Source organism: Pseudoalteromonas shioyasakiensis, from assembly GCF_022398475.1.
Classification (GTDB): Bacteria; Pseudomonadota; Gammaproteobacteria; order Enterobacterales; family Alteromonadaceae; genus Pseudoalteromonas.
On the sequence record NZ_JAKEVM010000008.1, the window covers coordinates 1 to 56,754 of the forward strand.

Consider the following 56,754-nt stretch of genomic DNA (forward strand, 5'->3'; position numbering starts at 1 on the left):
CACCTAATAGAAGATAATAACACCTTAAAAAATAATATCTTAGCAAAAAACTAAACCCTACTCTCAGTAATTTTAATTAAAAATCAAATTACTAATCGCAAGCTGTATCACGATTTAAACTTCAAGTTTCAACTTGAGGTAAATTCATGGAATTTCATAGTTAAACTACAAAAAACCACATGACAACGCTGTCAATTATTTATCAAAAGGCGTATTGTAAAAAAGCAGTTAAAATAACTGCAGGTTTTAGACGTCTAGACGTTGAAAAAATAAATTCTAAGGCGTAGTATGTTCGTAATCTGAGTTAGACTCACATTTTCCATGAGATTTTTTAAAGATGATTGATATAAAGCACCTAAAAACCATAGCGACCCTTAAAGAAACAGGCTCTTTGGTCAATACCGCCCGTGAGTTGTTTTTAACTCAATCGGCTTTATCGCATCAAATTAAAGATCTCGAGAATAAGTTAGATTGCCAGCTGTTCGAACGTAAAACACAGCCTGTGCGTTTTACTCCGCAAGGTATGCTACTTCTGGAGCTTGCTAATGAAGTATTACCTCGTGTTGAGGCAACAAAATGTCGGTTAAAAGAAAGCCTTAACCAGCCAATCTCAAATTTACGTTTAAGCGTTGAGTGTCATGCCTGCTTTCATTGGTTGCTCCCAACCATCAAAGAATTTAATAATTTTTGGCCTGATATTAAAATTGATTACGAGCGCGGCTTTAGTTACGACGCCATTCCAGATTTAATTAATGATGAATTAGATCTAGTGCTGACTTCTGATATTCGTGAACCCGATCAACTTGAGTATGCTCACCTGTTTGATTTTAAATTGAAACTAATCGTTGCACCGGATCATGAGTTGGCTAAAAAAGCCTATGTCACCGCCCTTGATTTAAAGAACGAAACAATTATTTCGTACCCTATTCCCCGTGAGCGCCAAGACATCTTTAAACATTTTATTCAAAATGCACGCTTTGATGGCACGCTTAAAACGGTTGACCAAGGCTTATTGATATTTCAATTAGTGAGTGCAGGTATGGGGGTTGCAGCATTACCAGACTGGCTAGTCACCCCCTATGAAAGCCAAGGGCTCATTAAGTCTATTCCGTTAGGTGCACTAGGCCTTACTCGCCCTATGTATTTAGCGATGAAAAAGAATATGAAAGATAACCCAGTTTATCGCCACTTTTTAAATACATGTAAGCAAAATAACGGTCGCTAAAGCTAGGCAAAATAACTAACATAGCTGCATCTGTTACAAACAATAGTGTTGATACATGTTTGAAATTAAAAAGATCATTGGCTCATTATTAATGCCCCTGCCTTTGCTCGGGCTTCTTACTTTAGTGATGGTATTTTTAGCCATTGCACATAAACGCAAAGCACTCTATTTTGGCTTTGTTAGTATTTTAACTTTAATGCTGATAAGCACGCCATTTATTGGTCAATCACTGATAGCTGCAAGCAATAACCCAGCTTGGCAATTTAACCAAGCGAAACACCCTAAACTCGATAACATTGTGGTACTTGGCTGCTCAATAATGCCCAACTCGCGCCTTCAAGCAAACCACCAGTTAGGCGATTGCGCGCTTGCTCGATTACTTGAAGGTGTTAAGCTTGCCCATCACTATCCAAATGCCACCCTTTATGTATCAGGAGGCGGCTTTGCTAATACCACCAATAGCCAGCTCATGTTTGAGACAGCAAAAGCGTTAGGTATTTCTGCAACGAGAATTAAACAAAACCCTCTCGCCATGGACACCGCAGAAGAGGCGAAACGACTTGCCATTTATTTAGTCGATAAAAAAACTGCCCTCGTCACCTCAGCGAGCCACATGCCGCGAGCTAAAGACTTATTTAATGCACAAGGCATTGATGTGATCCCAGCGGCAACCGACTTTCAAGATTTTAGTCAGTATCCAACGTACAAACAGTTTATACCTAACATTGCAGTACTTGTTGCAGTGACCAGAGTAGCGCATGAGAAAATTGGCAGTGCATGGGTGAGTGTGCGCCGCTGGGTTGATCCAGAGGCGCTGTAGAACATCAGACTGGATTGTCGATATCGATAAACGTTACATCAAAACCATGCTGCTGAGCTAAAAGCTCGCCTAAGGCTTTGATGCCATAACGCTCAGTCGCATGGTGCCCTGCTGCAAAAAAGTCGATACTTTGCTCGCGTGAACTATGAATCGTTTGCTCAGAGGCTTCACCTGTAAGATAAGCATCAATACCTTGAGCTGCCGCTAAATCAATATACCCTTGTCCGCCACCTGTGCACCAAGCGATGGTTTCGATTTTCTCTTTTCTTACCAAACTAGTTAATGGTGCACGGTCAAGTACTTGGGTTATTTTGGCGGTAAATTCTTCACCACTTAAAGGTGTTTTTAAACGGCCTTTTACCGGCACACTATTTGGGCCAGATTCAAGCCCACCTGTGAACTCAATATCGAGTAACTTAGCCAGTTGCGCGTTATTACCAATTTCAGGGTGTATATCTAGCGGTAAATGATAGCCATATAAGTTAATATCATTATTTAAAAGCGCTGCAATACGGCGCTTTTTCATGCCCGTGATTGGCTGCGATTCCCCTTTCCAGAAATAACCATGGTGTACCAAAATAGTATCTGCATTTTCTGCAATAGCGGCATCAATCAATGCTTGGCTAGCGGTGACACCCGTCACTATCTTTTTTACTTCGCTCGCACCTTCAACTTGTAAGCCATTTGGGCAAAAGTCAGCGATAGAATCAGGTTTAAGAATGTCGTTTAATAATTGAGTAAATTGTTTGCGTTGCATATAAAAATCGTCCTTCAACCCTCTATTTTGTGCAAATTTTGGCGTTTATGAGTGAAAAATGGAAGGAAAATCGCAAAAAATTGAAAAGTAAGCTGAAAATAGGTATAAATATATATTCTTAATCTGTGTTTACAACGTATAGGGTCTCTGATGAGCAAACTAGACAAAACAGAAGTGTTAAATGCCTTCGAAGCAGCATACGAAGCAGCGAATGGTAAGAAACCTGAAATCACAACAAAACCTGGTTGGTATAGCATCGACGGTGGCAAAAATATGCGCCTTGCTGATGTTGCAGCGCTGACTGAAGAGCTCACTTCTGGTAAAACAGCTGAGCCTAAAGCAGAAGAAGCACCTAAAGCACCAGCGAAAAAAACCAAAACTAAAACCGCTGCACCGGCTAAAACAGCTAAGAAAGCATCGTTCACTGTTGTTACAGCAAACGATGACGGTTACAAAGCTGAAGAGCTTTGGATTGTTAACCTAGCTGAAAAAGACCACGATTGTCGTTTACCGCGTGGTGTTGTGTAATCAAATTACACTTAGCAATTTTAAAAACCGCTACTCGTTAGCGGTTTTTTTATGGCTGTTCATTTGGCTAGTTATAACCCATTGGCTAACATGGCCAAACAACACTATAAATACGGTTCCAATCAATACAGGCATCACTAAAAAGTCCCAGCTTTGCATAGATTGCATTATCAAAATTGGGTTTGCGCCTGCTGCGGGATGTACGGTATCTGTCAACATCATTAGGCTAATTGCCAACCCTGTAGCTATAGCAATTTCAACAGGCCCTACTCCGACATAATTTACAAAAACAACGCCGATTAGTGCAGTTAAAAAGTGCCCACCAATAACATTCTTCGCTTTAGCTAAAGGGCTGTGTGGCACACCAAATACCAGCACCGCAGTTGCCCCTAATGGGGCCATCAACCACACCCCATAACTTCCTAATTGCTGTAAATAGGCCAATACAAAAATTGCCATACAAGCAAATATACCCGCAATGGCCGCCTTGCTTACTTTATTCTCCATAAAACCTCCAATAGGTAGACCGATTTGTCTACCAGCAAATGGTAGACAAGTTGGTCTACTTCTGTCAAGCTATCATTAGTCACCTAATGAGACCTTGTTATGGATAAACGAACACATATTATTTTGACCGCCCTGTCACTTTTTTATCAAAAAGGCATTCATAGTGTGGGAATAAACGAAATTATTAGTGTGGCGGGTGTCGCCAAAAAAACCATGTACCATCATTTCGCAAGTAAAGATGAGTTATTATTAGCGTGCCTTAGTGAGCGACATAACAGGTTTTTAAATTGGTTAACGCATGCCACCAGCAAGCTAACTACTGTTGAAGAATTTAAAGTCGCTTTGATCAGCTGCCATGAAGCTTGGTTTAATTCTGAAGTGACTGAGTTAGGTGATTTTAATGGCTGTTTATTTATTAACACTGCCGCTGAGTTTGCTGATCCTACAAGCCCGATAAATCAAGCCTGCAAAGAGCATAAAATGGCAGTACAGCAGTTAATTAAACAGCGTTTATCAGCGTGTAATAACATGGAAAGTTCGCAGCTAGACTCGCACAGCCACTATTTGATGACGCTTGTAGAGGGCATGATCTGCCAAGCAAAACTAGTTGAAATTAAACATTTTCCTCATTTAAAACAATAAATTAACAATAAAAAAGCGGCGCAATGGCCGCTTTCAGTTTAGATTTACGCTATGTTAGATTTTTTCAAAATATAACTTTTCGCGTTTTTTCTCACCCACTTCATTCATGGTGGCAGCATCAAATAGTCGACCATTGATCATGGTGTAATCGATTTTATCTGTATCACGAATGTTAGTTAGCGGGTTCCCGTCAATAACAATTAAATCGGCAAGTTTACCCGGCTCAAGAGAACCGATGTTGTTATCAAGGCCAATGTATTTAGCAGGATCTAAGGTTGCTGCACGAATAGCTTCAAGTGGTGTCATACCACCTTGCGCAAACATCCAAATTTCCCAATGTGCCGCTAAACCTTCACGTTGACCGTGAGCACCAAGGTTTACTAAAACACCTAAGTCTTGCAGCTCTTTAGCAACACGGGCGTTGTTAAAGTGGTTATAGTGATGATCGGGCGCCTTAACACGACGCATTGAGCGAGGTAAAAGCTGATTCTTTGGTACAAACTTACTTAAGCGTGGGTGATTCCACACATCTGTCTTGTCGTACCAATAATTTTCACCCCAAATACCACCGTAAGCTACACCCAGTGTCGGCGTATAACCCACATCGCTTTGAGACCAAAGCTGGCGAATATCATCGTAAATATTGGCAACAGGAATTGAGTGTTCAATACCCGTATGACCATCAACTACCATAGTTAAGTTGTGCTGCAGCAATGAACCGCCTTCTGGCACAACCATCATTTCAAGTTCACGACCTGCTTCAATAACTTGCTGGCGCTGTTCACGACGAGGTTGGTTATATGATTTAACACTAAACGCACCTACTTTCTTTAAACGCTCAAGGTGGAATTTAGCATCTTCTAACGAGTCAATATGCGATGTATAACCTGGCATATTTGCACCATATAAAATGGTACCCGTTGAGAAAATACGAGGGCCGACAATCATGCCTGCTTTTTGCATTTCGCTTGCAGCAAAAATCTCTGTGGTGTCGTTTGATGGATCGTGAATCGTTGTCACGCCTAACGCTAAGCCCGCTAAGTTCTTCCAGTTTTGCTGTGGAATGATCTCATCGCTGCCTTGTGAGCCGTGCGCATGCGCATCAACAATACCCGGCATAATTGTCTTGCCAGTTACATCAATTACTTCTGCGCCTTTAGGAATAGCAACACTGTCTTTACTACCAACCGCTTTAATATGCTTACCATCAGTAACAATAACGCCGTTTTCAATGACCTGCTCACCGTTCATGGTGATAATACGCGCACCAGTTAACGCAAAGATTGATTTAGGCTCCGCCATGGTTTTTGTAAAACCTATGTTATCGCCGCTTTTAACTTTAAAGTCAGTCTCTGCATTTTGGTTAATATCAAATAAACCCGCTAAGCTTGCATGATATAACTCTGGGCCTAAGCTCCAATAAAGTTTATCGCTTGTGCCACTCCAGCTGATGTTTTCACCCGCGCGAACAGAAAGCTGCTCAATTGGGAATTGGCTATCTTTCGGGCCAATATTAATGGTTTTGCCACGCTCAACAAATGGCGTAACAAATACTTTAAAACGCTCTGCAAACGCTAAGTATTGGCCATCTGGTGATACTCTAAACTCTGTAGCATGTTCTGATTCGTAAAGTTTACGAACTTGCTTTGATTCAAGCTCAACAACACTTAATGTTGGTTTCGGCCAAGGGCTCATCACATAAATACGGTCATTCGCTGCACCAAATTGTGGCTGATATCCTGATTTAGTGATTAGCGTCGCTTTACCACCTTTAGCACTTACTGAGTAAATGCCTGGCTCTAATGACCATGTTGGGTTAAGGATACTGCCGCCAGACGCTTTACGGTAAACAACTGTTTTGCCATCAGGGCTGAAAGTTGGCTCTACATATTTACCCGGCTCTTTAGTAATGGTATCGCCACGGCCACTGCGCGCAGATACAACACGTACTGAGCCCTGTTCGTTATCATCCCATGTGGTGTAAACAACCTTCTTACCATCACGAGAGAACTGCGGGAATAATTCAAAGTGGTCGTCTTGCTTAGTCAGGCGCTTTACTTTGCCAGACTCTAAATCACGTTTATAAATATGACCTAGCGCTTCAAAAATAGCCGTTTCACCATCCGGTGAAATTTGTACATTGCGCAGCATTTTCACATCAAAATTATCGCTATCGATGTTTTGTGTAAAACGCACCGCTTTTTGAATTTGCTTATTGGTCTCAACTTTAAATGGAATAGTCGAGACAGACTTATCATCTACATCTAGCTTATGAATGGTACCACCCGCCCAAAAGACCAGCTGTTCGTTATCTGGTGTCCAAGCAATTGTTGGGTATACGCCATGAATTGCCCATGTCTCTTGCATATCACGCTCAAGCTCGCCATACAGCTTGGTATGCTCACCGGTGTGAAGATCATATAAGTACAAGCTTGTTTGGAAATCATCGCGCTTAATATACGCAAGCTTTTTACCATCTGGTGAAGGTGTTGGTCGAATAGCCCCACCCATACCATCTATAATTGTTTCAATCTCACCGGTTTCACGGTCATAGCGTTTAATTTTATAAATACCCGCTACAGAATCTTTAGAGTAATGGAATGTTTTACCCGGCGTTGCATCATGAGAAAAATAAACATAACGACCATCCGGTGAGAACATTGGCTCGCCTAAGTCTTTTTGGTCGTTTTCGCGTGCAGTTAGTTGCACACCTTTACCACCCGCTTTGTGGTAAAGCCATACTTCACCAGCACCTAAAGAGCGGCTTGCAGTAAAGTGCTTACGCGCAACTAAGTAGTCACCATCAGGGCTCCAAGCTGGGCTATTTAACAAACGAAATGTTTCGTTCGTTACAGCTTTTTGGTTTTCACCGTTTAAATCCATAACCCAAATATTGTCGCCACCACCTTGGTCTGAAGTAAACGCAATGTGCTTACCATCAGGGCTAAAGCGTGGTTGCATTTGCCATGCAATATCACTGGTTAATTGCGTTGCAGTGCCACCCGACATTGGCATGGTATAAATATCGCCGAGTAGGTCAAACACCACTGTTTTACCATCAGGGCTAATATCTACGTTCATCCACGTGCCCTGCTCAACACTAATTTTAGCGTCTAGGAATTGGCCTTTTGGTGCGTCCACCTGCCATTTGTCGTCATTTGATTGCTCAGCTGCCGCCACTTGCCCAGTTAGAGCAAGTGAAATAGATACAGCGAGCGCTGTATGAAGCATTTTCTTCATTGAAATCTCACTTTTTATTGTTTTGCTTATATGCACACTTTTAAGATTGCACCAAATAGCATAGCAAGATTCCAGTGATTCGTGTTAAACAGACGTAAATAGTCGACTAATGCCACGCAATCGGATCAAACTGATAAAAGCCAACCAGTAAATGATAAATTTCTGGGTCAAACTGTCTTAGCTCAGCGGGTTTTTCTAAGAAGGTTTCGGTGATAACAGCAAAAAACTCTGCCTCATTGGTCGCGCCATAGCTATGAATAACATGAGGCATGCCATAAGCTAAATGGGTTTTGAGTTGATTAAACGCGCGGCTAAATACTTTTGCCCACTTTTGGTAATCTTCGTTACTCGAAAGCAGTGGTGTACCCGTGGTTTTACCGGTTTCTTGGTCGAGCTGATGGGCAAATTCATGAAATACCAAATTATGACCATCACTTGGTAAGCGGTTCCCCTCAAGGACATCATGCCAACTCAATACCAAGGTTCCACCAGGCCATGATTCACCTTGACGCACGGTATTGTGATAACTGACAAGCCCAGCATTATCACGAGAAGTTTGCGGGGCATAATACGCGCTTGGGTATAAAAGGATCTCTTTTACATTACGATACAATGGCCACGGTTTATTAAGCACTAAAACACAGGCATCTGCCGCTACAATCAGCTTCATTGCATCATTAAGCTTAAGACCATCACAACCAATAAAGCGTTTTTCATTTAAAAACCAAACGATGTGACGCTCCAGCTTTTCACGATCGGCATCCGTCATCTTTCGGTAGATAGGCATATATTTTAACAGCAGATTTTTTTGCTGAACATTGAGGGAGTTATTAAGGTATTTTTTCTGCCAAAAGTGATTACGGATATCGTCCCAGCGCCAGTAACACACAACAAAAATTATTAAAAAAAGTATCAAAACCAGGTTAAGCATTACTATCGCCTAAAAAACAATCTTGATACTTTAATGTGTGCAAACAAAAAAAGATCAATTGTTTACACACATTTTTATTTGAAAAGCTGATTAATCGAGCGTAATACAGCCTTGATTATAAATAAAAATTTGGTTTCGACCGTTATTCTTCGCATTGTATAAAGCGTTATCGGCATGTGATAGCAAGCGGTCATAATCAGCAACTTGCGCGTTATCTGCTACACCAAAACTTACCGTGACAGAAAGACTATCTGCTAATTCTGAGAAATCGTAACCCGCTATCTCTAAACGGATAATTTCACACAATCTTGCGGCTTCTTCAGCATTTTTGTATGGGAACAACAGGGTAAATTCTTCACCCCCCCAACGCGCCGCATAGCCTTCATCAGGGAAATTCATACGCAGCAAACGAGCAATTTCACAAATCACTTTATCACCAATTAAGTGCGAGAAATTGTCATTAATCAGTTTGAAGTGATCAATATCCATAATGGCAATACTGAGCGTTTTATTATCACGTTGGAACTGACTAAAGTTTTCAGACAGCCACATATCGAAAGCACGTCTATTCGGTAATTGCGTTAATTGGTCATGATTCGCTAAATGAGCAAAGGCATCGGCTTGCGTTTGCAAATCATGCATTTGCTGTTCAACTTTTTCCGTTAACTCAATTTCAATGCGCTTGTAATGATATAAGCGGTATTTATAAATGGCATAAGCAGCAAAAAGCACAGCAACTAAGACAAATAACTTAAAGCTGGTTTTTTGCCAAAAATAAGGGGCAATTTTAAAACGCAGAACTTGCTCATTATTTTGCCAGTCACTATTTGGGTAACCTGCACGCACTTTAAAGGTATATTTACCTGGTGGTAAATTGGTGTACTCGGTAATGGCCAAGCGCCCCCTGTCTACCCATTGTTGATTGTAACCACTTAGTTGAGTTTGGTAATTTAACCGCCCAGGCATGATAAAACTTAGCCCAGCGTAGTTAAACGAAACACGAGAAACACCAGCAGGTAAGCTCAAAACCTCATTACCAACAGGTAAAGTCATGGGTTTGCCATCGACTTCAAAGCTTTCAATAACCGTCGATAATCGTCGTTTACTGGCTTCTTTTAAGCGCTCTGGTGTCGCAATAGCGACGCCTTTGGCTGTTGCAACCCATACTTGACCATCTGAATGAAGTACAGCAGCAGGGTTTGAACCGCCATTCGCTTGCGCGCTTAGCATGCCATCGCCTTCATCATAAAGCTGCATCGAAACGCTCATTGGTTGAACTTTTTCAGGGTTATCTAAAAGTGCAACTAGCTGAGCTTTGTTCACTTGAATAACACCGCGGTTACTGGTCAGCCACAATGAATCACCTTGCTCTATGACTTGGAATAGCTTATCGACCGGTAAACCTTGGTCTCGACCAAACAAACTCATTTTATCTGTACTGAGATTGTAACGAACGAGACCTCTATCGGTCGCAAGCCACATTTTATAGCCATCTAAGTAAAAGCCGAATGCATATTCAGTGCTGAACTGCTTTGGAAACTCGAGTGTTTTAAACTGCTTTGTCGCTGGGTCATAAATGGACACACCCACTCCCGTGCCGACCCATAACCTGCCATGGTCATCCTCAACAAGGGCCATAATAAAATCACCAATTAAGCCATCTTCGGTGGTGAATAATTCGGTTTGCCCAGCAGGGTCTATTTTGGTTAAACCACCGGCGGTGCCAATCCATAAGTTATCTGCTTTATCGAACAACACAGCACGAACTTCGTTACTGTTCAGGCCATTATTGCGGTTTTTTACTGGGTAAATTTGCCCATTAACTACTTTCATCAAACCGGCAGTGTAAGTACCTAACCAAACACCACCTTGCTTATCCTCGGTTAAACTTAAAACGGATAGTGGGTCTTTTTCATAGGCTTGAGTAAGGGTTGTAAGCTTGCCATTTTCAATGCGATTTAAGCCATTACTGCTACCCACCCACAAGCTGCCATCAGAATGCGATAACACGGTACGCACATAGTCAGATGCAAGCCCACGGCTTTCACTCCAATTAGTAAATGGTGCTTCACGCAAGCGGAATAACCCGGCATTAGTGCCAACCCAAATACTTTTTTCGCGGTCTTGCAGTAAAGATAAAATACGGTTGTTGGGTAAGCCATCATCTGCCGCTAAGTTTTCAAGGCCTAAACTACTGAGTCTGAACACCCCTTTATTGATGGTACCAAACCACAAATCGCCCTGCGCATCTTCGAGTAAGCTAGCAATTGATTCGTTGTTAAGGACAGGATTAATAGCAACAAACTTATCGTTTTTCTTTTGCCATGCGCCTTTTTCAGTGCCGACAATTAAAGTGCCCGAATGAGTAAGTAATAAGGTAAACACAGAGGCATTAGGGAGCCCAGAGTCTTCACTGACCTTACTAACTTGCTTATTCTTTATTTGATAAAGACCATCACTGGTCGCAGCCCAAATAGTCCCTGTTTTGTCTTGTAAAAGACGGTATGCGCTTAGCTTATCAAGCAGTTTTTGCTCAGTGGCAGTTTCAGAAGCGCGGTAAACAATGCCTTGCCCTTCAAGTGCCAGCCATAGCTCACCTTGTTCAGTAACAAGTGCATGGTTAACCATGGCTGATGAACTTGGTAATGCTCGCCATCCCCCTTGTGAGCGAAGCGCAATACCGCCACGGGCACCCACGATATATAAATCACCATTATCCATCGGGATCAGGCTACGTAAGCCAGAATCAGGTAAGCCAGGAATTTCTGTTCGAGTAAAAAGTTTAAACTCACGACCATTAAAACGGGCAAGCCCTTCCCAGGTCGCTATCCAAATGTAACCATCTTTGGTTTGCGTAACGCCATTAATGCTATTGTGAGGAAGGCCGGCGCGAGTGCTCCAAGTCTCTGTAAAATAATCACTTAAAGAGAGGCGTGCAGAATCAGCAAAAGCGCTGAAACACAAGAAAAGAAAAATACAACTAACTACCCGCACCATAAAACTAAAACCCTGATATTTATTATCGTTCTATTCAGTGATGTAGCTCTGTGAAGCCAAAGTCATCCCTAACTTCAGATAATACTACATTAGTTGCAATTTTTACTCACTTTAATGACATTTAGCAACAATCAATTACAAAAATTCGTAATTTTTTCTTGCAGTATTTTCACAAATCGCGCCACATGCAAGCCATCCATCAAAGCATGATGCACATCGATTGAAAGCGGCATCTTGCCAGTTTGTGAATCATATTGACCAAACACAAACTTAGGAATACCAAGACCATGCCCCTCACTTACAGCATGCGAGAAGCCGCTAAAGTTTAACCATGGAAGTACTGAGATATGAATAAGGTCAGGCTGCCCTTCTGTTGCAGCAAATGCATCAGAGAAAAATGGTTTTGCTTTACTTGTTTTACCCACAGCAATAGCGTGTTTTGAAAAGTCTGCCATCGACGCTTGTTTTTCAAAATAACTAAAGCGAAATGTTTCATCTTCTGCAAGCTCGACCACACTTCCTCTTACCGATGACAGTTGTACCGGCAACGAATCAATAATACGGTGGCGCATTGGTGCATAGTCATGACATGCTTCAAGTGTTAGGTAAATATAGCTGTGAAAGAAGGAATACGGTTCTGCTTTGCACTTGTTGTAAAGAGCCGCCATGTCGAGTGAAACACATACATTAAAATATGGCAGAGAAAATTCTTTGAAAAAAGCGAAATGCTGTTTGCGAGGCCAAGTAGCTAGATCGATAGGTGTAATTTCACAAGATGGAGTTTTCATTAGGTGCCCTCGAGATTTAAAAGCCGAGTTTACCTAGCCTGCGTGACTTCGTCACCTTGATGCGATAAATAACAGAGACAAAAAAGGTGCGACTTGCGCACCTTTTTACCTGTAAATTTATCGATTTACTAAATTATAAGCCGTTTTCGATGATTTCTAATGCGAGTTCATCGGCAATTAAATGCGTCGACTTCTGCTCTTTTTCAGAGCGAGCAAAGATTTCTGTTAGCGTATCAAAAATGCCTTCAACGTGTTTCGTTGATGCTTCTGCACTATAACCTTCTGGTGCCGTTTCGTAATAAACGTTGATGATACCACCTGCGTTAATTACGTAATCTGGTGCATATAAGATACCTTTTTCGCGGATGATCTCACCGTGACGAGACTCTGCTAATTGGTTATTCGCACAACCAGCAATAATTGTTGCTTTTAAACGCGGGATAGTCGTGTCATTTACCGTTGCGCCAAGTGCACATGGTGCATACACATCAACATCTAAGTCGTAGATTTCATCAATACCCACAGCCGTTGCATTGAAGTCATTTACAACACGCTCAACAGCTTGTTCGTTGATATCTGTTACAAATAATGTTGCGCCCGCTTCATGTAGGTGTTTACAAAGGCCATATGCTACTGCACCTAAACCTTGCACGGCTACTTTGATACCAGCAAGATCTTGATGACCTCGTTGATGTTGTAAAGCGGCTTTAATACCTAAGAATGTACCATATGCTGTGAACGGTGAAGGGTTACCACTTTTACCTTCAAGGCCTAATACATAGTTAGTTTCTTTATTCATGATAGCCACATCATCACAAGTGATGTTTACATCTTCAGCTGAATAGTAGCTACCGCTTAAACGCTCTAACTGGCGACCAAATGCACGGAAAAGTTGCTCTGATTTAATTTCTTTAGCATTACCGATGATCACTGACTTACCGCCACCAAATGGTAAACGTGCCACAGCATTTTTGTAGGTCATACCTTTTGATAAACGAAGTGCATCAGTAACAGCATCTTCATCAGTTGTGTAGTTCCACATTCTGCAACCACCAACCGCTGGACCTAACTTGGTATTGTGAACCGCGATAATAGCTTTTAGGCCTGATTCTTTATCTGAACAAAACACCACTTGCTCGTGGTTATCAAAGTCGACTTTATTAAATACAGCCACAGTTAAATACTCCGAAATTTTCTTACCCTAAGGGGTGTGAGCGCTGAAAGTGCCGAGACTTTATCACTTCGTTTGCTCCCTTGCCACTAAATGAGATGATAAAACTAAGCAAAGTTCTCAAGCCGAAATAACAACTCAAAAACTAACACTTTATGGAAAAAATATACCAATCAATGTACGCATTAAGCATTGTTAATTCAAAACAAAATATTAACATTACAAACTTTATTACGTGAACGTAAAGGTAAAGTATAGCGTAAAGAAAAAGTGACAAGAAGAATGTGCCGATAAAGCCAATTAAAATCGGCTTTTAAAGAGATGTTAGAGAAATAGCTGAGACTGGTCAGAGCTGAAAAAAAACGGCGCAGGTGCGCCGTTTTTTCAAGAGAGTTGCAAGATGGTTACTTTAATTTGCCATCAAGTTCTTCGATTTTTGCTTTCCAAATAGCAGGACCTTGCGTATGCGCATTGGCGCCTTCACTATCAACAGCAACCGTTACTGGCATATCTTCTACTTCAAACTCGTAGATTGCTTCCATACCTAAATCTTCGAACGCAACAACACGTGCTTTCTTGATTGCTTTAGATACAAGGTAAGCTGCACCACCTACTGCCATTAAGTAGATAGATTTATTGTTTTTGATTGATTCAACTGTTGCAGGACCACGCTCTGCTTTACCAATCATACCGATGATGCCCGTTTTTTCTAACATCATATCAGTGAATTTATCCATACGAGTCGCAGTTGTAGGGCCAGCAGGACCTACAGCTTCATCACCCACTGCATCTACAGGGCCAACGTAGTAGATAAACTTGTTATCAAAATCAACGCCTTCAGGTAAACCTTCACCTGATTGGATCATATCTTGTAAACGTTTATGCGCGGCATCACGACCCGTTAAGATAGTACCAGACAGAAGAACCGTTTCACCCATCTTCCATTCTTGCGTGTCTTCTTTAGTCAGTGTGTTTAAATCAACACGACGTGTACCTTCACCTACTTCAAATGTAACTTCTGGCCAATCTTCAAGTTTAGGCGCTTTAAGATCAGCTGGGCCTGAACCATCTAATGTGAAGTGAACGTGACGAGTTGCCGCACAGTTCGGGATCATAACCACTGGTTTTGATGCTGCGTGAGTCGGTGCCGTTTTAACTTTCACATCAACTACGGTTGTTAAACCACCTAGGCCTTGTGCACCAATACCTAATTTATTAGCACGTTCGAAGATATCGATACGCATTTTTTCTTCTGTTGTTTCTGCGCCGCGCTCAATAAGCTCGTGAATATCAACCGGATCCATTAATGATTCTTTAGCAAGTACCGCAGCTTTTTCTGCAGTACCACCAATACCTATACCTAGCATGCCAGGTGGACACCAGCCCGCACCCATTGTTGGTAATGTTTTTTCAACCCATGCAGCCACATCATCAGATGGGTTAAGCATAACCATTTTCGTTTTATTTTCTGAGCCGCCGCCCTTCGCTGCCACCATTACTTCTACTTCAGCGCCTGGCACTAAGTCGATATGAACAACTGATGGAGTATTGTCTTTGGTGTTTTTACGCGTGCCAGCAGGGTCTGCAACAATTGATGCACGTAATGGGTTATCTGGGTTTAAGTATGCGCGACGTGTACCTTCATCAACCATTTGCTGAACAGTCATGTCTGTTTTATCCCACTTAACATCCATACCTACTTTTACGAAACAAGTAATGATACCTGTATCTTGGCACAGTGGACGTTTACCTTCAGCAGACATACGAGAGTTAATTAAAATTTGCGCAATGGCATCTTTTGCCGCTTTGCTTTGCTCTTTGTTGTAAGCTTTTTCTAAGGCTTGTACGAAATCGAGAGGGTGATAAAAAGAAATGTATTGCAATGCATCTTCAATGCTATCAATGAAGTCTTGCTGACGAATTGTACTCATTACGGGTTCCTTAAGTTTTTATCGCGTAGCGCTGTACGTGATCCTGAGTAAACCGGTGACGAAGATTTACTCTACGGGTTAGTCATGGCATCACTATAAAGGAAATCATAACGCTGCCAATCAAATTTAACTTATGATACCCTCCTCGCCCGTTTCGGGCTAGTTATTCAGGGCAATGTAGATGATAAACGATGAAAATTTGTGCATTAAATTAAATTTAAGTGGTGATTGCATCGCGCTATTTAGTCATTTTGCTCATTTGCCCCATGCAGTGTTGCTCGATTCAGCCAATAGCGAGCATGTAAATAGCCGCTTCGATATCATTGCTATTGCACCATTAAAGCAATTAGAAGTGCGCGAAAATACATGCTTTGTCGACGGCAAAACACAATCAAGTGATTGTTTTAGCTTGATGAAAGAAGGTCTTCAGGAATTTAATCACACAGCTAACCCTAATAACCTACCCTTTACAGGTGGGTGGCTTGGCTATTTTGGTTATGACCTAGGTCGTGTGATTGAAAGCATGCCAAGTACTGCCGAAAACGACATTAACATGCCACAAATGGCTGTAGGCCTTTATCCAGATGCTCTTATTTATGATAAGCAACAACAAAGCTGGTTTTACGTCTGTCAGCCAAATCATAATCGCTTAGCGCTATACCAGCAGCACCTAAACGAAAAGCCAGCAAGTGCAGAGTTCGCGCTACAAAGCGACTGGCAATCAAACATGAGTCAAGCCAGCTACAGCGAAAAGTTCGAGAAAATTCAAGCTTATTTAAAAAGTGGTGACTGCTACCAGATCAACCTTGCACAGCGTTTTAAAGCTGAATTTTCAGGTTCAACATGGCAAGCATATAAACAACTTCGAGAAGCCAATAAAGCACCATTTTCAAGCTATATAAATCACCCTGATGGCGCTATTTTATCTATTTCACCAGAGCGTTTTATTTCGATTAATCAGGGCCAAATAGAAACCAAGCCAATTAAAGGAACGCTCCCTCGTTTGGCTGACTCTGAACAAGACCAAGCGCAAGCAACTCGTTTACAGCAATCAGAAAAAGACCGCGCAGAAAATGTCATGATTGTTGATCTGCTGCGCAACGATTTAGGCAAAGTGGCTCGCCCAGGTAGTGTCACCGTCCCCTCGTTATTTGCAATTGAAAGCTTTCCGGCTGTGCATCATTTAGTAAGTACAGTGCGCGCAGAGTTAGCAGATGGCAAAGATGCCGTTGACCAAATTCATGCCGCTTTCCCAGGTGGTTCAATTACCGGAGCGCCGAAAATTCGCGCTATGGAAATCATAGAAGAGCTCGAGCCGCATCGCCGTAGTGTGTACTGCGGCTCAATTGGCTATTTAAGTGCCTGTGGCAACATGGATACCAGTATCACAATTCGTACTTTAGTGTGCCACAAAGGTGCAATCTATTGCTGGGCTGGCGGTGGCATTGTGGCTGATTCAAAGGTCGACTTGGAGTACCAAGAAACTTACGATAAAGTAAATAAAATACTGCCTTTATTAAAGTAAAAGTTGAAGTAACTACCTTGAATAGCCAGCAAATAATTGCCCGTTTTAGTTTAAGTCAAACCACAGAGCGCCCAGCAACCATTCGCTTTAATGCCGAAAAGCGTGCCAGTGCCGTAATGTTACCTCTGCTTGATGTTAACGACGAAGCGCATTTGTTGCTGTGCAAGCGACCTAGTTATTTACTTCATCACCCGGGGGAGATTTGCTTACCGGGTGGCAAGTATGAAGAACAAGATGACACGTTAATGCACACCGCTCTTCGAGAGCTTAATGAAGAGCTTAACATTGCGACACACCAAGTGACTGTCCACGGTAAATTACATCAGTACGCGACCCTAACCGGTTTCAATATTGAGCCTTTTGTGTGTGTGCTTTGTGAAGGCACAACGTGGCAAGCTGATCCCAACGAAGTTGCTGCCAGCTTTTTACTGCCCTTATCTTATTTAAGTAATCAACAAAATTGGCAACCCCTTCCCTTTGTGCGAAATGGTAAAACCATTACTTTGCAAGGTTTGATGACCCCCCATGGACTGCTTTGGGGAGCAACAGCGAGCATAATTAATAACTTTATAAAACAGCTCGCCCTACCAGTTTAATTATCCTGCTTTTAGGGTTACACAGGCACTTTTAAACGTTATCATGTGGCACCGTTCAAAGGCAGGTAGTATGCCGTTAATAGAAAAATGAGTAGCAAATTATGATCAGTGCATTCGATATGTTTAGTATTGGTATTGGCCCATCGTCATCTCACACTGTTGGCCCAATGCGCGCTTCGCGTTTATTTGTAAACGAACTAGAAGAAAAAAACTTACTTGCAAACGTCACCGATATTAAAGTTGAGCTATTTGGCTCACTCGGCCAAACAGGTATTGGTCACGGCTCTGGTAAAGCTGTGATCTTAGGCCTTGCCGGTTATGATCCAGAAACCATTGATGCTGATTTAGTCGACGATATCCTCGCAAAAATCGAAAAAGAGCAGGTTATTTATTTAAATCAAAGCCATAAAGCCAATTTCCCTAAACAAGGTGCGATTGTATTTCATCGTCGTAAAACATTACCAAAACATTCAAATGCAATGGAAATCATTGCCAGCCAAAATGGCGAAAAGTTATTCAGTAAAGTGTATTACTCAATCGGTGGCGGCTTTATCGTCAGTGATGAAGAGTTCGAGAACGAAAAACAAAAAGCACTCGAAATCCGCGAAGAAAACCCAGCGCCTTATCCGTTTAACACGGCAAAAGAGCTGTTAGAACTGTGCCGTGAGTCAGGTTTTAGTGTATCAACGCTTATGATGCACAACGAAAAAACCCTGCGCAGCGAAAAAGACATCAAAGATGAGCTGTTTAATATTTGGCAAGTAATGAAAGCCTGTATTGAGCGTGGTATGCGTACAGAAGGTATCTTACCAGGTGGTTTAAAAGTAAAACGTCGTGCCCCTAGTTTACACCTTAAGTTAAATATTGAGGTAAACAACGACCCATTACGTGCTATGGATTGGGTTGATTTATTTGCCCTTGCAGTAAACGAAGAGAACGCTGCCGGCGGCCGTGTTGTTACCGCACCTACCAATGGTGCAGCAGGTATTTTGCCAGCGGTATTAATGTATTATCACACTTTCATTAAAGAAGTAGACCGTGATATCGCAACACGTTACTTATTAACGGCGGCAGCAATTGGTATTTTATATAAAAAGAACGCGTCAATTTCGGGTGCTGAAGTAGGTTGCCAAGGTGAAGTGGGCGTTGCTTGCTCAATGGCAGCAGGTGCACTTACTGAAATCATGGGTGGCAATGTAGTACAGGTTGAAAACGCCGCTGAAATCGGCATGGAGCACAACCTAGGCCTAACCTGTGACCCGGTTGGCGGCCTTGTACAAGTACCGTGTATTGAACGTAATGCGATGGGCTCAATTAAAGCAATTAATGCGTCACGCCTTGCAATGCGTGGTTCTGGCGAGCAAAAAGTGACCCTTGATAAGGTAATTAAAACCATGCTCGACACAGGTAATGATATGAAAACGAAATACAAAGAAACCGCTCGCGGTGGCTTAGCAGTTAATATCATCGAGTGTTAATATACAGCACGCTTTCAGCATAAAAAAGCCGCTTTTAAGCGGCTTTTTTATCTCTATTTTACTGGTAACTCAATGTTTTCGAAGAGCTTATCAACATCTTCTTGGTTACGTAATAAGCTTGCTCGCTCAACCAGTTCTTTCGTTAAGTGCGGTGCAAAACGCTCAATAAAATCATACATGTAACTGCGTAAAAAGCTGCCCTTTCTAAAACCAATTTTAGTGGTGCTCGCTTCAAATAAGTGGCTTGCATCAATACAGACTAAATCAGTATCGGTTATTTGATCAATCGCCATAGATGCTACAACACCTACACCTAGACCTAAACGAACATAAGTTTTGATTACATCAGCATCTGTTGCAGTAAAAACAATATGCGGCTCAAGTCCATGTGCATTGAAGGCCTTATCTAACTCAGAACGACCAGTAAAACCAAACACATAAGTAATAAGTGGGTATTTAGCCACATCGGCAACCGTTAAATTATCAGCCTTTTGCGCAAGCGGGTGTGTTTTTGCCACAACAATACTACGATTCCAGTGATAGCACGGCAACATAACTAAATCAGAATATAAATGCAGCGCCTCAGTCGCAATGGCAAAGTCAGCATCACCGCGTGCTGCCGCATCAGAAATCTGCTGTGGCGTACCCTGATGCATGTGCAAAGACACTGCCGGGTACTTTTTCATAAAGCCTTGAATAACATTCGGTAATGCGTAACGCGCCTGAGTATGAGTGGTGGCAATGTTTAGTTTACCTTGATCAGGCAAGGTATGTTCATTGGCAACCGCTTTAATACCTTCAACTTTCGACAATATTTCTCGTGAAATATTAATAATTTCGTTACCGGCACTGGTTACATGGGTAAGGTGTTTGCCACTACGGCCAAAGATCTGTACACCCAGTTCGTCTTCAAGCATACGAACTTGTTTCGAGATCCCCGGTTGCGAGGTAAATAAACTTTCGGCTGTCGCAGAGACATTCAGTTTATGATTTTGGACTTCGACTATATATCTGAGTTGTTGTAGTTTCATGGCTGCATTGTAAACGTTGTTATTGTTTATTTATAAAGGCTGCAAAGCGCAATGCCAAGCGATATTTCATCGCGCTATACATTTATATCGATTGTTTCTAAGGCTAACACATTAAATTACTGCTCGGTAGCCGTGTTTACTCGCAAAATATTCAATAAAGGTGCTAGTTTAGCGCTATACTCGTTATAAAGTAGTAATCGTAATAAGTTTATTCGAGATAACTACCGCAAAACTGTTCAGATCTAATCTTTTTAAGGTAAGATAAAAAAATTAGATAGTTAAAACTGAGATTTAGTAATGATTGTTTCTATCATCATCATGCTCATTGTTGCATTAATCGTGATCGCTTTATGGGTCAGCGCTGTGCAGCAACATAAAGAAAAACAAGAAGCAGAGCGCCGTAAAGAGCTTACAAAACAAAAAAAAATCATTGAAGAGGCAGAAGATGTACTGCTTAACAGTGCCAATATCCCCATGTCTGAAAATATTCTGCGTATTATTCAACGCCGTATTTATGATGCACTTGTTTCAATGGTCGAGCTTTCTCCAAGCTCAAAAGAATTAAAAAACAGACTAAAAGAATCTAAAGAACGCCTAGCCTCTCCTATCGAAGCAAGTAATAGCGATGCATTAGCACTACCAGATAACGACAAACAATTAATAGCTCTAATTCAAGGTATAAAGAAATTACGAGCAGTACTTCGCTCAGAGCATGGTAAAGGCAAGGTAGATAGCCAAGTATTTGTTGCTGAAGATAAACGCCTTGAAAAATTGCAGTTAAGAATCAATGTAGAAAGCCAAATTAAGCGCGGGATTTCAGCTCGCTCAGCAAATATGGTGGGCTCTGCCAGACAGTATTTTGAAAAAGCACTAGCAACACTGACCTCAGTTAGCTATAGCGATGAATATGTAAACTCGAAAAGACAAGAAGTTGAAGGCTATTTAGAAACGATTAGCTCTGAGTTGAAAGCATCAAATGCAACGTCACTAAAGAAGAAAGCAGAACAAGAGCAGGACGATTTAGACGTATTATTCGCACCAAAGAAAAAGTGGTAAACCACTTTTTCTTTGCTTTGTGCAAGTTAAGATAAAAACGCAAACTTAACAATAAACAGCGCTGTTAATACCCACACACTAATACTGATTTCATCTTTTTTACCACATACCAACTTCACGGCAGTATACGAGATAAAACCAAGGGCGATACCGTGCGCAATCGAGAAAGTTAACGGCGTCATCAATAATACCACACTCACTGGAATGGCATCTGTCATATCATCCCAATTTACCAACTTTAAGTTTTGCATCATTAACACAGCAACATATAAAATTGCACCTGCCGTTGCATAAGCTGGGATCATGCCAGCAAGTGGCGCAAAGAACATCATTAACAAGAAACAAATGCCTACAACCACAGCAGTTAGACCTGTACGGCCGCCCACAGACACACCTGCAACTGATTCAATGTAAGACGTTGTTGTTGACGTACCAAGCATTGAGCCTGCAATAGTAGCTGTACTGTCAGCACTTAAAGCACGACCTAAACGAGGCATTTTACCTTGTTCATCAGCAATACCTGCTTTTTGCGTTACAGCAACTAAAGTGCCTGAAGTATCAAACAAATCAACAAATAAGAACGCAAAAACCACTGTTAGCATTGAGATTTCGAATGCTGCTGCAAAATCCAATTGCATAAAGGTTGGTGCAATTGAAGGCGGCATTGAAATAATTCCTTGATACTCCACAAGGTCTAAACCAAGCGCAATTGCGGTTACTAATAAAATACTGATAAGTACGCCGCTTTTCATATTGCGGTATAACAGTGCTGCAATAACAAAGAAGCTAAAAATCGCAAGTAGTGGGCCTGGGGCTGTGATATCGCCTAACTGCACTAAGGTTGCAGGGCTTGCTACGATAATACCGGCGTTTTTCAGTGCAATAAGGGCTAAGAAAGCACCGATACCTGTGGCAATGGCACGTTTTAACACCAGAGGAATAGCATCAATGATCCACTCTCTCACCTTAAATAGGCTTAAGAATAAAAAGATACAGCCAGACATAAAAACTGCACCTAATGCAGCTTGCCAAGTGTAGCCCATGCCCAAAACAACACCATAAGTGAAGAAGGCGTTTAAGCCCATACCCGGAGCAAGTGCTAATGGGTAGTTTGCCCATAAACCCATAATAAAACAGCCAATTGCAGCAGCAATACAGGTTGCTACGAATGCCGCACCTTGATCCATTCCCGCTTCTGCAAGCATTGCAGGGTTAACAAATACAATGTAAACCATGGTAATGAATGTTGTGATGCCAGCAATAGTCTCGCGGCGCACAGAGGTGTTGTTTTCAGTGATTTTGAAAAGTCTTTCGAACATGTTGAACTTTAAGTTGAGATTAATTGGCTAATTTTATCATATTTTATCTCAATAAGAGGACATTTTACCTTGCAATGTTCTAAACTAATAAGGTCTTTTATTTCAAGAAAATAACTAAACTATGTCTGATAATTCGCCAGTAGGCTTAGATTTAGAGCAACAGCTTGATAATGTACTTGCCTTTATTACCCAACCCGATAAAGGGTCGGCGCCAAATAAAAGTACTCAATCTGTTGAAAACGTACTAAACAAAGCTTTGTATTATTTAAAAAATGAACAGCCTCCCCTTGCTGCAAAATGGATGCGCTTAGCAGCTATGGCAGGTAACCATAGGGCGCAATTTTATATGGGGCTGTTTTTCATCAAAGGGCAAGGTGTACCGCACAGTGTTTTTCATGGCGCGGTGTGGTTAAGTCTGGCAAGTAGCCAAGGTTATGAACCTGCAACGGCTGCACTTGATGATCTTAGAAAACACATCAGTACGCGCAGATTACATGATGCGCAAAGCTATGCAGCTACCCTATATGAACAAATCCACCAGCAGCAATTTGCACATTTAATTCCTCGAGATCCTGACGCAAGCTAACACGCGTCAGGTTCTACAACTCATTAATGCTGTCTTGTCAGTTTACTCTCAAATGTTATGAGACCTGCACCAACTACAAACAATAAGATACCTATAAACTCAAGCCACACATGGCCTTTATGGGGCTTGATAATAGGTGTTTTTGAAGTAAGGCTATATAAACGCCTGCCTTGCTCGCCAGATTCTACAAACGAAATACCTTTATAGTCCGCTGAGATAATAAACTTAAAATCATGCCTGCTGATCATTTCTCGACGTTTTGCATCTATTTTCTCGCTGCTTTGTTCTACGAGTAGCGTACGCCAATCATGAAAAATGCCATCTGGTTCATTATCTTTCACTACACCATATGATTTGTACTCATAGAACTTTGTATTGAATAGCTTTTCTTGATGCCCTAAATAAAACATGGCACAGCCTAGCGCACTTAACAGTATGGCAATATAGACGAGTGAACGCTGTTTAATGAATTGCTTATTACTTTGTTGCTTATACCAAGCTTCAATGTCAGGCACATTAATCAACCGAGCTTTATCTACAGAATGTTTTAATGGCTCCATAAAGTCGCAAATTGTTAGATTGAGCGCCATTAATATTGAACGAAATGTGTCATTCGAAGGCACTGATTTATCGTTCTCAAGTTTTGAAAGGTAACTTTGTTCTATTCCAACTTGCTCTGCAAATTCTGGTTGGCTTAGTTTTAGCTCACTGCGATAGTGTTTTAGTTGTGTTCCGAATGTACTCATAACGCATTTCCTTTTTGTTGTGGAGCCGCCATTCTTTGCTATTCATGCAGATATAAAAAGCTGAATAAATAGGAATAATGAAGAATATTAGCAAGATAGGATGAAAGATACGAGATACGAGATACGAGATACGAGATACGAGATACGAGATACGAGATACGAGATACGAGATACGAGATACGAGATACGAGATACGAGATACGAGATACGAGATACGAGATACGAGATACGAGATACGAGATACGAGATACGAGATACGAGATACGTTGACAGTATAAGAGAAAAGTACGTTTTAATGTAAAGACTTATCTAATCATTTGTTTGAGGAAAACAAATGGCGGAGTGGACGGGACTCGAACCCGCGACCCCCGGCGTGACAGGCCGGTATTCTAACCAACTGAACTACCACTCCGCAGTGGTATGTGCATGGGGTAATGCACTTAATTTGTTTATGATATCAAATGGCGGAGTGGACGGGACTCGAACCCGCGACCCCCGGCGTGACAGGCCGGTATTCTAACCAACTGAACTACCACTCCGCAGAGATATCATTGTTATTACTTAATTTGTTGGCGGAGTGGACGGGACTCGAACCCGCGACCCCCGGCGTGACAGGCCGGTATTCTAACCAACTGAACTACCACTCCGCGATACAAATTTTGTAATAAAATAGCGTTTAAATAGTGGCGGAGTGGACGGGACTCGAACCCGCGACCCCCGGCGTGACAGGCCGGTATTCTAACCAACTGAACTACCACTCCGCAGTATCTAATGCTATTTATTTTTCCTATTGGCGGAGTGGACGGGACTCGAACCCGCGACCCCCGGCGTGACAGGCCGGTATTCTAACCAACTGAACTACCACTCCGCAAAGGAAAATGTTTTACAACCATAAGTTGTGTAAGTAATTGGCGGAGTGGACGGGACTCGAACCCGCGACCCCCGGCGTGACAGGCCGGTATTCTAACCAACTGAACTACCACTCCAGCGCATACTTACAAATTGTCGAAAATTGGCGGAGTGGACGGGACTCGAACCCGCGACCCCCGGCGTGACAGGCCGGTATTCTAACCAACTGAACTACCACTCCACATTTTCGTTGCTGACTGAGTCTCCCCTGACAGCGGCGTGAATAATACGAATCACCCTCTGGTTCGTCAAGGGGTTTTTTGTATTTTTACAGGTTTTTTAGTCATCTGACATCGAAAGGTTTAAAATTTCACCTGATTTGTCATTTTTTGAGCCATTTTTGCCAACTTCATTTTCATTCGCTGCTTGCTCATCATTTTCGGTTTGATTTTTTTTCTTTAAAAACGGTAAAGAAATTTTAAATTTCAGCGGTTTCTTCTGAACAAAAATTCTAATTGCCAGCCAACCTAATAAAAGGACGGTTAAATTTCCAACAACAATTAAGGTCACCATGAGCATGGTGGACGCTTTTTGTTCTTCTTCAAGAATTCGTTGTTGCTCTGCTTGCGCTTCTAAATCGATTTCAGGGCGAACAATTTCTGGTACAACTTCAATTGGTCGCTCAATTTCAAATTTATAAGTAGGTAACGTCGCCATAAATTCACGGTCATTTATGTTGCTACCAAATACAGAGAGCTCAACACTGTATCGTCCCCAATCATAATTTTTAATTGCAAGCTCTCGTGTTTGCGATTTATCAGCATCTAAAGAGAACATTTGCTCTTCATTATTGGGGTAATATATTTTTCCTTGAATAAGTACAGTTTCTGGTTTAACGATTTCAGGATTTAACGAGATCGTTAAAATGTGGTCATCTTCATCTTGCTCAGCAAGTGCTACTTCATAATCAAAAGGCGGCTCATGCACGACTATTGGTTTTTGCACCACGGTACGCTTTAGTATAGGCGTTTCTATATATAGCTCTGGTTGCCACTCTCCTGCCGGAAAGACCAGTTTAAACTCACCGGTAAACACACCATCAAGCGGACGCTCATCAAAGCCACGGCCATCATCTCTAAAATCGGTAACACTTTGCGTGCCCGCACCAAAGTTTGCGTAATCACTATTATTAGTGCTGACAAAATCAACGTGCAAACTTATCACATCGCGAAACTGGCCAACTTCTATTGGTTCACCATCATTTAATACGCGGCCAGTCAGCTTTACTGTTTCACCACGAAACAGCATAGGCGGGAGTGGATCAACATTAAGCTCTATTTCACCTAGCACCATAATACGGCTATCTGGCAAGATACTGCCGACCACTTGCCAAGGGCCAGGCATAGGGTTGCTAATGGTGATCAGGTCGTAGCTCAGTTCATCATGCCAGTCGAGGTCATCATTGTTTACTGAGTCAGTAGCGTAATACTTAGTGCCGTCAGGGCGTACTAAAACAACGGCAGGAGCACCGCGTTTACGAAAGAAGAGTAAGGTTACTTTATCGACTTTATGGTCAATACGAAAACGGTTCTCTAGCAGGGGAATTTCATTTTGCACCCCATCACGTTCTAATGGGGTTATTTTATCTTGCTCGTTGGCAAATCCCGCTAAGGGAATTAAACACACTAATCCTGCTAGTAGTTGTTTTCTCATTTTATTACCTTATTCTGCACGCCATAGGCATTGGCCACCCTTTGCAACCAAGTCTAAACGCTCTTCGTGAGCGGCGTGCTCTTGTTCTGTTGCTCTTAATACCACAAGCGGTGCTCTATCAGCACTTAGTCGGCGAATACCACCAGCTTGTTGAGTTGAGCCTTCATCTTTATTTTGATTAAGATTCAGCTTTACTTGCCCACCCGTCATCGACAGGTAAACATCGGCTAAGATCTCAGAATCCAGTAAAGCGCCGTGTAACGTACGCTTTGAGTTATCAATATCGTAACGACGGCAAAGTGCATCAAGGTTATTCTTTTGACCTGGGTGCAAGTCACGCGCCATTTTTAAAGTATCAAGTACAGTACATACATCGGCAGTATTCGGAAAACCTTGATTTAACAATGCAAACTCATTATCCATGTGGCCGATATCGAACGCTGCGTTATGAATAACAAGCTCAGCCCCACGAATATACTCTAAAAACTCATGGGCAATTTGGTGGTACAGGGGTTTATCACGCAAAAATTCATTGGTGATACCGTGAACGTCTATTGCTTCTTCTTCTATTTCACGTTGTGGATTGATATACACATGAAAGTTGTTGCCAGTAAGACGGCGATTTACAAGTTCAACACAACCGATTTCAATAATGCGGTGGCCTTGCTTTGGGTCAATACCCGTGGTTTCTGTATCTAAAACTATTTGTCTATGTGCCATATCGTCTTAAGCCTGACTCTGGTATCTTTCTATATTCACTTTATTGTACACAATATCAAGGTAAAACAGTGCAGAAAACCGTAGAGATTTACACCGATGGATCATGTTTAGGAAATCCAGGGCCTGGAGGGTATGGCATCGTGATGCGATACAACGGCCACGAAAAGCAGTTAAGTCAAGGCTACACCCTAACAACAAATAATCGGATGGAAATGCTCGCAGCTATCGTTGCACTAGAAACCCTCACCCGCTCTTGTCACGTCATTCTGACGACCGATAGCCAATATGTGAAACAAGGCATTGAGTCATGGGTTGAAAATTGGAAAAAGCGTGGCTGGAAAACCGCTGCTAAAAAACCAGTTAAGAATGTCGATTTATGGAAACGACTCGATGCTGCCTGCCAACAACACGAGGTAGAATGGCGTTGGGTAAAAGGCCATAGCGGTAATAAATACAATGAGATTGTTGACGATCTTGCCCGCGAAGCAGCTGGCAGCGATCAATTACTTGAAGACACAGGTTACGACGGTAATTAAAGCCCCTTGAAATAAACTTGGCGCAGGTCGTTTTATATTTTTGTTATATGTTATAAGATTTAGCTATAACTAAATATAAAGGATTCATTATGGCTCTGCGCATTCACTCTTTTTTTCATCAACAAAGCGCCACTCTCTGTTACCTAGTCAGTTGCGAAAGCACTAAACAGTGCTTGCTAATTGATGCGCCAGCTGATTTTGATATGCCAAGTGGCGAATTAAGTTTTACCACCGCCAATGAGATCATTAACTATATAAAGACTGAGCAGCTGACACTACAATGGCTCCTTGAAACTCATGCCCATGCTGATCATATCACTGCAGCAAGTTACATAAAGCAGCAATTACAAGACACACACCCTTGTAAACTCGGCACGGGTGAAGGGATCACACAAGTGCAACAACACTTTAGCCAACTTTATAATCTTGATATGCCATGTAATGGTGAACCTTTTGATGCTTTATTTGCTGATAAAGCACAATTTCAGTTAGGTGATTACACAGTAGATGTGATTGCCACACCGGGCCATACACCTGACAGCGTGTGTTTTCACATTAATGGCAATGTATTTGTTGGCGACACCTTCTTTATGCCAGACAGTGGCACAGCCCGCTGTGATTTCCCAGGAGGCAGTGCCGGTGAGTTATATGACTCACTACAGCGAATTTTAGCTTTTCCTGACGATACCGTACTTTGGATGTGTCATGACTATCAACCAGATGGCCGCCCTCTTGCGAACAAAACCACAGTGAAAGAGCAGCGTGAGCAAAACATTCATTTAAAAGGCGATAAACAAAGCTTTATTGCGACTCGGGAAGGCCGCGATGCAACCTTGGCTGTACCAAAGCTGTTGCACCCTTCTATTCAATTAAATATTCGTGCAGGCCAGTACCCAAGTAAAACAGACACGCAACAACACTATTTAGCTATCCCGCTCACAGTGCTGCTTTGATGTTTGCCTGAGCCCTGCTCCTTTTACCGGCGAAAATTGCGGCCTTGCATGCCATTTAGGTTTAATTGGTGTCAGCGGGGCCACACGTTTTCGAGCCACCAGCATATAAACACTGCCCATTGGCTTTAAATATTGCTGGCCAAAGCTGCGCCACGCCGCAAAACGTGACAAACGGTTGCCTCTTGCAAGCGATGAATGGATAAATCGCTCGTCCGAAATAATCTCAAAGCCTAATAGATTCAACCAGTCTTTTACTCGTGATGGCGTAAAAAAGCGCCCTGTCCAAGGTAACTTTTGGCGACTAAAAGGTAAAAGCTGCGCCAAGCCACACAAGCTAAACGGGTTAAAGCCCGTGATCACCAGATAGCCACCGGGAATTAAAGTACGATGTGCTTCACGTAAGATGTGGTGTGGATCAGAATGATATTCTAAGCAATGCGATAATATACAAGCATCAACACTGTGCTCATAAAAAGGCAGCTCGTCTACATCAGCAATAACACCTGTAAATAACCCCTGCTCTGCTACACAAACTTGATGCTTAATAGGACTTTCACTGGTTGCCAGCTCGCCACTTAAATTACCAAGTTTGAGCATGTGATAGCCAAACATGCGTGGCAACCATGGCGTTAGCTTACGTTCAATTTCAGCACGTAAATAGTCGCCATGAGGGAACTGCTGCCAAGTGTATGGCTTAGGACCTTCTTGAAAACTAAGGGCTGGTTTCATTTTCTGAGCTCGTTATACTGTGTGTTAACTGTCACTTTATAGAGCAATTAAACATGGTGCAAGTTAAAGCAATTAAAGCCTTTTCTGATAATTACATTTGGTGCATCAGCAATGAAGCTGAGCAAACAGCCTGGGTCGTCGACCCAGGTCAAGCAGAGCCTGTTTTAAACTACCTGAGCGAGCATAACTTAACACTTAGCGGTATTTTGATTACTCACCACCATTATGATCATACCGATGGTGTGGCTGCACTGGTTAAGGAATTTCGTGATATTCCGGTTTATGGGCCAAGACATAGCCCTTTTAAAGGTATTACTCATGGCGTATCAGAAGCGGATAAAGTCACTGTGTATGATTACACCTTTACTGTGCTTGCGACACCTGGTCATACCCTAGACCATGTTTGTTACATTAATGACGAATTAAGTTTTACTGGCGACACCTTATTTAGTGCTGGCTGCGGACGATTATTTGAAGGCAGCGCAGAACAAATGTGGCACTCGTTATGTAAGCTAAGAGCCCTGCCAGATGAGTGTAAAATCTACTGCACCCATGAGTACACGCAAGCCAACTTAGCTTTCGCAAAAGCCGTTGAACCAAATAACGAATACCTTATCAGCTACAGTGAAGAAGTAGATGCGCTGCGTGCCAAAGACGAAATAAGTTTACCAACTCAATTAGGTGTTGAAAAACAAATAAATCCATTTTTACGTAGCAATATAGCAACAATCACTGATGAGCTTCCTGATGAGCTAAAAATTAATTTGGATCTGAATGAACCTTGGCAACGCTTTGCAGGTCTCAGAGCCTGGAAAGATAACTTTTAAAAAAACGTAAACACCGGTAGTTACAATTTTGTATATTTAGATCAGCATCTTGCAATAATAAGCTGACATAAACTGGTCATAAAGTGGCAATATGTTCTCAGAGCAGGTAATATTCGCCGAGTTTTTTTACCTGATGTATGGGTATATATGTATAAGTCTCCTTTAGTTTTATCACTTGCGTTGATTTTAAGTGGCTGTCAATTAACAGCTTCTGATTCAGCAAGTACAGATGTTGCAAGCAATAATGTTGAGCAACAATTAGACGGCGCAAGTCCGAGCGATATCAATGATGCATTGATGATTAACGCTCAATATCAACAATTAACCGATATTGATGAGCCGCCTCCTGTATTTGATGATGTATGGGAACGTATTCGTTATCAGCTTTCGATTGATGTGCCACAAAACCGCCCAGTTGTTGCTGAGCGCAACTATTATGCACGTCATCAGGCCTATTTAGATCGAATCTCTAAGCGAGCTGAGCCTTATTTATACTTTATTGTAGAAGAAGTCGAAAAGCGTCAAATGCCAATCGAAATTGCGCTTTTACCTATTGTAGAAAGTGCGTTTGACCCATTTGGTTATTCACATCGCAGTGCTTCTGGCATTTGGCAATTTATGCCACAAACCGGTGAGCGTTTCGATTTGAAACAAAACTGGTGGTATGACGGTCGCCGTGACATTGTACAATCGACCCGTGCAGCGCTAGATTACTTATCATATTTACACAAAACCTTAGAAGGCGATTGGCTAAATGCCATTGCAGCCTATAACTCAGGTGAAGGTCGTTTACTGCGTGCCATTAAAAAGAACCGTAAAAAGCATTTACCAACGGATTTTTGGTCACTTGATTTACCAAGAGAGACCACTGCCTACGTACCTAAGCTGTTAGCGCTGTCTGATCTAGTAAAACGCAGTGACGAATTTGGTGTTAAATGGCAACCAATTATTAATGCTCAAGTCGTTGAAGCAGTTAATGTCGGGAGCCAAATTGACTTAGCACTTGCCGCTGACATGGCAGGTATTAGCTTAACAGAGCTTTATCGTTTAAACCCTGGCTTCAATCGCTGGGCGACAGATCCAAATGGCCCACACTTTTTATTATTACCGTCTGATAAAGTTGAAGCGTTTACTGACAAGCTTGCAAAAACAGAGCAAAAAGACCGCCTACGCTGGCAGCAATATGTGGTAGCACGCGGTGACAGTTTATCTGTGATTGCGAAGAAGTTTTCGACAAGCACAAACGCTATTAAAACCCTGAATAAGCTTTCATCGAATACAATTCGTGTTGGTCAGCAATTACTTGTGCCACTGAGCGATGGTGAGATTAATAGCCAGCATTTACCAAAATCAGTGCGTATGGCGGCTAATAAAGCAACACGTAAAAAGCTAAGCCATAAAGTGGCCAGTGGCGATACACTGTGGGATATCAGCCGTGAGTACGATGTGACCATAGCTGAACTTGCAACATGGAATAAGCTAAAAAAAGACGCTGTACTGCGTGTTGGTCAAAAGCTAACTGTGTATAAGCAAGAAAAATCACAACTTGCTGCTACACAAATCAAAGAGCGCACCATTACCTATAAAGTTCGTCGTGGTGACTCGTTAGCGCGCATTGCTGCTAAGTTTAATGTGTCTGTAGAAGATATTATTAAATGGAACTCATTAGCTGGGCAAAAATACATTCAACCTGGGCAAAAGCTTAAATTAAAGGTTGATGTTCGAAGCGCTTAATTGCTTCATCCAATATCAAAAAAAAGAGCGCCTAATGGCGCTCTTTGTCTCTCTCATTTAGTATTTATGCTTCAAAGCCCATAAGTGTAATAACTCATTGGCAATGGTCGCTGCGGCAATCGCCGTTAATTCACTTTGGTCATAGGATGGCGACACTTCAACCACATCCATACCGACCATATTAATGCCTTTCAATGCACGAAGTACTTTGAGTACTTTATCGCTGGTTAAGCCACCACATACTGGCGTGCCTGTCCCTGGAGCGAATGCGGGATCAAGGCAGTCAATATCAAAGGTTAAGTAAACAGGTAAGTCACCGATGCGCGCTTTGATTTGCTCTGCGATATCTTGCGCTGGCAAATCATTGGCTGCCATTGCATCAATCACCGCAAACTCATGTTTGCTTTGATCAAAATCAGTACGAATACCAATTTGAATACTGTGATCAACATCAATAAGCCCTTCCATCGGCGCATGGTAAAACATGGTACCGTGATCATAGCGCGAACCATTGCTGTAAGTATCTGTGTGGGCATCAAAATGTACTAATGCCATTTTACCGTGTTGTTTTGCATGAGCACGCAGTAGCGGCAAAGTCACAAAGTGGTCGCCACCTAAACCTAATAATGTTTTACCTTGGCGAAGAATTTGCTCAGCGGCTAATTCTAACTGCGCGGTAAAATATTCTGGGTCGCCTACTGGGTAAGTAAAATCCCCCGCATCAGCTAATTTTAAACGCTCAAACAACGGAAACGTCCACGGGTACTTGGTTTCTTCCCATGCGAGGTGCACTGAGGCACGACGAATTGCGTCAGGCCCTAAACGTGCACCAGGGCGACCTGAGGTCGCCAAATCAAATGGTAAACCTAGCACCACTACATCAGCATCGATTGCAGTGATGTTTTGCACCATCGGCTGACGTAAAAACGTCATGCCGTTTGAGTACAATGAATGATCTGTGTGGTCAAACAATGTCGACATTGCTTATAACTCTTCTAAATAAGTGTAACCGTTTAAGCCAGTTTGCAGCTCATCTAATACGCTTTGCTGCTCAGTTTCTGGCAATTTAGCTGCCACCAGCTGGGCATAAGATTGCTGGAAGCTTTCTACATCTAAATGTACGTAACGCATCATGTCTGCAACGGTATCACCTTCGTTAACTTCAGTGATTTGCGCCTGACCTTGCTCATCCATTTTTATAATTGCACTATGTGTGTCGCCAAATAAGTTGTGCATATCACCTAAAATCTCCTGATAAGCACCCACTAAGAAAAAGCCCATTAAATAAGGTTTTTCTTCGCTAAAAGCTGGCACAGGTAATGTGCTTTCAATACCTTGACCGTCGACATAGTGCTCCATAGCACCGTCTGAATCGCAAGTGATATCAAGTAACACAGCGCGTTTTTGTGGTGCTTCTGTTAAACCACTTAGCGGTAGAACAGGAAACACTTGGTCAATACCCCACGCATCCGGTAATGACTGGAACAATGAAAAGTTCACAAAAAACTTATCTGCTAAACGCGCATTTAATTCATCAATAATCGGGCGATGAAAACGGTTTTTGTTATCCATATGTTTGTTAAGTTCATAACATACACGTAAGTTAACTTGCTCCGCCCATGCTCGCTCTGTTAAATCTAACAAACCAAGTGCAAACTGATTATGTGCTTCGGCTAAATCGCCTTGGCTATCATGATAAATTTCGATTAATGCACGGTCATCATTGTCACCACTTAACTGTTGCCATGATGTCCACATATTCTTTAACAATAGGGGTGCATCTGCTGCTGGCGCTTGAATGTCTTCTGGTACATAGCTTTCGGTACCAATAACATTCGAAATCAACACAGCATGGTGCGCTGTTAACGCACGACCTGATTCAGAAATAATGCGCGGCATTGGCTGCTCATATAACTTACAGGTATCACCAATGGTGTATACGATGTTATTAGCATATTCACTTAGGCTGTAGTTCATTGAGTTATGTGACTGGCTACGAGTACCGTCATAATCTACCGCTAAACCGCCACCCACATCTAAGCAATCAATTTGTGCACCTAACTTGCGTAACTCACAGTAAAAACGCGCAGCTTCACTCACACCTAAACGAACATCGCGGATGTTTGCCATTTGCGAGCCTAAGTGAAAGTGTACAAGTTGGATCAGATCGAGTTGATCAGACGCTTTTAAGCGATTAACCACACTGAGTACTTGCGAGGCCGATAAACCAAATTTTGATTTTTCGCCACCACTTGCTTGCCACTTGCCCTTACCTTGCGACGCTAAACGTACACGAATACCAATGCGTGGCTTTACGTTTAACTCTTTAGCTTGGCTAAGCACCATGTCTAGCTCAGACAGTTTTTCAAGAACGATGTAAACCTTGTGTCCTAGCTTTTCGCCAATCAATGCTAAACGAATGTATTCTTGGTCTTTGTAGCCATTACATACAATTACCGCACTGGTTTTTTCAGCCATCGCTAATACAGTTAATAGCTCAGGCTTACTGCCCGCTTCTAGGCCCAATTGTTTCTTTTCAATATCAGCTTGGCTTGCAACAATTTCTTCAACAACTTCACGCTGTTGGTTTACTTTAATTGGGTAAACAAGCAAATAGTCTTTTGGGTAACCATAGTTTTCAATCGCCGTGTTAAATGCCTGACATAAGCTATGTACACGATGATGTAAAATTTGTGGAAAACGAACCAACGCAGGCAAGCTTAAGCCTTTATCTTGTAACTGCTGTGCGATATCGATTAGTGCAATGGTTTGCTCTGGGGCATGGGCCTTTGGCGCAACATACACATCACCTTGATCATTAATACCAAAGAAACCTTGGCTCCAATGACGAACATTGTAACTCGTGCGAGCTTGTTCTAGTGATGTTGTTTCTTTCATCTATCTTTCTCTTTTATTTTAGTAGTGCCGAAATCGGCAAGGGTTGTTGCCGCGCATTAAAAGAAAAATAGTGATTCAAGTCCAACAAGAATTTTTACTCGTAACGAGTGATTTTTGATGTGAAAAACTAATCGATAAACTCCAATATTATTAGGGTTTAATTTGGTTGTTAGATTTTAAAATTCCTTTAGATGGACAGGCACTCAATATGGCAAATGAGCAATTTTTTAAAGAACAGTCACTGTAAAAATATATGTTCGAAAATATGTGTTAGTGAAATCCATCTTCATTTCAGTGGACAGGCACTACTTTTGTGATTTCATCAGCTTTTGAAGAGTTTGACCCTAGTTGCCTCCACGCTTCATATTGCTCATTGCCATGCCACGTAATACCAATATACTCTTGCCAGTTTTCGAAATCTGTTGTGCGATATTTTTCAACACCACAGCCACCTGCGCCAAAAGCAGTGCGGCAAATTTTTACAGTAAGATGAGTACCGTCAAAATTCAGCTGTGATTGCTTATTATTGCAAACACTTAAAGGACGAGTAGGAAGTGTAAGAATTACTTTTGTTTTTATAGTGTCATTATGATTGAAGACACCAGTGAGGGAATGACATGAGTTTAAGTAAAACTTAGTACTACCAACAGTAAGGTCGGCTTGCTTATTTTTAGTAAAATTAGATAGCTTCGGTTTATCACCGCAAGAAGCTATCAATAAAATCATAGTAAAACATAAGATTTTTAAGGAGTATTTATAAATTAAGGTGACCTCACTAAAACATGGCTTAACACTTAAATTATTGGTTAAGCCCTAACTCCATAAATAAACTTTGTGGATTTTCGCTGTAATTCCCAAACGGACCACAACGATTGAAACCTAAGTTTTCGTATAGGCTAATAGATTCTGTTTGCTTAGGACCTGTTTCTAATCGAATAAGCGGAATGAGTTGCTCACCAGCTTGATGCAATAAAATTTGCATAATTCGACGTGATAAGCCTTTACCACGGTAACTTGGTTTTACATATAGACGGCGGATTTCACCGTATGGAGGGTTGCCTTCTTGCATCACTATTGCGCCACATGCAACGATACCATCTTCATTTTTTAAGCCTATAGCATAAACATTAGGCTCAGCTAACTCTTCAAGACTTAGAGATTGGGCTGTAGCAACAGGGTATAATGAGTTTATGAGTCGGTCTATATCAGAAAACACGTTAACTACTTCAGGATCATGTGGATTTAAATCGACTAACTGCATAAAACTCCCATTTTTATATGTCGTTTTTGTTAATGATGTTAACAATAATATCGGATATTAGTCTGATCCTCTACTCTTGTTTTCAATATTCATTTTTATAGGTACTGTTCAGACCGCCATACTATCGCTTAGTTCAACGGTATGTAACTGAAAAAACGCCCAGTTGATAAAAATTAAAGTCCAACCTACACCACCCTATTTAGGATTAATGCTTTCTGCTGACAAATTTTAACAAGACAGTCACTTAAAAATAAAAGCCTTAGAGTTGAAATGAAATTCATCTTAGTTTCAGTTGAAAATGACTTCGCAGAACCACTTATTTAGAAAGTACTGATTTATTCTTAAATTTTGGGACCTATTTCAATATGTATGAGAACCTCTAGACATACTAAAGCAGTGAACTTAAATCCTTCTTACAAAAATCACATAGAAATTAGCTAGCAAACAATAATCGACTATTAGTACAGTTACTTCGTCGCCTGCGAGCAGTTTTACTACAATAACTTTCAATTGCACCTACTCGACCTACAGCTCCATGAAATAAGTTTTCAAAGTGGGTTGTTAGTGTTAACCATTTTTCCGGTTCGAAATTCAGCCTTTCAAGAATAGGAGGTAAATGATGTTCTATAAATCCGGGCTTATTAGTACAAATACAACGCCCAGTTTGCTCTACCAGTAGCAGGTATGACTTTAACTCAAAAGGTATTCCCTTTGATTTATACTTACTCATAACACCAATAAAACGAGCTAGTACCTTAGGTTGCTTTGACTCCTTCATGCTCTGGCATCGCTTTTTAAAACTGGTATAGTCCGATTGCTCCGGCGTGCTCGCAGCTTTAGCACGAACAGGGTTTAAGTCAACATAGGCCATACATGCTAAAAGCGCTGATTCATCAAGCAATGCTTGGCTCTTAAAGCGTCCTTCCCAAAAGTGACCCGTACACTCGTCTTCTTTATTTGCACGCCTGGCAATATATTCATTTAGCATTCGCATGAACCAACTAATGCTCGAAAGACGCGCTCTGTATTCAGCAACCTCTTTATTTAAGAAGACTTGTTGGCCGTCACTTAAAGGCTGACCATGAAGGAACTTTTGACCTAAAGGCGTCATTTTACTGAGCTTAAACCAGCGTAAAAGAATGGCTTTATCCGATAACCTATTTGCTTTTTTATCATCAACATAAAGCACAATATGAGTATGATTGCTCATCACCGCATAAGCACATACATCAATACAAAATACCTTTGCAAGAGCAAGCAGGCGCTCTTCAACCCACCATCTGCGATGTTCATATGATTTACCTGTGAGTACGTCTTCCCCGCAAAGGTAGGCACGCCTAACACAACGGGATACACAATGATAATATTTGGTGTTCGACAAACAGATTTGCCGCTTCCTTGCTAAAGCCATCGTCCACTCCTTGAACTGATAATTTGAAATGCATTAGCTGTAACTAAAGTGTAGACAAAAATTTTTATGCTGCAAGAGCACTTAAATGTAGTGACTGTCCATTTAAATTTGTTCCTCTAGATTTCAACTAAGTACTGGGCTTAAAATGACTGTCCACGTAAAGAGTTAAACACTTTGTTACGGAAAAAAGCTGTTCAAATATCGTTAAAACCATATACTGCAAACAACAAGAAAAAAGATGAGGTTTTCTCGTGCAGTTCACTCAAGGTATGGAATACTTCTTTTCTGGCTTTAAGTTAATTAGCCAAAAGGGGTTGAAACGTTTTGTACTTATTCCTTTAACAATCAATATCCTGCTTTTTGGTAGTTCGCTGTTTTTTTTATATGGCTGGCTTACCGATGGCTTTGCTTACATGAACTCGTTATTACCCGAATGGCTTAGCTGGCTCGAATGGCTAATGTGGCCGATTGCCGTGCTGGTGATTTTATTTAGTTACAGCATGCTCTTTACGGTAATCACTAATTTTATAGCAGCCCCATTTAACGGCCTACTCAGTGAAAAAGTTGAGCTTTACTTAACAGGGCAAAAAATTAATGACGACAGCCTTTTCGATACAATGAAAGATGTGCCACGTATGCTCGGCCGAGAATGGACAAAACTGTGCTATTACCTACCACGTGCTATTGGCTTTTTTATTTTGTTGTGGATTTTACCTGTGATCGGGCAAGTTTTATGGGTGTTATTCACCTGTTGGATGTATGCGGTGCAATACGAAGACTACGCGTTCGATAACCATAAAATTAGCTTTAACGAAATGAAAAATGACTTAAAGCAAAAGCAAACACTTTCTTATGGTTTTGGATTAGCGGTAATGATTTTAACTGCAATTCCATTCATAAACCTTATTGTCATGCCTGTTGCAGTGTGCGGCGGTACTCGTTTATGGGTCGATAATTATCGTAGTAAATACCGTTAAAATTTAGGTTTTCTGATACCTAATAAAAAGGCCAATAGTGTGAGCTATTGGCCTTTTTAATTTCAAATTAAGGTTAACTATAGAGGCTTTGCGGCACCTTAGTGACATTTAAATGTACGGTGACTTCTTCACGGTCATGATATAAATGCTTGGCTTGTAATTCGTAACTTACACCATACTTTTCAAGCTCTTCTTTAATCATTTTTAAACACTCGTAAACGCTATCAAAACGTTTTTTCATCGGTAGTTTAAGATTAAAAATAAGCTCTTTTGCGTAGGCATTCACCGCCCAATCTATCATTAGATTGGTCACTTTAGCCGGCTTTTCTACCATGTCACACACTAACCATTGAATATTGCGCTTTTCTGGGCGGTATTTAAAACCATCTACTCTAAAGTGCTTAACCTGACCAGTTTCCATCAAGTCATCATTCATAGGGCCATTATCGATTGCGCTTACAAACATTCCACGGCGCACTAGCTGATAAGTCCAACCACCAGGGCAAGCACCTAAATCAACACCTCGCATGCCAGGTTGCATACGCTCTTCAGCTTCATGAGGTGGAATAAATACGTTAAAAGCTTCATCGAGTTTTAACGTTGAGCGGCTTGGCGCATCATTAGGCATACGTAAACGCGGAATGCCCATAAAGAAAGGCGAATTATTAAATGTGTATGAGTAGCCAACATAAGCACTGTCGTTTGCTAAAAATAACACATGCATAACGGGTTTTTTCTCGGCAAGCTCGCGTGTTACCTTCGAGCGCTTTTCAAGCGATTTTTTCAGTGGCGTCGAAATCTTCTTGCAGAACTTACTAAGCTCTTTACCTTCATTGGTGTCTGGCGTTTCTACACGTAGGTCACCACATTCAGGAAACTCAGCGACAGCTTCAACAATAGCACTTACACGGTCTTCAAGTGGCATGTTATCGACTAAGGTGCCAGTAAACCATTGGCGAGCAAATACCATATTCTTGAAATCTACTTTTTTGATGATTTCTTCACCGTGGCTTGCATCAAAACATTCGTAAACAACAATACCTGTATTTGGTTTTGTTTTTACGTAACCTGCAAAGCCTTGTTCAGCAGCCTGAAAAGTAATTTCAGCAGCGGCATCATTTTCAAAACCACTGCGACAATAAATAACTACACTCGACATAGATAACCCTTAAAACTTATATCGTGCTGCTTGAACTAACAAAATAGCCCAACCAATAATAAAACAAACACCGCCAATTGGGGTGATAGGCCCAAGCCACTTCATGCCCGTTAGTGCGAGTAAATACAAACTACCGCTAAATAACACGGTACCTGCGATAAAAAATCCACCAGCCCAGCTTAAGTTCATGCCCCACTTAATTAAGATAGCAATTGCTATCAATGCAAGGCCATGCACCATTTGGTATTCAGCAGCGGTTTTAAAAATTCCAATCGCATACTCAGAAACGCGGCTTTTTAAACCATGAGCAGCAAATGCGCCAAGCATCACCGAAAGCATGCAAAATAAGCTACCAATCATTAAATATAGTTTTATCATTGCGCATCTCCAGCCGCTAAATTCATAATAAACTGCGCTGCATAATCCGCAGCTTGCTGTAAGTTTTCTTGCTCTGTAATGCCACTTTTTTTGCGAGGTTTTAATGAGTGGTCACCATCTTTGAGAAATTTAATCTCTGGCGGATTAACCATTTCAAGCTCAGCGAGTTCTTGCTGATTACCAAATGTATCACGCTCACCTTGCAGGACTAAAAAAGGGCATGGCATATCAACAAAATGCTCTATACGCAGTTTTTCGGGTTTACCCGGTGGGTGAAACGGATAGCCAAAAGCAACCACGCCAGCAATTTGAGCTTGGTCCTGCTCGGTACAAAGCATAGAAGCCATACGCCCACCCATAGATTTCCCCCCAATAAATAGCGGTAAATCTGGCTGGCGCTCGGCTAAAACTTCACTAAAGTAGCCAAGTAACTTAGGAGCACGCTCGGGTGGCCTACGCTTGCCTGTTTCTTTTGCAATTTGCATATACTGAAAATCAAACAAGGCTACATCAATCTCATGCTGACTAATCAAGTTAGCCATTGTTTGCATAAACTCAGAATCACTACCTGCCCCTGCACCATGGGCAAATATAAATTGTGCACGCGCCTTGCCCGTTGCACTTTTAAACCACTGTAACATGTTAATACTCTTGTTCTTGCTCAACTAAACTCAGCATCCAGTCTTTGAAAGAGACTATTTTACCAAGCTCTGTTTGAGATTCGCGGATCACTAAATAGTAGGCATTTTTACTTTCTAATGAGTGACTAAATGGAATGACGAGTCGGCCCGCATCAATATCAGGTTTTGCTAAAACGCTATTACCAATTGCAACCCCCTGCCCATGAACCGCGGCTTGCAATACCATCGATGAGTGACTAAAAATCGGCCCTTGGTTGACTTGTACATTACGTACACCTGCCGTTTTCATCCAGGTTTTCCAATTTTTACGGGTGGTATCATGCAATAAGGTATGATTTGCTAAATCACTGGGTTGATTAAGCGGCTTAGGGCCCGTTAACAACAATGGGCTACATAATGGCACTAAGTATTCAGTGTGCAGCTTATATGTCTGCACCCCGCTCCAGTGACCACGGCCGTAGTAAATAGCAATATCTACATCGTCAGAAAGTGAATTTTCATCCTGATCTTGCGCCTTAATTCGCACGTCGATTTCTGGATGTAACTCATTAAATAAACTAAGTCTGGGTACTAACCATTGAATCGCAAAGCTTGGCGTTAAACTTACCGTGAGTGAACCTTTCGCACCGCGGGCTAGCAGTTTTTCTGTGGCATCGATCAGCTGGGTAAAAATTTCTTTAATATCTAAAAAGTAGCCTTGCCCTTCTTCAGTTAAAAGCAAAGAACGATTTTTACGTAAAAACAGCTTTAAACCTAAATGCTCTTCAAGGGTTTTAATTTGGTGGCTCACCGCGGCCTGCGTTACATATAGCTCTTCTGCTGCTTTGGTAAAGCTCAAATGGCGGGCAGCGGCTTCGAATGCTTTTAGTGCATTTAAAGGAGGTAAACGACGAGACATAAACACCAAACTTAGAATTAGTTTTTCTTATGCATCGATTATAGCGATACAAATAAAAAAAGGCGACCATGGTCGCCTTATTCATACTTATGTACTTAAATTATAAATCGCTTGCGCTGGTATCGAGTGGTGCAAAGCTTTTAACTAAGTCATCAACCGCTTTCATTTGCGATAAATAACCTTCTAGCTTGCTTAGTGCAAGTGCACATGGACCATCACATTTTGCTTCATTCGGATTAGGGTGCGCTTCAATAAATAAACCCGCAATGCCTAATGCCATACCACTGCGAGCAAGTTCTGCAGCTTGAGCACGACGACCATCCGCAGAGTCAGCTCGACCACCTGGGCGTTGTAATGCGTGAGTTGCATCAAAGATTACCGGCGCCATAGGCTTCATATCATCCATACCAAGCATATCAACCACAAGGTTGTTATAACCAAAGCTAGTACCACGCTCACACAGTGCAACATTGTTGTTGCCCGCTTCATTAAACTTCTTAATGATATGACGCATTTCGTGTGGTGCCAAAAACTGCGGCTTTTTCACATTGATAATAGCGCCAGTTTTTGCCATAGCAACAACTAGGTCAGTTTGACGAGCAAGGAATGCCGGTAACTGAATTACATCAACCACTTCAGCTACAGGAGCAGCTTGATGCGGCTCATGTACATCGGTGATCAGTGGCACATTAAAAGTAGATTTAATTTCTTCAAAGATTTTTAAACCTTCTTCCATGCCCGGGCCACGGTATGAGTTAATTGAAGAGCGATTAGCTTTATCAAAAGAGGCTTTAAAAACGTATGGAATGTTTAGCTTTGATGTTACTTCTACGTAATGCTCCGCAATACGCATCGCTAAATCACGTGATTCAAGTACGTTCATACCACCAAACAATACAAATGGTTTGTCGTTGGCTAATTCAATCTCGTTAATTTTAATTAACTGGTTGTTCATTTCTATTCCTTAAGGTGCAACAGCTTGTAGCATTAATCCACAAATATAAGCCATGTAGGTACCAACACCATAGCCTAAAACAGCAAGTAAAACACCTACTGGCGCAAGCGATGGGTGGAAAGCTGATGCAACAACAGGTGCTGATGCCGCGCCGCCTACATTGGCTTGAGAGCCTACTGCCATGTAAAACAGTGGAGCTTTAATTAATTTCGCCACAATAAGCATTAAGCTTGCATGGGTAATCATCCAAATCGCACCGAGTACAAAGTACATTGGCGAGTCAAAAATCGCGGTAATATTCATGTGTAAGCCAATTGAAGCAACAAGAATATATAAAAAGCTTGATGCTACTTTTGACGCACCAAAAGCTTCAATATGGCGAACTTTAGTAAACGATAAACTAATACCAATTGTGGTAGAGATAACAATTAACCAAAAGAATTTACTGTTTAAACTATACTCTTGTGCCCATGGGAAGTTAGCCCCAAAAAACGGACCTAAAAAGTCTGCACAAAAATGTGCAAGGCCTGTAATACCAAAGGCAATAGCAATAATCGTCATATAATCATTTAGAGTTGGCATGCGCGCATGCTCAGCGTGATACTTTTCTACGCGCTCTTTTAAATCTTCAATTGCACGCGTATCTGCGCCTGTTTTAGCATCAATCGCCTTATGGTTTGCTGCCATTAATAACAGTACAGCCATCCATAAGTTAGCTACTATCACATCAACAGTCACCATTGCAGAGAAGATATCGCCGCCTACTTCAAACATTTCTTTCATTGAAGCTTGGTTTGCGCCGCCACCAATCCAGCTGCCGGCAATGGTCGTCATACCACGCCAAACAGCGTCAGGGCCATGACCACCCACAGCCTCTGGGTAAACAGCACTCATTACTAATATAGCCAGTGGGCCACCGATAACAATACCCATGGTGCCTGTTAAAAACATGATTAATGCTTTTGGCCCAAGGTTTAAAATCGCTTTTAAATCAATACTAATTGTAAGCAATATTAAGCAAGCTGGCAGTAAATAGCGCGACGCCACAAAATATACATTTGAAGAATGACCATCAACAATCCCAAAGGTATTGAGTAATGATGGTAAAAAGTAGCAAAGCAATAATGCCGGTACATATTTATAAAATTTTTGGCAGGCAGCATTATTACTGTGCGAGGTTTTAAAAATAAACCCCAAAATAACGGCAAGCAAACCAAGTACGACTGCGTCATTGGTAATTAGCGCACTGTGGGCGTCAGTCATAAATGTTCCTTTAAATTAGTGGTGTGTATTATTGTTGTCTTCTATTTCAGCAATTTGATGCTGAATAACTTCGATAGCAGGATCATCTGGGCACTCATTGACAAAGTACTGCAAATCATCCCGTGCCATTTTTGGGCAATCTAGCTGATTAAGTAAATAGCCGCGGTCACGACGCTCGTACGGATCATCACCAAGTAATTCCATCAGCATTTCCACACAATGCAAAGCATGGCCAAATTTACTTTCGCTGATAAACGACCATTTTTGTTGAGCTAGATACAGCTTATAAAGCTCTTCTTCAAAAATCAGTTCCAGCGGTTCTTGCTCATCGCCATTTTCTTCACAAGCATTCTCTGGTGTTATGTACCAACTCTGCTGACCTGTGCTTGGCTCAATTAAATAACCCTCTTCATCACTCATCCCAACGTGAACGTGCACGTCTCCCTGACTAAGCGTGACTGTGGCATCAAGTTCAGCATGCTGTAATAAATGGCAAAGTAAAATTGCCAGCGTGGTTTGTGTGCCACTGCGCATGGTAATGGTATAGCTAAAACTATTTAACGTATACTCAGGCACTTTTAAGCTTGATGAGCTAAACAGCCATTGCTGATAAAAGGTATCAAGTAACTTATCGAGACGCTCATGTGGCTCTTTTAATTCAGCGCAAAGAGCTGTTACCGTATTTTCAAGCTCATTAAGGGTGTCATAACAGGCTGTTAAATCAGCTTGTTGATCCCACTTTAATTCGGCGTCGATACAACGATAAAGCACTTTAGAAGAAAATGCGTCAAAGGCCTCATCTTGATAGGATTCATTTTGATCTTCAAACCAAGGGGTGGTCATTTATACTGCTACATCTCTTTCAAAAACGAACAGCTAGTTTACCTACTTTTGCCCTAAGTTACCAATACTGAGCGATGAGATATAAAAAAGCGGTACGACAGCCTATGCCATCAATACCGCCTAGAGATTTGTTATAAAAGAAGTGCTGTTTTAGCAGACGCTAAATAACCAATTGCTAATAAAATAAGCGTGGTTATAGCAAGTAATACAACCTTCGCGCCTTGTGCGCTTTGCTTAGCTGCAACAATACCTAGCACAATATAAGCAACCACTAAGATTATCTTTTCTAATAACCAAGATTGTTCAAGTGGGTTAAAACCTGCCATTACAATCAATGCCACGGCAGAAACAAGTAATAAGGTGTCGATACTGTGGCTGCCAATAAACACTACTTTATTTTTTGCCAGAGCGCCCGTCTTCAAGCGTGAAAAAGAACGAACGTAAAATAAGATAATACTCAACACGGCAAACAACATGTGAGTATGTTTTACTGCTAAATAATCCATATGCCCCTAATTTTATTTTAATTAATCTGGATAACGTACAAGTACGTCTTCTATTTCTTTAACACGCTGATTAAACACTTCGATTAGCTTAGGATCAAATTGTTTGCCCTGTTGCGCATTAATTTCTTTCACAACATCGTCTAGTGACCACGGCTCTTTATAACAACGCTTATGGCGCAGTGCATCAAACACATCAGCTAAAGCCACAATGCGACCAGCAATTGGAATATCTTCACCTTTTAAACCTTTCGGATAGCCTGAACCATCCCAACGCTCATGGTGCGATAACGCAATAATCGCCCCAGTATTAACAATGTCACGATTTGAGCCTTTTAAAATTAAATGACCTTTTTCAGCATGCTGTTGCATGATGGCCCACTCTTCGTCGGTAAGTGGCCCAGGCTTATTTAAAATGGCATCAGGAATACCCACTTTACCCACATCATGCAGTGGCGCTGCTAAGCGAATAAGCTCTGCTTCGCGTTTTGATAGACCATAGCCCATAGCAAGTTCATAACAAATGTGCGATACACGTTTTACATGATTACCGGTTTCTGTTGAACGTTGCTCTAATGCTTCACTAAGTCTAAATACTAACTCTTGCTGTGTTGCTTCAATTTCAGATTGTAGCTGCACATTTTCATACGCCAGCTGTACATTTTGCGAGAAAATTTCAATCAAATGACGCTGAGTGTCGGTTAAATGCTTAGGGATACCGGAAATAAATAACATCGAGTTGTGATTACATTCACTACAGCAATAAGCAAATAAATAGTTTTCACGGTAGACGATGGTTTTTTCGCTCAGTGCTTGTTGGCAGGCTTGTAACTGCTCCTCATCAAGCACTTCTTCAATCGCCTTGCCTTCACTGCGTTCAAACTCACCTCGCCCTGAAAACACCACAAGCTTCTTTTGGTTATCTTGCGGGTTACTGGCAACTAAACTTGTTGCATACATAGCTTGATCAACAGTACCTAGCAATGAGGTAAGTTGCTGCATCACCCCTTCAATAAAGCTTTCTAGTGAATGAGTCGAGAAAATATTACGAGATGCTTTAATAATTTTTTCAAGGCCTTGGCGAGATTGCTCAATCGATAAAATGTCACGGTAAGAACGTAAGCTCGACATCACCACAGTGAATAGTTTTTGTGCTGTTAGTTCCGTTTTTGATTTGTAGTCATTGATATCGTAATTAACGATAACTTGACGCTCTGGCGCTTGCCCAGGCTGACCTGTACGAAGAATGATCCGAATATGATTATTTTTTGCGGTTTCGCGAATGAACTTAGCAACTTTGAGACCTGCATCATCGGTTTCCATAACCACATCGAGTAGTACGATAGCAGCATCTGGGTGCTGTTGAATAACCTGCTTGGCTTCTTCACCCGAATAGGCGCTAATAAACTCTAAACGTTTATCTTGAAATTCAAAGTCACTCAACGCAAGCTTTGTTACGGCATGTACTTCTGGCTCGTCATCAACGACGATGACTTTCCAACTACCCTGAACCACCTCATTTACTTCATCAAGTGCTTCATCCGAAAACAAAAAATCATCCATTCTATGGGATCCTCAAAGGCTATGTACGCACAGTGCACTTAATTGTTATTTAGGCCATTGTGCTAACGTTACACGGTCATTACCGCCAAGATCTTTAATTGTAAGTATATGGCTATACGACATTTGTGCAAAAAATTCTTGTACCTTCACACTTTGTTTGTAGCCATGTTCAATTAAAAGATAGCCATTTGTTGCTAAATAGTCACGTGCGATAGTAATAATTTGTTTAATATCAGCCATACCGTCGTCATCTGCAACTAATGCAGAGAGCGGCTCAAAGCGAACATCACCTTGGCTTAAGTGCTCATCATCATGTTCAATATACGGTGGGTTGCTAACAATTAGGTCAAACTTTTGTGTACTTACTGCACTAAACCAATTGCTTAACGCAAAAGTGGCGTTGCTAATATTGAGTCGTTGTTTGTTCTCTTCGGCAAGCTCAACTGCATCAGCCACTCTATCAACCCCTGTCACCTGCCAATTAGGCATTTCACTGGCTAATGCCAAGGCAATTGCCCCTGTGCCAGTGCCTAAGTCAAGCACGTTTGCAGCAGTAGGAAGCTCAAGGCCTAAAGCATATTCAACTAATGTTTCGGTATCAGGTCTTGGGATCAGAGTTGTTGGATTAACCTTTAAAGGAAGACTCCAAAATTCACGAAAACCAACAATATGAGCAACTGGTTCACCATTTAAACGACGCTGACATGCTTGTTCAAAGTCAAGTTGTTGCTGTTCGGTAAGTTGTTTTTCGGGCCAGGTAAATAAATAACTGCGAGGTTTATCAAGAATGGATAATAACAGGACTTGTGCGTCTAACTTAGCACTGTCGCTGCTAGGCGTTAATAACGCCGTTGCAGCAACAATTGCTTGTTCAATGCTTTGTTGCACGATTATTCATCGCCCATCGCAGCAAGTAAGTCAGCTTGGTGTTCTTGCATTAGAGGTTCGATAACACTTCCTAAATCACCGGCAACCACTTCATTCAAACGATAAAGTGTTAAATTAATACGGTGATCGGTAATACGACCTTGCGGGTAGTTATAAGTACGAATACGCTCAGAGCGGTCACCACTACCTACTAAGTTACGACGTTCTGACGCTTCAGCCGCTTGACGCTTTTCATCTTCAGCTTGTTGTAAACGTGCACCTAGTACAGACATCGCTTTGGCACGGTTTTTATGCTGTGAACGCTCATCCTGACACTCTACAACCACACCCGTTGGAATGTGTGTAATACGGATTGCTGAGTCAGTTTTATTTACGTGCTGACCACCGGCACCCGATGCACGGAAGGTATCGACTTTAATATCAGCAGGGTTAATTTCAATTGCTTCCGCTTCAGGAATTTCTGCCATAACGGCTACAGTACAAGCTGAAGTATGAACACGGCCTTGCGATTCTGTCTCTGGAACACGTTGTACACGGTGCGCACCTGATTCAAACTTAAGCTGACCATATACGCCTTCTCCAGAGATATGCGCAATGACTTCTTTATAACCGCCGTGCTCACCTTCGTTAGTACTTACTACTTCTACTTTCCACTTTTTAGTTTCAGCGTAGCGGCTGTACATACGGAATAAGTCACCTGCGAAAATAGCAGCTTCATCACCACCGGTACCGGCACGAACCTCTAAATAAACGTTATTATTGTCTTTAGGGTCTTTTGGTAACATTAGAATTTGGATTTCATCTTCTAATGCAATAATTTGTGCTTTTGCTTCTTTGTATTCTTCTTGCGCCATTTCACGCATATCAGGATCAGAGTCTTTTAACATTTCTTCAGCTGTAGCAACATCATCTTGTGCTTGTTGGTACGCTAAAAATGCTTTTACGATTTCTTCTAATTCTGAGTATTCTTTAGATAAGGCACGAAAGCGATTTTGGTCGCTGATCACAGAGGGGTCGCTTAGTAGCGCTTGCACTTCCTCATAACGCTCAACTAAGGTTTCTAATTTTCTATAAACAGACTCTTTCATTTAACGACTATTCCTGATCAATACCTAACATTTTCTTTAATTGGCTTAACTCCGCTGCTTCACCTTTTTTAGCAGCATCTTGAATGGCACGGGTAGGTGCGTGCATCAAGCGGTTGGTCAGTTTGTTTGCCAACTCGAGTATTACTTTTTCTGCCTCTTTACCTGCTTGTAGCTGGCCAAGGGCTTTTTCGACAAGTTCTGACTTTATATCTTGTACATCGTTGCGATAATGGCGAATAAGATCCACCGAATCGAGTGAACGCAACCACATAGCAAATTCATCGGTACGTGAGCGAATAATAGCTTGCGCTTGCTCCGCAGCCTGCTCACGGGCGGCGATATTCTCGCTTACTATGGCTTGTAAGTCATCAACTGAATACAAATAGGCAGCATCTAATTCGCCTACTTGGCTTTCGATATCACGCGGTACCGCAATATCGATAAATAACATTGGTTTGTGGCGGCGCTTTTTCAACGCCTGTTCTACCACCCCTTTACCAATAATAGGCAAGGTACTGGCGGTTGAACTAATAACAATATCGGCGTCGTGTAAACGCTCAGGTAACTGGGCAAGTGCAATCACATCCGCGTTAACCTCACTGGCTAAGGTTTTAGCGCGTTCAATAGTACGGTTTGCCACCGTTATTTTTTGCGGATCGTTTTGGTATAAGTGCTTAGCAACTAGTTCAATCGTCTCACCTGCACCAATTAACAGTACATTGGTTTTATCTAGTTTGCCGTAAATATGTTTCGCAAGATTTACCGCAGCATAAGCAACCGATACGGCGCTAGCACCAATGTCAGTTTCGGTACGAACTTGTTTTGCCACAGAAAATGTTTTTTGAAACAAGCGGTCAAAGGTTACACCAATGGCATCGTGAGTTTTTGCATTATGGTAGGCTTGTTTTATTTGCCCTAAAATTTGCGGCTCGCCGAGTACTAACGAATCTAGACCACAAGACACCCGCATTAAGTGATTAATTGCTTCGTGATCTTCATGATAATAGATATTATTGCTCAGTTCTTGTTCATCCAAACCATGGAAACTGGCTAACCAGCGCAACAAGGTTTGGGAATTACGCTCGGCAAGGCTACAATAGATTTCAGTTCGGTTGCAGGTCGAAACAATAACCGCTTCATTAAAATGCGCATGACCACTTAATTGCTGTAACGCCTCAGACATTTGCTCAGGCGAAAACGCGACTTTTTCGCGTAATTCTACGGATGCGGTTTTGTGATTTATACCAAGTGCTACGATGGTCATATGTACCAAATATTGCTAAGCCCAGCTGTAAAGGCATTAATTTTACCAAAAATCAGCGGAATATGGAAAGTAAGGAACGACATTTGATTAAACAATATTTGATTTTATTCATGTTTTTTTTATTTATCGGCGGTTGTGCGCAAAAAATTTCAACTGTTGATTACATTTATCCTGACTGGAAAAGCCGATTAGAACAACAAGCTCAATGGCAAGTGCAAGGCAAAATGGCATTTATTAGTACAGAGCAGCGCCAGTCAGCCAATTTAAATTGGCAACATGATGAGCAATACAGTGACATGGTACTTACCAGTTTTATTGGTACCCGCATTTTGTCTTTAAAACAAAATGCACAAGGTGCTGAACTTGAGTATGACGACAATGTATATACCGACCGTGATGCCTCAATGTTGTTATATCGTTTAACCGGTTTTTCAATCCCATTAGATAATGCCGCAAAGTGGCTAAAAGGCACCGTCGAGAACGACCAAGCAAGCTATGATGAGCAAGGCCGTTTAAAAAGTCTTATTTGGCAAGCTCACAATGGTCAACAGTGGCAAATAACCTATTCAGACTACATCAAACAAGATGGTTATTGGCTTCCTGTTAAGTTAAGCCTTAAAAACAATAAAATTCGTATTAAAATTCAACTTAATGATTGGCAGTTAAATTAATCATGACACACGCTTCAACCGCCCCGCTAACTTTAATAGCACCTGCAAAACTTAATTTATTCCTTCATATAAATGGTCGCCGTGAAGATGGCTACCATGAACTCGAAACCTTATTTACCTTTTTAGAGTTTGGTGATGAGTTAACATTTACTGTCAACAACGAGCCAGATATTACAGTAACCGGTGATACAAACGGTATTGAGCTTGCAGATAACCTTATATATAAAGCAGCCTGTTTATTACAACAGCACTGTGATTGCCAACACGGCGCTTCAATAAAGCTATTAAAACGTTTGCCTATGGGCGGCGGTGTTGGCGGCGGCTCATCTGATGCCGCCACTACCCTACTTGCTCTTAATAAATTATGGGGCTGTGATTTATCACTTACAGAATTAGCAGAGCTTGGGGTGAAATTAGGCGCTGATGTACCAGTATTTATAAATGGTCACACTGCCATTGCGCATGGGATTGGCGAGCAACTAGAAAATGTTGAATTACCGCAAAGTTGGTTCTGTGTGGTGCATCCAGGGCAGCATGTGAGCACCGCGAAAATTTTTACCCACCCAGATTTAAAGCGCGACACACCTAAGCTAAAAGCAGACTGGCAAACAGAAAATTTAGGCAATGATTGTGAGGCTTTAGTTAAAAAGCTCTGCCCCGAGGTTGAAAAAGCCCTGCAGTGGTTGCTAAAATACGCCCCGTCAAAGATGACTGGTACAGGCGCTTGCTGCTTTGCTGAGTTTTCAACCGAGGCACAAGCACAACAAGTTTTAGCTCAATTACCAGAAAAATGGACAGGTTTTGTTGCAAGTAGTGCTACACTTTCTCCTGCTCATACAGCATTAAATGCTCACTTTGAAATGAAGTAACGTACAAGTAAATGTTAACCTGCTTTGGTGCCCACCATAGCCTGTTAGTCCCAAAATTCAGTGCCTGAGGAACCCTACCGTGCCTGACATGAAGCTCTTCGCTGGTAACGCAACACCTGAGCTAGCTCAAAAAGTTGCAAAACGTTTGTATATTGAATTAGGCGATGCTGTTGTTGGCCGTTTTAGTGACGGTGAGATCAGTGTTCAAATTAATGAAAATGTTCGTGGCTCTGACGTTTTCATTGTCCAATCAACCTGTAACCCTACTAACGATAACTTAATGGAGCTTATCGTTATGGTTGATGCCCTACGTCGTGCGTCTGCTGGACGTATTACAGCCGTTATCCCTTACTTTGGTTATTCACGTCAAGACCGCCGCGTGCGTTCTGCTCGTGTACCAATTACAGCTAAAGTAGTTGCAGATTTCCTTTCAAGTGTTGGTGTTGACCGCGTTCTAACGGTTGATTTACACGCTGAACAAATCCAAGGTTTCTTCGACGTACCAGTTGATAACGTATTTGGTAGCCCAGTTCTACTTGAAGATATGAAAGAACGCGACTTCGATGACGTTGTTGTTGTTTCTCCTGATATCGGTGGTGTTGTTCGTGCTCGTGCAATCGCTAAGCTATTAAACGACACAGACCTTGCAATTATCGACAAGCGTCGTCCACAAGCAAACGTTTCACAAGTAATGCACATTATTGGTGACGTTGAAGGTCGTGACTGTATCATCGTTGATGACATGATCGATACCGGTGGCACTTTATGTAAAGCAGCAGCAGCGCTTAAAGAACACGGTGCAAAACGCGTATTTGCTTACGCTACTCACCCAGTACTTTCAGGTAATGCAGCTGAGAACATTCGTAACTCAGTCATTGACGAAGTTATCGTAACTGACTCAATCACACTATCTGATGAGCTTAAAGCAATTGATAAAATCAAAGTGCTTACACTTGCAGATATGCTTGCTGAAACAATCCGTCGTATCAGCAACGAAGAATCTATTTCAGCGATGTTTGAACACTAATCAACATTACTGCAATACTAAAAAAAGCACCGTCTAGGTGCTTTTTTTGTAGTCGTTATTTATTTTCCCTGAAAGGGGTGGTATGATAGCGCGCCTTTTGGCTGGGGACCTTGGTCGCAAAGGCCCTAAGACTATTAATTATTGGAGACATTATGTCAACTTACACATACAATGCAGAATTACGTACAGAAACAGGTACTGGTGCGAGCCGCCGCCTACGCCGTGAAGATAAAGTTCCTGCAATCCTTTACGGTGCTGACAAAGAAGCTGCATCAATCGTTCTTGCACACAAAGATATGATCAAAGCGCAAGAAGACGAAGGTTTCTACACGCACATCCTTACTTTAAACATCGGTGGCGAGTCAGTTGAAGCTATCCTTAAAGATATTCAACGTCACCCGTACAAGCCTAAGATCACTCACTTAGACTTCCAACGTGTAGATGCTACTCACAAACTTCACACTAAAGTGCCAGTACACTTCATCGGTGAAGAGAAAGTAACTAAAGCTGGTAACACTGTTGTTCACCAATTAACTGAAATCGAAATCACGTGTCTTCCTAAAGCACTTCCTGAGTTCGTTGAAGTTAACGTTTCAGACTTAGTAGCTGGTGATTCAATCCACCTTTCTGACCTTAAACTTCCTTCAGGTGTTTCATCTGTTGAGCTAACTAAAGGCGCTGATCACGATCAGTCAGTTGTTACTGTTAAAGCTAACAAAGCAGCTCCAGCTGAAGAAGAAGCTTCAGAAGACGCTGCAGAATAATTTTTAAGGTGTAAACACCTTGAATTCTATTCAAATGCTTGTGGGCCTGGCTAATCCAGGCCCCGAATACGCAAACACACGCCATAATGCAGGTGCTTGGTTCATCGAAGAACTGGCTGCACGTTATAACTGCACACTCAAACATGATCCTAAATATCACGGCCTCACCGGCAAAGTGATTATTCAAGGCCAAGAATTTAAATTACTGATCCCTACAACTTATATGAATTTAAGTGGTAAGGCGGTGAGTAGTCTCGCTAATTTCTTTAAAATCCCTGTTGAGAACATTCTCGTTGCTCATGACGAAATGGACTTAGATCCTGGGATTGCAAAACTTAAAAAAGGTGGCGGCCACGGCGGTCACAATGGTTTAAAAGATATTATTGCGAAAATGGCAAACCAAAAAGATTTCATGCGCCTTCGCATAGGCATTGGTCATCCAGGCCACCGAGAAATGGTAACAGGCTGGGTGCTAGGTAAAGCCGCGAAAGACGATCAAGAAAAAATGGACGCCGCCGTTGACGAAGCAGTTCGTTGTATGGAAATACTTGCAAAAGATGGTGTGTTAAAAGCACAAAACAGACTACATTCATTTAAACCTTAATCCGTTTTAATGAAATTACACAAGGTATCTTACTATGGGTTTTAAATGTGGCATCGTTGGTTTGCCAAACGTTGGTAAATCAACTCTATTTAATGCACTAACTAAAGCGGGTATTGAAGCCGCTAACTTCCCTTTCTGTACCATTGAGCCTAACACGGGTGTGGTACCGGTTCCTGATGCGCGCTTGAATGATTTAGCCGCTATCGTAAATCCTCAGCGTATTTTACCAACGACGATGGAATTCGTTGATATTGCCGGTCTAGTAAAAGGCGCATCGAAAGGTGAAGGTTTAGGTAACCAATTCCTAGCAAACATTCGTGAAACAGATGCGATTGGTCACGTTGTTCGTTGTTTTGAAGACGAAAACATTGTTCACGTTGCTGGCACAATTGACCCTGCTGATGATATCGATGTAATTAACACTGAATTAGTACTTGCTGATATGGACAGTGCTGATAAAGCGATTGTTCGTAATGCTAAAAAAGCAAAAGGCGGCGACAAAGACGCTAAAGAGCAAAATGCTGTTTTAGAAAAAGTAAAAGTACACTTAGATGAAGGTTTAACGTTACGTTCTTTAGAACTAACAAAAGAAGAAAAAGCAGCAATTAAGCCACTTAACTTCTTAACAATCAAACCTACCATGTACATTGCGAACGTGGCAGAAGATGGTTTTGAAAATAACCCTTACCTAGACAAAGTACGTGACATTGCCGCTGCAGAAGACGCAGTTGTTATTCCAGTATGTGCAGCGATTGAATCTGAGTTATCTGAACTTGAAGAAGAAGATAAGCTAGAATTTATGGCTGACCTAGGTTTAGAAGAACCAGGTCTTAACTTAGTGATCCGTGGTGGTTACGAGTTACTTAAATTACAAACCTACTTCACTGCTGGCGTTAAAGAAGTACGTGCATGGACAATCCCAGTAGGTGCGACTGCACCACAAGCTGCGGGTAAAATCCACACTGACTTTGAGCGTGGCTTTATCCGTGCACAAACTATCGCATTTGACGACTACATTGAGTTTAAAGGCGAAAGCGGTGCTAAAGAAGCTGGTAAGATGCGTCAAGAAGGTAAAGAATACATCGTTAAAGACGGCGATGTGATGAACTTCTTATTTAACGTATAAGCATATTCGTTCATTCGATTACAAAAGGCTCGTTATTACGAGCCTTTTTTATTGCCTAAATATTACTAACTCATTCCCTAAAACATCAAAGCATGGTGAGTAATACTTCCGCTGCCTTAGCTCTGCTCACTCTCTTTAATGATGTATTGTGTTTTTCATGCTCAACTGTGAATCGTATTTTTAAATATGTCGAAAGCAAATGAGTGATAACAACTGTCAATTAGAGGGGATTTAAAAACTCGTTAGCAATTTTGCGACCTATTGACTGCTCGATTAGCAAATTGTGGGTATTTTAGAAGTAAAAACTAGGCCGATTAATCGCAAATTTGCCTGTATAAAATCATTCGCTTTTCATTTTTTGCAGTTAAACACGTTAAAAAAACACACTTACTAATTTTGAAACTTGATTTTTGTATGAAAATCAAGCAACTTTAAATGTGCGTTTTAAAACTCTTATTATGCATTTGGGAATTAAACCAATAAATTGCAGTCAAAAAAACAGCAATTTAAATGAAATTTCGCCACTTAGCTTAATTTTAATGCAAACAAACACTGATAAGCATTTTTTTGCAAAAAAGGTGTTGACGGATTTAGGTCATATCAGCATAATACGCCCCGCACTCAGCGATGAAGTGCTAACAAAAAAGATGGCTAAGTAGCTCAGTTGGTTAGAGCACATCACTCATAATGATGGGGTCACAGGTTCAAATCCCGTCTTAGCCACCATTCTTTTTGTTGCTCAATGAAGAGTTTAAAATAACTACCAGTACTTTAAGTACGAATGATGCGGGAGTGGCGGAATTGGTAGACGCGCTGGATTTAGGTTCCAGTAACTTCGGTTGTGAGAGTTCAAGTCTCTCCTTCCGCACCATGTTCTTGATAAGAACTCAAACTATCAAGCTTTTGTTGGGATATCGCCAAGCGGTAAGGCAGCAGGTTTTGATCCTGCCATTCCCAGGTTCAAATCCTGGTATCCCAGCCACGATGGCTAAGTAGCTCAGTTGGTTAGAGCACATCACTCATAATGATGGGGTCACAGGTTCAAATCCCGTCTTAGCCACCATTCTTCTTTTAGAATGGCTCTGCAGGAGTTAAAGCTGCACTCAATGAAGAGTTTAAAATAACTACCAGTACTTTTAGTACGAATGATGCGGGAGTGGCGGAATTGGTAGACGCGCTGGATTTAGGTTCCAGTAACTTCGGTTGTGAGAGTTCAAGTCTCTCCTTCCGCACCATGTTCTTGATAAGAACCAAAACTATCAATTTATTCTTTGTTGGGATATCGCCAAGCGGTAAGGCAGCAGGTTTTGATCCTGCCATTCCCAGGTTCAAATCCTGGTATCCCAGCCACTTTCTCTACCAAGAGAGTGAATAAGATAACTCACGCTAAGAGTTTAAATTAGCAACCCCTTTGATGCGGGAGTGGCGGAATTGGTAGACGCGCTGGATTTAGGTTCCAGTAACTTCGGTTGTGAGAGTTCAAGTCTCTCCTTCCGCACCATGTTCTTGATAAGAACCAAAACTATCAAATTATTCTTTGTTGGGATATCGCCAAGCGGTAAGGCAGCAGGTTTTGATCCTGCCATTCCCAGGTTCAAATCCTGGTATCCCAGCCACTTTCTCTACCAAGAGAGTGAATAAGAAAACTCACGCTAAGAGTTTAAATTAGCAAACCTTATGATGCGGGAGTGGCGGAATTGGCTGGTGTCTTGATTAGACGCTGGATTTAGGTTCCATTACTATACACTTGCATCACACAATGTGCGGG

51 protein-coding genes and 15 tRNA genes are annotated in these 56,754 nt (G+C 41.6%); 28 read left to right on the forward strand and 38 right to left on the reverse strand.

The genetic code is table 11. The features are described from left to right. The first annotated feature begins 337 nt into the window (after positions 1–337). Together L1D51_RS02995 and L1D51_RS03000 are read left to right on the forward strand one after the other, a co-directional pair. The gene (locus L1D51_RS02995; protein ID WP_054551603.1) at positions 338–1,225 is read left to right on the forward strand and encodes a LysR substrate-binding domain-containing protein; all 888 of its coding nucleotides are present in this window, start codon (positions 338–340) and stop codon (positions 1,223–1,225) included. 55 nt (positions 1,226–1,280) lie between these two features. Beyond that, positions 1,281–2,045: a YdcF family protein gene (locus L1D51_RS03000; RefSeq protein WP_239962571.1), complete on the forward strand. Its 765-nt coding sequence runs from the start codon at positions 1,281–1,283 to the stop codon at positions 2,043–2,045. A 4-nt stretch (positions 2,046–2,049) separates the two neighbouring features. Here the strand turns inward: L1D51_RS03000 and L1D51_RS03005 are convergent, their stop codons facing one another. Beyond that, positions 2,050–2,802 carry a Nif3-like dinuclear metal center hexameric protein gene (locus L1D51_RS03005; protein WP_055196862.1) on the reverse strand — a complete coding sequence of 251 codons (753 nt, stop codon included), beginning with the start codon at positions 2,800–2,802 and terminating at the stop codon, positions 2,050–2,052. Between the two features lie 150 nt (positions 2,803–2,952). Between L1D51_RS03005 and L1D51_RS03010 the strand changes: the two genes are divergently transcribed. Then, positions 2,953–3,330: a hypothetical protein gene (locus tag L1D51_RS03010; RefSeq protein WP_054561783.1), complete on the forward strand. Its 378-nt coding sequence runs from the start codon at positions 2,953–2,955 to the stop codon at positions 3,328–3,330. Positions 3,331–3,360: 30 nt separating this feature from the next. Here the strand turns inward: L1D51_RS03010 and L1D51_RS03015 are convergent, their stop codons facing one another. Next, positions 3,361–3,837, reverse strand: coding sequence for an HPP family protein (locus L1D51_RS03015; protein ID WP_054561784.1), 477 nt, complete (start codon positions 3,835–3,837; stop codon positions 3,361–3,363). A gap of 99 nt (positions 3,838–3,936) precedes the next feature. Here L1D51_RS03015 and L1D51_RS03020 point away from each other — a divergent pair, with 99 nt between their 5' ends. Continuing rightward, complete coding sequence (locus tag L1D51_RS03020; RefSeq protein ID WP_055196867.1) at positions 3,937–4,479, forward strand: TetR/AcrR family transcriptional regulator; 543 nt, start codon at positions 3,937–3,939, stop codon at positions 4,477–4,479. 54 nt (positions 4,480–4,533) lie between these two features. Here the strand turns inward: L1D51_RS03020 and L1D51_RS03025 are convergent, their stop codons facing one another. The 6 genes from L1D51_RS03025 to L1D51_RS03050 form a co-directional block, all read right to left on the reverse strand. After that, the gene (locus L1D51_RS03025) at positions 4,534–7,719 is read right to left on the reverse strand and encodes an amidohydrolase family protein (RefSeq protein WP_055196870.1); all 3,186 of its coding nucleotides are present in this window, start codon (positions 7,717–7,719) and stop codon (positions 4,534–4,536) included. A gap of 106 nt (positions 7,720–7,825) precedes the next feature. Continuing rightward, on the reverse strand, positions 7,826–8,650 hold the full coding sequence (locus L1D51_RS03030; RefSeq protein ID WP_054551610.1) for a M90 family metallopeptidase: 825 nt from the start codon (positions 8,648–8,650) through the stop codon (positions 7,826–7,828). Between the two features lie 90 nt (positions 8,651–8,740). Next, a complete protein-coding gene (locus L1D51_RS03035; protein WP_239962582.1) occupies positions 8,741–11,647 on the reverse strand; it encodes a two-component regulator propeller domain-containing protein in 2,907 nt (968 codons plus the stop codon). 131 nt (positions 11,648–11,778) lie between these two features. Then, a complete protein-coding gene (locus L1D51_RS03040; protein WP_275669111.1) occupies positions 11,779–12,435 on the reverse strand; it encodes a CatA-like O-acetyltransferase in 657 nt (218 codons plus the stop codon). 133 nt (positions 12,436–12,568) lie between these two features. Then, positions 12,569–13,609 (reverse strand): Leu/Phe/Val dehydrogenase, encoded by a 1,041-nt coding sequence (locus L1D51_RS03045; protein ID WP_054561789.1) that lies wholly within the window; start codon positions 13,607–13,609, stop codon positions 12,569–12,571. Positions 13,610–14,010: 401 nt separating this feature from the next. Next, entirely contained in the window at positions 14,011–15,537 is a 1,527-nt protein-coding gene (locus tag L1D51_RS03050) for a fumarate hydratase (RefSeq protein WP_054551614.1), read from the reverse strand. A gap of 181 nt (positions 15,538–15,718) precedes the next feature. On the opposite strand from L1D51_RS03050, the gene pabB reads away from it, so the two are divergent. The 3 genes from pabB to L1D51_RS03065 all read left to right on the forward strand — a co-directional run bounded on the left by pabB (position 15,719) and on the right by L1D51_RS03065 (position 19,136). After that, positions 15,719–17,062, forward strand: coding sequence for an aminodeoxychorismate synthase component I (pabB, locus tag L1D51_RS03055; RefSeq protein ID WP_054561790.1), 1,344 nt, complete (start codon positions 15,719–15,721; stop codon positions 17,060–17,062). A 17-nt stretch (positions 17,063–17,079) separates the two neighbouring features. Further along, positions 17,080–17,658 (forward strand): NUDIX hydrolase, encoded by a 579-nt coding sequence (locus L1D51_RS03060; protein ID WP_239962584.1) that lies wholly within the window; start codon positions 17,080–17,082, stop codon positions 17,656–17,658. A 101-nt stretch (positions 17,659–17,759) separates the two neighbouring features. Continuing rightward, entirely contained in the window at positions 17,760–19,136 is a 1,377-nt protein-coding gene (locus L1D51_RS03065; RefSeq protein WP_054551617.1) for an L-serine ammonia-lyase, read from the forward strand. A gap of 53 nt (positions 19,137–19,189) precedes the next feature. Here L1D51_RS03065 and cysB read toward each other — a convergent pair whose 3' ends face one another. After that, positions 19,190–20,167 carry an HTH-type transcriptional regulator CysB gene (gene cysB / locus L1D51_RS03070; RefSeq protein ID WP_054551618.1) on the reverse strand — a complete coding sequence of 326 codons (978 nt, stop codon included), beginning with the start codon at positions 20,165–20,167 and terminating at the stop codon, positions 19,190–19,192. 297 nt (positions 20,168–20,464) lie between these two features. Between cysB and L1D51_RS03075 the strand changes: the two genes are divergently transcribed. Continuing rightward, complete coding sequence (locus L1D51_RS03075) at positions 20,465–21,223, forward strand: hypothetical protein (RefSeq protein WP_054561792.1); 759 nt, start codon at positions 20,465–20,467, stop codon at positions 21,221–21,223. A gap of 26 nt (positions 21,224–21,249) precedes the next feature. Here the strand turns inward: L1D51_RS03075 and L1D51_RS03080 are convergent, their stop codons facing one another. After that, positions 21,250–22,542: an NCS2 family permease gene (locus tag L1D51_RS03080; protein WP_239962586.1), complete on the reverse strand. Its 1,293-nt coding sequence runs from the start codon at positions 22,540–22,542 to the stop codon at positions 21,250–21,252. Between the two features lie 121 nt (positions 22,543–22,663). Here L1D51_RS03080 and L1D51_RS03085 point away from each other — a divergent pair, with 121 nt between their 5' ends. After that, positions 22,664–23,128 (forward strand): SEL1-like repeat protein, encoded by a 465-nt coding sequence (locus L1D51_RS03085; RefSeq protein ID WP_054551621.1) that lies wholly within the window; start codon positions 22,664–22,666, stop codon positions 23,126–23,128. A gap of 23 nt (positions 23,129–23,151) precedes the next feature. Here L1D51_RS03085 and L1D51_RS03090 read toward each other — a convergent pair whose 3' ends face one another. The 10 genes from L1D51_RS03090 to dnaQ form a co-directional block, all read right to left on the reverse strand. After that, positions 23,152–23,874, reverse strand: coding sequence for a helix-turn-helix domain-containing protein (locus tag L1D51_RS03090; RefSeq protein ID WP_239962588.1), 723 nt, complete (start codon positions 23,872–23,874; stop codon positions 23,152–23,154). Between the two features lie 335 nt (positions 23,875–24,209). After that, positions 24,210–24,286: transfer RNA gene (locus L1D51_RS03095), tRNA-Asp, on the reverse strand. A 50-nt stretch (positions 24,287–24,336) separates the two neighbouring features. Further along, positions 24,337–24,413 (reverse strand) — tRNA-Asp (locus L1D51_RS03100). 31 nt (positions 24,414–24,444) lie between these two features. After that, positions 24,445–24,521: transfer RNA gene (locus L1D51_RS03105), tRNA-Asp, on the reverse strand. 37 nt (positions 24,522–24,558) lie between these two features. Next, positions 24,559–24,635: transfer RNA gene (locus L1D51_RS03110), tRNA-Asp, on the reverse strand. Between the two features lie 30 nt (positions 24,636–24,665). Then, positions 24,666–24,742: transfer RNA gene (locus L1D51_RS03115), tRNA-Asp, on the reverse strand. 41 nt (positions 24,743–24,783) lie between these two features. Continuing rightward, a tRNA-Asp gene (locus tag L1D51_RS03120) sits at positions 24,784–24,860 on the reverse strand. Between the two features lie 27 nt (positions 24,861–24,887). Continuing rightward, positions 24,888–24,964, reverse strand: a tRNA-Asp gene (locus tag L1D51_RS03125). Positions 24,965–25,062: 98 nt separating this feature from the next. Further along, positions 25,063–26,436 (reverse strand): TIGR03503 family protein, encoded by a 1,374-nt coding sequence (locus L1D51_RS03130; protein WP_239962590.1) that lies wholly within the window; start codon positions 26,434–26,436, stop codon positions 25,063–25,065. A gap of 9 nt (positions 26,437–26,445) precedes the next feature. Next, positions 26,446–27,156 (reverse strand): DNA polymerase III subunit epsilon, encoded by a 711-nt coding sequence (dnaQ, locus tag L1D51_RS03135; RefSeq protein ID WP_054561795.1) that lies wholly within the window; start codon positions 27,154–27,156, stop codon positions 26,446–26,448. 68 nt (positions 27,157–27,224) lie between these two features. On the opposite strand from dnaQ, the gene rnhA reads away from it, so the two are divergent. Together rnhA and L1D51_RS03145 are read left to right on the forward strand one after the other, a co-directional pair. Then, positions 27,225–27,692 carry a ribonuclease HI gene (gene rnhA, locus L1D51_RS03140; RefSeq protein WP_054561796.1) on the forward strand — a complete coding sequence of 156 codons (468 nt, stop codon included), beginning with the start codon at positions 27,225–27,227 and terminating at the stop codon, positions 27,690–27,692. Between the two features lie 89 nt (positions 27,693–27,781). Further along, a complete protein-coding gene (locus tag L1D51_RS03145; RefSeq protein ID WP_239962592.1) occupies positions 27,782–28,645 on the forward strand; it encodes an MBL fold metallo-hydrolase in 864 nt (287 codons plus the stop codon). Here L1D51_RS03145 and L1D51_RS03150 read toward each other — a convergent pair. Beyond that, on the reverse strand, positions 28,616–29,374 hold the full coding sequence (locus L1D51_RS03150) for a class I SAM-dependent methyltransferase (RefSeq protein ID WP_054551627.1): 759 nt from the start codon (positions 29,372–29,374) through the stop codon (positions 28,616–28,618). The genes L1D51_RS03145 and L1D51_RS03150 overlap by 30 nt on opposite strands. Positions 29,375–29,427: 53 nt before the next feature. Here L1D51_RS03150 and gloB point away from each other — a divergent pair, with 53 nt between their 5' ends. Together gloB and L1D51_RS03160 are read left to right on the forward strand one after the other, a co-directional pair. Continuing rightward, positions 29,428–30,201: a hydroxyacylglutathione hydrolase gene (gene gloB, locus L1D51_RS03155; protein WP_239962593.1), complete on the forward strand. Its 774-nt coding sequence runs from the start codon at positions 29,428–29,430 to the stop codon at positions 30,199–30,201. Between the two features lie 147 nt (positions 30,202–30,348). Then, on the forward strand, positions 30,349–31,935 hold the full coding sequence (locus L1D51_RS03160) for a LysM peptidoglycan-binding domain-containing protein (RefSeq protein ID WP_054561800.1): 1,587 nt from the start codon (positions 30,349–30,351) through the stop codon (positions 31,933–31,935). Between the two features lie 57 nt (positions 31,936–31,992). On the opposite strand, the gene speB is transcribed toward L1D51_RS03160, so the two are convergent. The 5 genes from speB to L1D51_RS03185 form a co-directional block, all read right to left on the reverse strand. Next, complete coding sequence (gene speB / locus L1D51_RS03165) at positions 31,993–32,916, reverse strand: agmatinase (RefSeq protein WP_055022138.1); 924 nt, start codon at positions 32,914–32,916, stop codon at positions 31,993–31,995. 3 nt (positions 32,917–32,919) lie between these two features. Continuing rightward, positions 32,920–34,833, reverse strand: coding sequence for a biosynthetic arginine decarboxylase (gene speA, locus L1D51_RS03170; RefSeq protein ID WP_054551631.1), 1,914 nt, complete (start codon positions 34,831–34,833; stop codon positions 32,920–32,922). Positions 34,834–35,124: 291 nt separating this feature from the next. After that, positions 35,125–35,559, reverse strand: a complete 435-nt coding sequence (locus tag L1D51_RS03175) for a hypothetical protein (protein ID WP_239962594.1) — start codon at positions 35,557–35,559, stop codon at positions 35,125–35,127. A gap of 73 nt (positions 35,560–35,632) precedes the next feature. After that, entirely contained in the window at positions 35,633–36,094 is a 462-nt protein-coding gene (locus L1D51_RS03180; protein ID WP_239962595.1) for a GNAT family N-acetyltransferase, read from the reverse strand. Between the two features lie 433 nt (positions 36,095–36,527). Continuing rightward, positions 36,528–37,505 carry a transposase gene (locus L1D51_RS03185; protein ID WP_239962598.1) on the reverse strand — a complete coding sequence of 326 codons (978 nt, stop codon included), beginning with the start codon at positions 37,503–37,505 and terminating at the stop codon, positions 36,528–36,530. Between the two features lie 269 nt (positions 37,506–37,774). Between L1D51_RS03185 and cysZ the strand changes: the two genes are divergently transcribed. Further along, complete coding sequence (gene cysZ, locus L1D51_RS03190) at positions 37,775–38,482, forward strand: sulfate transporter CysZ (protein WP_275669112.1); 708 nt, start codon at positions 37,775–37,777, stop codon at positions 38,480–38,482. A 73-nt stretch (positions 38,483–38,555) separates the two neighbouring features. Here cysZ and rlmM read toward each other — a convergent pair whose 3' ends face one another. From rlmM to hemA, 12 genes are all read right to left on the reverse strand, one after another. Further along, positions 38,556–39,641: a 23S rRNA (cytidine(2498)-2'-O)-methyltransferase RlmM gene (gene rlmM, locus L1D51_RS03195; RefSeq protein ID WP_239962600.1), complete on the reverse strand. Its 1,086-nt coding sequence runs from the start codon at positions 39,639–39,641 to the stop codon at positions 38,556–38,558. 9 nt (positions 39,642–39,650) lie between these two features. Further along, positions 39,651–40,019 (reverse strand): DUF423 domain-containing protein, encoded by a 369-nt coding sequence (locus tag L1D51_RS03200; protein WP_054551639.1) that lies wholly within the window; start codon positions 40,017–40,019, stop codon positions 39,651–39,653. Continuing rightward, positions 40,016–40,660, reverse strand: coding sequence for an alpha/beta family hydrolase (locus tag L1D51_RS03205; RefSeq protein WP_054561807.1), 645 nt, complete (start codon positions 40,658–40,660; stop codon positions 40,016–40,018). Before L1D51_RS03205 ends, L1D51_RS03200 begins: the two co-directional genes overlap by 4 nt. 1 nt (position 40,661) lies before the next feature. Continuing rightward, positions 40,662–41,558, reverse strand: coding sequence for a transcriptional regulator GcvA (locus tag L1D51_RS03210; RefSeq protein WP_054561808.1), 897 nt, complete (start codon positions 41,556–41,558; stop codon positions 40,662–40,664). Positions 41,559–41,658: 100 nt separating this feature from the next. Beyond that, entirely contained in the window at positions 41,659–42,513 is an 855-nt protein-coding gene (gene kdsA, locus L1D51_RS03215) for a 3-deoxy-8-phosphooctulonate synthase (protein WP_054561809.1), read from the reverse strand. A gap of 9 nt (positions 42,514–42,522) precedes the next feature. Further along, the gene (locus tag L1D51_RS03220) at positions 42,523–43,776 is read right to left on the reverse strand and encodes a DUF819 family protein (protein WP_054561810.1); all 1,254 of its coding nucleotides are present in this window, start codon (positions 43,774–43,776) and stop codon (positions 42,523–42,525) included. A 15-nt stretch (positions 43,777–43,791) separates the two neighbouring features. After that, positions 43,792–44,619, reverse strand: a complete 828-nt coding sequence (locus L1D51_RS03225; RefSeq protein ID WP_054561811.1) for a tetratricopeptide repeat protein — start codon at positions 44,617–44,619, stop codon at positions 43,792–43,794. Positions 44,620–44,750: 131 nt separating this feature from the next. Beyond that, complete coding sequence (locus tag L1D51_RS03230) at positions 44,751–45,125, reverse strand: SirB2 family protein (protein ID WP_054561812.1); 375 nt, start codon at positions 45,123–45,125, stop codon at positions 44,751–44,753. A 21-nt stretch (positions 45,126–45,146) separates the two neighbouring features. Then, on the reverse strand, positions 45,147–46,685 hold the full coding sequence (locus L1D51_RS03235; protein WP_055196895.1) for a DUF3369 domain-containing protein: 1,539 nt from the start codon (positions 46,683–46,685) through the stop codon (positions 45,147–45,149). Positions 46,686–46,730: 45 nt separating this feature from the next. Then, positions 46,731–47,573, reverse strand: coding sequence for a peptide chain release factor N(5)-glutamine methyltransferase (gene prmC, locus L1D51_RS03240; RefSeq protein ID WP_239962602.1), 843 nt, complete (start codon positions 47,571–47,573; stop codon positions 46,731–46,733). A gap of 2 nt (positions 47,574–47,575) precedes the next feature. Beyond that, positions 47,576–48,661, reverse strand: coding sequence for a peptide chain release factor 1 (gene prfA / locus L1D51_RS03245; RefSeq protein WP_054551648.1), 1,086 nt, complete (start codon positions 48,659–48,661; stop codon positions 47,576–47,578). A 7-nt stretch (positions 48,662–48,668) separates the two neighbouring features. Then, positions 48,669–49,925 carry a glutamyl-tRNA reductase gene (gene hemA / locus L1D51_RS03250; protein WP_054561815.1) on the reverse strand — a complete coding sequence of 419 codons (1,257 nt, stop codon included), beginning with the start codon at positions 49,923–49,925 and terminating at the stop codon, positions 48,669–48,671. A gap of 83 nt (positions 49,926–50,008) precedes the next feature. Between hemA and lolB the strand changes: the two genes are divergently transcribed. From lolB to L1D51_RS03320, 14 genes are all read left to right on the forward strand, one after another. Further along, positions 50,009–50,596: a lipoprotein insertase outer membrane protein LolB gene (lolB, locus tag L1D51_RS03255; protein WP_082389176.1), complete on the forward strand. Its 588-nt coding sequence runs from the start codon at positions 50,009–50,011 to the stop codon at positions 50,594–50,596. A 2-nt stretch (positions 50,597–50,598) separates the two neighbouring features. Further along, on the forward strand, positions 50,599–51,465 hold the full coding sequence (gene ispE / locus L1D51_RS03260; protein WP_239962613.1) for a 4-(cytidine 5'-diphospho)-2-C-methyl-D-erythritol kinase: 867 nt from the start codon (positions 50,599–50,601) through the stop codon (positions 51,463–51,465). Positions 51,466–51,544: 79 nt separating this feature from the next. After that, positions 51,545–52,492 (forward strand): ribose-phosphate pyrophosphokinase, encoded by a 948-nt coding sequence (locus L1D51_RS03265; protein WP_054551652.1) that lies wholly within the window; start codon positions 51,545–51,547, stop codon positions 52,490–52,492. Positions 52,493–52,644: 152 nt separating this feature from the next. After that, positions 52,645–53,256 carry a 50S ribosomal protein L25/general stress protein Ctc gene (locus L1D51_RS03270; RefSeq protein ID WP_054551653.1) on the forward strand — a complete coding sequence of 204 codons (612 nt, stop codon included), beginning with the start codon at positions 52,645–52,647 and terminating at the stop codon, positions 53,254–53,256. A gap of 19 nt (positions 53,257–53,275) precedes the next feature. Then, positions 53,276–53,860, forward strand: coding sequence for an aminoacyl-tRNA hydrolase (gene pth / locus L1D51_RS03275; RefSeq protein WP_082389177.1), 585 nt, complete (start codon positions 53,276–53,278; stop codon positions 53,858–53,860). A gap of 34 nt (positions 53,861–53,894) precedes the next feature. After that, a complete protein-coding gene (gene ychF / locus L1D51_RS03280; RefSeq protein WP_239962625.1) occupies positions 53,895–54,986 on the forward strand; it encodes a redox-regulated ATPase YchF in 1,092 nt (363 codons plus the stop codon). 649 nt (positions 54,987–55,635) lie between these two features. Next, positions 55,636–55,712, forward strand: a tRNA-Met gene (locus tag L1D51_RS03285). Between the two features lie 60 nt (positions 55,713–55,772). Beyond that, positions 55,773–55,857, forward strand: a tRNA-Leu gene (locus L1D51_RS03290). Positions 55,858–55,893: 36 nt separating this feature from the next. Continuing rightward, positions 55,894–55,968, forward strand: a tRNA-Gln gene (locus L1D51_RS03295). 4 nt (positions 55,969–55,972) lie between these two features. Next, positions 55,973–56,049, forward strand: a tRNA-Met gene (locus L1D51_RS03300). 87 nt (positions 56,050–56,136) lie between these two features. Beyond that, a tRNA-Leu gene (locus L1D51_RS03305) sits at positions 56,137–56,221 on the forward strand. 40 nt (positions 56,222–56,261) lie between these two features. Then, positions 56,262–56,336, forward strand: a tRNA-Gln gene (locus tag L1D51_RS03310). Between the two features lie 66 nt (positions 56,337–56,402). Continuing rightward, positions 56,403–56,487, forward strand: a tRNA-Leu gene (locus L1D51_RS03315). Positions 56,488–56,527: 40 nt separating this feature from the next. Next, positions 56,528–56,602, forward strand: a tRNA-Gln gene (locus L1D51_RS03320). Positions 56,603–56,754: the final 152 nt, after the last annotated feature.

Excerpts from the sequence above, each read along its gene's own strand:
- L1D51_RS02995 (WP_054551603.1), top strand. The coding sequence starts at position 338 with ATGATTGATATAAAGCACCTAAAAACCATAGCGACCCTTAAAGAAACA.
- L1D51_RS03000 (WP_239962571.1), top strand. The coding sequence starts at position 1,281 with ATGTTTGAAATTAAAAAGATCATTGGCTCATTATTAATGCCCCTGCCT.
- L1D51_RS03005 (WP_055196862.1), bottom strand. The coding sequence starts at position 2,802 with ATGCAACGCAAACAATTTACTCAATTATTAAACGACATTCTTAAACCT.
- L1D51_RS03010 (WP_054561783.1), top strand. The coding sequence starts at position 2,953 with ATGAGCAAACTAGACAAAACAGAAGTGTTAAATGCCTTCGAAGCAGCA.
- L1D51_RS03015 (WP_054561784.1), bottom strand. The coding sequence starts at position 3,837 with ATGGAGAATAAAGTAAGCAAGGCGGCCATTGCGGGTATATTTGCTTGT.
- L1D51_RS03020 (WP_055196867.1), top strand. The coding sequence starts at position 3,937 with ATGGATAAACGAACACATATTATTTTGACCGCCCTGTCACTTTTTTAT.
- L1D51_RS03025 (WP_055196870.1), bottom strand. The coding sequence starts at position 7,719 with ATGAAGAAAATGCTTCATACAGCGCTCGCTGTATCTATTTCACTTGCT.
- L1D51_RS03030 (WP_054551610.1), bottom strand. The coding sequence starts at position 8,650 with ATGCTTAACCTGGTTTTGATACTTTTTTTAATAATTTTTGTTGTGTGT.
- L1D51_RS03035 (WP_239962582.1), bottom strand. The coding sequence starts at position 11,647 with ATGGTGCGGGTAGTTAGTTGTATTTTTCTTTTCTTGTGTTTCAGCGCT.
- L1D51_RS03040 (WP_275669111.1), bottom strand. The coding sequence starts at position 12,435 with ATGAAAACTCCATCTTGTGAAATTACACCTATCGATCTAGCTACTTGG.
- L1D51_RS03050 (WP_054551614.1), bottom strand. The coding sequence starts at position 15,537 with ATGAGTACAATTCGTCAGCAAGACTTCATTGATAGCATTGAAGATGCA.
- pabB (WP_054561790.1), top strand. The coding sequence starts at position 15,719 with ATGATAAACGATGAAAATTTGTGCATTAAATTAAATTTAAGTGGTGAT.
- L1D51_RS03065 (WP_054551617.1), top strand. The coding sequence starts at position 17,760 with ATGATCAGTGCATTCGATATGTTTAGTATTGGTATTGGCCCATCGTCA.
- cysB (WP_054551618.1), bottom strand. The coding sequence starts at position 20,167 with ATGAAACTACAACAACTCAGATATATAGTCGAAGTCCAAAATCATAAA.
- L1D51_RS03075 (WP_054561792.1), top strand. The coding sequence starts at position 20,465 with ATGATTGTTTCTATCATCATCATGCTCATTGTTGCATTAATCGTGATC.
- L1D51_RS03080 (WP_239962586.1), bottom strand. The coding sequence starts at position 22,542 with ATGTTCGAAAGACTTTTCAAAATCACTGAAAACAACACCTCTGTGCGC.
- L1D51_RS03085 (WP_054551621.1), top strand. The coding sequence starts at position 22,664 with ATGTCTGATAATTCGCCAGTAGGCTTAGATTTAGAGCAACAGCTTGAT.
- L1D51_RS03090 (WP_239962588.1), bottom strand. The coding sequence starts at position 23,874 with ATGAGTACATTCGGAACACAACTAAAACACTATCGCAGTGAGCTAAAA.
- L1D51_RS03130 (WP_239962590.1), bottom strand. The coding sequence starts at position 26,436 with ATGAGAAAACAACTACTAGCAGGATTAGTGTGTTTAATTCCCTTAGCG.
- dnaQ (WP_054561795.1), bottom strand. The coding sequence starts at position 27,156 with ATGGCACATAGACAAATAGTTTTAGATACAGAAACCACGGGTATTGAC.
- L1D51_RS03145 (WP_239962592.1), top strand. The coding sequence starts at position 27,782 with ATGGCTCTGCGCATTCACTCTTTTTTTCATCAACAAAGCGCCACTCTC.
- L1D51_RS03150 (WP_054551627.1), bottom strand. The coding sequence starts at position 29,374 with ATGAAACCAGCCCTTAGTTTTCAAGAAGGTCCTAAGCCATACACTTGG.
- gloB (WP_239962593.1), top strand. The coding sequence starts at position 29,428 with ATGGTGCAAGTTAAAGCAATTAAAGCCTTTTCTGATAATTACATTTGG.
- L1D51_RS03160 (WP_054561800.1), top strand. The coding sequence starts at position 30,349 with ATGTATAAGTCTCCTTTAGTTTTATCACTTGCGTTGATTTTAAGTGGC.
- speB (WP_055022138.1), bottom strand. The coding sequence starts at position 32,916 with ATGTCGACATTGTTTGACCACACAGATCATTCATTGTACTCAAACGGC.
- speA (WP_054551631.1), bottom strand. The coding sequence starts at position 34,833 with ATGAAAGAAACAACATCACTAGAACAAGCTCGCACGAGTTACAATGTT.
- L1D51_RS03175 (WP_239962594.1), bottom strand. The coding sequence starts at position 35,559 with ATGATTTTATTGATAGCTTCTTGCGGTGATAAACCGAAGCTATCTAAT.
- L1D51_RS03180 (WP_239962595.1), bottom strand. The coding sequence starts at position 36,094 with ATGCAGTTAGTCGATTTAAATCCACATGATCCTGAAGTAGTTAACGTG.
- L1D51_RS03185 (WP_239962598.1), bottom strand. The coding sequence starts at position 37,505 with ATGGCTTTAGCAAGGAAGCGGCAAATCTGTTTGTCGAACACCAAATAT.
- cysZ (WP_275669112.1), top strand. The coding sequence starts at position 37,775 with ATGGAATACTTCTTTTCTGGCTTTAAGTTAATTAGCCAAAAGGGGTTG.
- rlmM (WP_239962600.1), bottom strand. The coding sequence starts at position 39,641 with ATGTCGAGTGTAGTTATTTATTGTCGCAGTGGTTTTGAAAATGATGCC.
- L1D51_RS03200 (WP_054551639.1), bottom strand. The coding sequence starts at position 40,019 with ATGATAAAACTATATTTAATGATTGGTAGCTTATTTTGCATGCTTTCG.
- L1D51_RS03205 (WP_054561807.1), bottom strand. The coding sequence starts at position 40,660 with ATGTTACAGTGGTTTAAAAGTGCAACGGGCAAGGCGCGTGCACAATTT.
- L1D51_RS03210 (WP_054561808.1), bottom strand. The coding sequence starts at position 41,558 with ATGTCTCGTCGTTTACCTCCTTTAAATGCACTAAAAGCATTCGAAGCC.
- kdsA (WP_054561809.1), bottom strand. The coding sequence starts at position 42,513 with ATGAACAACCAGTTAATTAAAATTAACGAGATTGAATTAGCCAACGAC.
- L1D51_RS03220 (WP_054561810.1), bottom strand. The coding sequence starts at position 43,776 with ATGACTGACGCCCACAGTGCGCTAATTACCAATGACGCAGTCGTACTT.
- L1D51_RS03225 (WP_054561811.1), bottom strand. The coding sequence starts at position 44,619 with ATGACCACCCCTTGGTTTGAAGATCAAAATGAATCCTATCAAGATGAG.
- L1D51_RS03230 (WP_054561812.1), bottom strand. The coding sequence starts at position 45,125 with ATGGATTATTTAGCAGTAAAACATACTCACATGTTGTTTGCCGTGTTG.
- L1D51_RS03235 (WP_055196895.1), bottom strand. The coding sequence starts at position 46,685 with ATGGATGATTTTTTGTTTTCGGATGAAGCACTTGATGAAGTAAATGAG.
- prfA (WP_054551648.1), bottom strand. The coding sequence starts at position 48,661 with ATGAAAGAGTCTGTTTATAGAAAATTAGAAACCTTAGTTGAGCGTTAT.
- hemA (WP_054561815.1), bottom strand. The coding sequence starts at position 49,925 with ATGACCATCGTAGCACTTGGTATAAATCACAAAACCGCATCCGTAGAA.
- ispE (WP_239962613.1), top strand. The coding sequence starts at position 50,599 with ATGACACACGCTTCAACCGCCCCGCTAACTTTAATAGCACCTGCAAAA.
- L1D51_RS03270 (WP_054551653.1), top strand. The coding sequence starts at position 52,645 with ATGTCAACTTACACATACAATGCAGAATTACGTACAGAAACAGGTACT.
- ychF (WP_239962625.1), top strand. The coding sequence starts at position 53,895 with ATGGGTTTTAAATGTGGCATCGTTGGTTTGCCAAACGTTGGTAAATCA.